The sequence below is a fragment of the Catenuloplanes japonicus genome (assembly GCF_000717135.1).
In the GTDB taxonomy this organism is placed as follows: Bacteria; Actinomycetota; Actinomycetes; order Mycobacteriales; family Micromonosporaceae; genus Catenuloplanes; species Catenuloplanes japonicus.
This window is the reverse complement of the sequence record NZ_JNXY01000036.1, coordinates 1-55,771: the sequence shown is the minus strand read 5'-3', so window position 1 is coordinate 55,771 and position 55,771 is coordinate 1. Positions and strand designations below refer to the sequence as shown.

General features: G+C 72.2%; 59 protein-coding genes (1 of these 59 cut by a window edge). 27 read left to right on the top strand and 32 right to left on the bottom strand.

Annotation, left to right across the window (positions count from 1 at the left end):
- The 8 genes from OP04_RS40275 to OP04_RS40240 form a co-directional block, all read left to right on the top strand.
- Positions 1-474, top strand: partial view of a M50 family metallopeptidase gene (locus OP04_RS40275; protein ID WP_033345261.1) — the 3' portion only. Its footprint begins 219 nt before the window's first position; only the last 474 of its 693 coding nucleotides appear in the window; its start codon lies beyond the left edge, outside the window; the stop codon is at positions 472-474.
- A gap of 68 nt (positions 475-542) precedes the next feature.
- Positions 543-1,448, top strand: coding sequence for a segregation and condensation protein A (locus OP04_RS40270; RefSeq protein ID WP_051799826.1), 906 nt, complete (start codon positions 543-545; stop codon positions 1,446-1,448).
- Entirely contained in the window at positions 1,445-2,512 is a 1,068-nt protein-coding gene (gene scpB / locus OP04_RS40265) for an SMC-Scp complex subunit ScpB (protein WP_033345260.1), read from the top strand. Before OP04_RS40270 ends, scpB begins: the two co-directional genes overlap by 4 nt.
- Positions 2,505-3,239 (top strand): pseudouridine synthase, encoded by a 735-nt coding sequence (locus OP04_RS40260; RefSeq protein WP_033345259.1) that lies wholly within the window; start codon positions 2,505-2,507, stop codon positions 3,237-3,239. The genes scpB and OP04_RS40260 overlap by 8 nt, the downstream gene beginning before the upstream one ends.
- A 79-nt stretch (positions 3,240-3,318) precedes the next feature.
- Complete coding sequence (gene cmk / locus OP04_RS40255; RefSeq protein WP_033345258.1) at positions 3,319-3,990, top strand: (d)CMP kinase; 672 nt, start codon at positions 3,319-3,321, stop codon at positions 3,988-3,990.
- A gap of 23 nt (positions 3,991-4,013) precedes the next feature.
- The gene (gene der / locus OP04_RS40250; protein ID WP_051799821.1) at positions 4,014-5,393 is read left to right on the top strand and encodes a ribosome biogenesis GTPase Der; all 1,380 of its coding nucleotides are present in this window, start codon (positions 4,014-4,016) and stop codon (positions 5,391-5,393) included.
- A 102-nt stretch (positions 5,394-5,495) separates the two neighbouring features.
- A complete protein-coding gene (locus tag OP04_RS40245; protein ID WP_033345256.1) occupies positions 5,496-5,726 on the top strand; it encodes an HTH domain-containing protein in 231 nt (76 codons plus the stop codon).
- Positions 5,719-6,291: a Clp protease N-terminal domain-containing protein gene (locus OP04_RS40240; protein ID WP_033345255.1), complete on the top strand. Its 573-nt coding sequence runs from the start codon at positions 5,719-5,721 to the stop codon at positions 6,289-6,291. Before OP04_RS40245 ends, OP04_RS40240 begins: the two co-directional genes overlap by 8 nt.
- 2 nt (positions 6,292-6,293) lie before the next feature.
- On the opposite strand, the gene OP04_RS40235 is transcribed toward OP04_RS40240, so the two are convergent.
- The 6 genes from OP04_RS40235 to OP04_RS40210 form a co-directional block, all read right to left on the bottom strand.
- A complete protein-coding gene (locus tag OP04_RS40235) occupies positions 6,294-7,286 on the bottom strand; it encodes an SGNH/GDSL hydrolase family protein (RefSeq protein ID WP_033345254.1) in 993 nt (330 codons plus the stop codon).
- Between the two features lie 78 nt (positions 7,287-7,364).
- Positions 7,365-7,559, bottom strand: a complete 195-nt coding sequence (locus OP04_RS40230; protein ID WP_033345253.1) for a hypothetical protein — start codon at positions 7,557-7,559, stop codon at positions 7,365-7,367.
- A 138-nt stretch (positions 7,560-7,697) separates the two neighbouring features.
- Positions 7,698-8,090 carry a hypothetical protein gene (locus tag OP04_RS40225; protein ID WP_051799820.1) on the bottom strand — a complete coding sequence of 131 codons (393 nt, stop codon included), beginning with the start codon at positions 8,088-8,090 and terminating at the stop codon, positions 7,698-7,700.
- Positions 8,091-9,197: 1,107 nt separating this feature from the next.
- Positions 9,198-10,460: an outer membrane protein assembly factor BamB family protein gene (locus OP04_RS40220; protein WP_033345252.1), complete on the bottom strand. Its 1,263-nt coding sequence runs from the start codon at positions 10,458-10,460 to the stop codon at positions 9,198-9,200.
- 17 nt (positions 10,461-10,477) lie between these two features.
- The gene (locus tag OP04_RS40215; protein ID WP_033345251.1) at positions 10,478-11,791 is read right to left on the bottom strand and encodes an outer membrane protein assembly factor BamB family protein; all 1,314 of its coding nucleotides are present in this window, start codon (positions 11,789-11,791) and stop codon (positions 10,478-10,480) included.
- Positions 11,792-11,839: 48 nt separating this feature from the next.
- Positions 11,840-12,322 (bottom strand): hypothetical protein, encoded by a 483-nt coding sequence (locus OP04_RS40210; RefSeq protein WP_033345250.1) that lies wholly within the window; start codon positions 12,320-12,322, stop codon positions 11,840-11,842.
- Positions 12,323-12,425: 103 nt separating this feature from the next.
- On the opposite strand from OP04_RS40210, the gene OP04_RS40205 reads away from it, so the two are divergent.
- On the top strand, positions 12,426-13,118 hold the full coding sequence (locus OP04_RS40205; RefSeq protein ID WP_033345249.1) for a response regulator transcription factor: 693 nt from the start codon (positions 12,426-12,428) through the stop codon (positions 13,116-13,118).
- A complete protein-coding gene (locus OP04_RS40200; protein WP_033345248.1) occupies positions 13,115-14,416 on the top strand; it encodes a HAMP domain-containing sensor histidine kinase in 1,302 nt (433 codons plus the stop codon). The genes OP04_RS40205 and OP04_RS40200 overlap by 4 nt, the downstream gene beginning before the upstream one ends.
- Positions 14,417-14,927: 511 nt before the next feature.
- On the opposite strand, the gene OP04_RS40195 is transcribed toward OP04_RS40200, so the two are convergent.
- Both OP04_RS40195 and OP04_RS40190 read right to left on the bottom strand, forming a co-directional pair.
- On the bottom strand, positions 14,928-15,485 hold the full coding sequence (locus OP04_RS40195) for a PepSY domain-containing protein (RefSeq protein ID WP_033345247.1): 558 nt from the start codon (positions 15,483-15,485) through the stop codon (positions 14,928-14,930).
- 100 nt (positions 15,486-15,585) lie between these two features.
- Entirely contained in the window at positions 15,586-16,077 is a 492-nt protein-coding gene (locus tag OP04_RS40190; protein ID WP_033345246.1) for an anthrone oxygenase family protein, read from the bottom strand.
- A gap of 129 nt (positions 16,078-16,206) precedes the next feature.
- On the opposite strand from OP04_RS40190, the gene OP04_RS40185 reads away from it, so the two are divergent.
- A complete protein-coding gene (locus tag OP04_RS40185; RefSeq protein ID WP_033345245.1) occupies positions 16,207-17,115 on the top strand; it encodes a LysR family transcriptional regulator in 909 nt (302 codons plus the stop codon).
- Here OP04_RS40185 and OP04_RS40180 read toward each other — a convergent pair.
- Entirely contained in the window at positions 17,112-18,641 is a 1,530-nt protein-coding gene (locus tag OP04_RS40180) for an aminotransferase class I/II-fold pyridoxal phosphate-dependent enzyme (protein WP_085067156.1), read from the bottom strand. The genes OP04_RS40185 and OP04_RS40180 overlap by 4 nt on opposite strands.
- Positions 18,642-18,708: 67 nt before the next feature.
- On the opposite strand from OP04_RS40180, the gene OP04_RS50645 reads away from it, so the two are divergent.
- Positions 18,709-19,461, top strand: coding sequence for a CGNR zinc finger domain-containing protein (locus OP04_RS50645; protein ID WP_051799819.1), 753 nt, complete (start codon positions 18,709-18,711; stop codon positions 19,459-19,461).
- Positions 19,462-19,510: 49 nt separating this feature from the next.
- The gene (locus tag OP04_RS40165) at positions 19,511-20,305 is read left to right on the top strand and encodes a GAF domain-containing protein (RefSeq protein ID WP_063746840.1); all 795 of its coding nucleotides are present in this window, start codon (positions 19,511-19,513) and stop codon (positions 20,303-20,305) included.
- 49 nt (positions 20,306-20,354) lie between these two features.
- Here OP04_RS40165 and OP04_RS40160 read toward each other — a convergent pair whose 3' ends face one another.
- The 8 genes from OP04_RS40160 to OP04_RS40125 all read right to left on the bottom strand — a co-directional run bounded on the left by OP04_RS40160 (position 20,355) and on the right by OP04_RS40125 (position 27,959).
- Entirely contained in the window at positions 20,355-21,284 is a 930-nt protein-coding gene (locus OP04_RS40160; RefSeq protein ID WP_033345244.1) for a M56 family metallopeptidase, read from the bottom strand.
- Entirely contained in the window at positions 21,281-21,643 is a 363-nt protein-coding gene (locus OP04_RS40155) for a BlaI/MecI/CopY family transcriptional regulator (RefSeq protein WP_033345243.1), read from the bottom strand. Before OP04_RS40155 ends, OP04_RS40160 begins: the two co-directional genes overlap by 4 nt.
- Before the next feature lie 29 nt (positions 21,644-21,672).
- Positions 21,673-22,848: an RNA polymerase sigma factor gene (locus OP04_RS40150; RefSeq protein WP_033345242.1), complete on the bottom strand. Its 1,176-nt coding sequence runs from the start codon at positions 22,846-22,848 to the stop codon at positions 21,673-21,675.
- Between the two features lie 47 nt (positions 22,849-22,895).
- Positions 22,896-23,216, bottom strand: a complete 321-nt coding sequence (locus OP04_RS40145) for a YciI family protein (protein WP_033345241.1) — start codon at positions 23,214-23,216, stop codon at positions 22,896-22,898.
- A gap of 121 nt (positions 23,217-23,337) precedes the next feature.
- The gene (locus OP04_RS40140) at positions 23,338-24,081 is read right to left on the bottom strand and encodes an RDD family protein (protein ID WP_033345240.1); all 744 of its coding nucleotides are present in this window, start codon (positions 24,079-24,081) and stop codon (positions 23,338-23,340) included.
- Between the two features lie 19 nt (positions 24,082-24,100).
- Positions 24,101-24,505: a DUF2752 domain-containing protein gene (locus OP04_RS40135; RefSeq protein ID WP_232323917.1), complete on the bottom strand. Its 405-nt coding sequence runs from the start codon at positions 24,503-24,505 to the stop codon at positions 24,101-24,103.
- 85 nt (positions 24,506-24,590) lie between these two features.
- Complete coding sequence (locus OP04_RS40130; protein WP_033345239.1) at positions 24,591-26,012, bottom strand: RICIN domain-containing protein; 1,422 nt, start codon at positions 26,010-26,012, stop codon at positions 24,591-24,593.
- 21 nt (positions 26,013-26,033) lie between these two features.
- Complete coding sequence (locus OP04_RS40125; protein ID WP_063746838.1) at positions 26,034-27,959, bottom strand: DUF2264 domain-containing protein; 1,926 nt, start codon at positions 27,957-27,959, stop codon at positions 26,034-26,036.
- 76 nt (positions 27,960-28,035) lie between these two features.
- On the opposite strand from OP04_RS40125, the gene OP04_RS40120 reads away from it, so the two are divergent.
- From OP04_RS40120 to OP04_RS40095, 7 genes are all read left to right on the top strand, one after another.
- Positions 28,036-29,151: an ROK family protein gene (locus OP04_RS40120; protein ID WP_198154153.1), complete on the top strand. Its 1,116-nt coding sequence runs from the start codon at positions 28,036-28,038 to the stop codon at positions 29,149-29,151.
- 146 nt (positions 29,152-29,297) lie between these two features.
- Entirely contained in the window at positions 29,298-31,607 is a 2,310-nt protein-coding gene (locus tag OP04_RS40115) for a putative bifunctional diguanylate cyclase/phosphodiesterase (RefSeq protein WP_051799816.1), read from the top strand.
- 153 nt (positions 31,608-31,760) lie between these two features.
- Positions 31,761-33,407 (top strand): beta-1,3-glucanase family protein, encoded by a 1,647-nt coding sequence (locus OP04_RS56085; protein ID WP_063746836.1) that lies wholly within the window; start codon positions 31,761-31,763, stop codon positions 33,405-33,407.
- A gap of 515 nt (positions 33,408-33,922) precedes the next feature.
- Positions 33,923-34,306, top strand: coding sequence for a hypothetical protein (locus OP04_RS40105; RefSeq protein ID WP_033345238.1), 384 nt, complete (start codon positions 33,923-33,925; stop codon positions 34,304-34,306).
- The gene (locus tag OP04_RS54045; protein ID WP_157241011.1) at positions 34,303-34,491 is read left to right on the top strand and encodes a hypothetical protein; all 189 of its coding nucleotides are present in this window, start codon (positions 34,303-34,305) and stop codon (positions 34,489-34,491) included. Before OP04_RS40105 ends, OP04_RS54045 begins: the two co-directional genes overlap by 4 nt.
- Positions 34,492-34,651: 160 nt before the next feature.
- Positions 34,652-35,734 carry a sensor histidine kinase gene (locus OP04_RS40100; RefSeq protein ID WP_033345237.1) on the top strand — a complete coding sequence of 361 codons (1,083 nt, stop codon included), beginning with the start codon at positions 34,652-34,654 and terminating at the stop codon, positions 35,732-35,734.
- Positions 35,731-36,402 (top strand): response regulator, encoded by a 672-nt coding sequence (locus OP04_RS40095; protein ID WP_033345236.1) that lies wholly within the window; start codon positions 35,731-35,733, stop codon positions 36,400-36,402. Before OP04_RS40100 ends, OP04_RS40095 begins: the two co-directional genes overlap by 4 nt.
- On the opposite strand, the gene OP04_RS54040 is transcribed toward OP04_RS40095, so the two are convergent.
- The 4 genes from OP04_RS54040 to OP04_RS40080 all read right to left on the bottom strand — a co-directional run bounded on the left by OP04_RS54040 (position 36,399) and on the right by OP04_RS40080 (position 39,389).
- Positions 36,399-36,584: a hypothetical protein gene (locus OP04_RS54040; RefSeq protein ID WP_157241010.1), complete on the bottom strand. Its 186-nt coding sequence runs from the start codon at positions 36,582-36,584 to the stop codon at positions 36,399-36,401. The genes OP04_RS40095 and OP04_RS54040 overlap by 4 nt on opposite strands.
- A 67-nt stretch (positions 36,585-36,651) precedes the next feature.
- Positions 36,652-37,848, bottom strand: coding sequence for an RNA polymerase sigma factor (locus OP04_RS40090; RefSeq protein ID WP_033345235.1), 1,197 nt, complete (start codon positions 37,846-37,848; stop codon positions 36,652-36,654).
- Between the two features lie 74 nt (positions 37,849-37,922).
- On the bottom strand, positions 37,923-38,348 hold the full coding sequence (locus OP04_RS40085; protein WP_033345234.1) for a YciI family protein: 426 nt from the start codon (positions 38,346-38,348) through the stop codon (positions 37,923-37,925).
- Between the two features lie 171 nt (positions 38,349-38,519).
- Entirely contained in the window at positions 38,520-39,389 is an 870-nt protein-coding gene (locus OP04_RS40080) for an AraC family transcriptional regulator (RefSeq protein WP_033345233.1), read from the bottom strand.
- A 96-nt stretch (positions 39,390-39,485) separates the two neighbouring features.
- Between OP04_RS40080 and OP04_RS40075 the strand changes: the two genes are divergently transcribed.
- Positions 39,486-40,568 carry an aldo/keto reductase gene (locus tag OP04_RS40075; RefSeq protein WP_033345232.1) on the top strand — a complete coding sequence of 361 codons (1,083 nt, stop codon included), beginning with the start codon at positions 39,486-39,488 and terminating at the stop codon, positions 40,566-40,568.
- 315 nt (positions 40,569-40,883) lie between these two features.
- Here the strand turns inward: OP04_RS40075 and OP04_RS40070 are convergent, their stop codons facing one another.
- The gene (locus OP04_RS40070; protein ID WP_198154152.1) at positions 40,884-42,563 is read right to left on the bottom strand and encodes an HAL/PAL/TAL family ammonia-lyase; all 1,680 of its coding nucleotides are present in this window, start codon (positions 42,561-42,563) and stop codon (positions 40,884-40,886) included.
- 209 nt (positions 42,564-42,772) lie between these two features.
- Positions 42,773-43,987, bottom strand: coding sequence for a phosphoglycerate dehydrogenase (gene serA / locus OP04_RS40065; RefSeq protein WP_033345231.1), 1,215 nt, complete (start codon positions 43,985-43,987; stop codon positions 42,773-42,775).
- A 196-nt stretch (positions 43,988-44,183) separates the two neighbouring features.
- On the opposite strand from serA, the gene OP04_RS40060 reads away from it, so the two are divergent.
- From OP04_RS40060 to OP04_RS40050, 3 genes are all read left to right on the top strand, one after another.
- Complete coding sequence (locus OP04_RS40060) at positions 44,184-45,527, top strand: BNR repeat-containing protein (RefSeq protein WP_232323921.1); 1,344 nt, start codon at positions 44,184-44,186, stop codon at positions 45,525-45,527.
- A gap of 174 nt (positions 45,528-45,701) precedes the next feature.
- Positions 45,702-46,283, top strand: a complete 582-nt coding sequence (locus OP04_RS40055) for an AAA family ATPase (protein ID WP_051799814.1) — start codon at positions 45,702-45,704, stop codon at positions 46,281-46,283.
- A 104-nt stretch (positions 46,284-46,387) separates the two neighbouring features.
- Complete coding sequence (locus tag OP04_RS40050) at positions 46,388-46,870, top strand: hypothetical protein (protein ID WP_033345229.1); 483 nt, start codon at positions 46,388-46,390, stop codon at positions 46,868-46,870.
- Position 46,871: 1 nt separating this feature from the next.
- Here the strand turns inward: OP04_RS40050 and OP04_RS40045 are convergent, their stop codons facing one another.
- Positions 46,872-47,480 carry a winged helix-turn-helix transcriptional regulator gene (locus OP04_RS40045; RefSeq protein ID WP_033345228.1) on the bottom strand — a complete coding sequence of 203 codons (609 nt, stop codon included), beginning with the start codon at positions 47,478-47,480 and terminating at the stop codon, positions 46,872-46,874.
- 52 nt (positions 47,481-47,532) lie between these two features.
- Between OP04_RS40045 and OP04_RS40040 the strand changes: the two genes are divergently transcribed.
- Complete coding sequence (locus tag OP04_RS40040) at positions 47,533-47,898, top strand: VOC family protein (RefSeq protein WP_033345227.1); 366 nt, start codon at positions 47,533-47,535, stop codon at positions 47,896-47,898.
- Between the two features lie 7 nt (positions 47,899-47,905).
- On the opposite strand, the gene OP04_RS40035 is transcribed toward OP04_RS40040, so the two are convergent.
- Genes OP04_RS40035 through OP04_RS40020 form a run of 4 tightly spaced genes read right to left on the bottom strand, consistent with a single transcriptional unit; the run spans position 47,906 to position 49,988 of the window.
- Complete coding sequence (locus OP04_RS40035) at positions 47,906-48,361, bottom strand: hypothetical protein (protein WP_198154150.1); 456 nt, start codon at positions 48,359-48,361, stop codon at positions 47,906-47,908.
- Positions 48,358-48,873 carry an RNA polymerase sigma factor gene (locus OP04_RS40030; protein WP_033345226.1) on the bottom strand — a complete coding sequence of 172 codons (516 nt, stop codon included), beginning with the start codon at positions 48,871-48,873 and terminating at the stop codon, positions 48,358-48,360. The genes OP04_RS40035 and OP04_RS40030 overlap by 4 nt, the downstream gene beginning before the upstream one ends.
- 46 nt (positions 48,874-48,919) lie before the next feature.
- Positions 48,920-49,111 (bottom strand): DUF397 domain-containing protein, encoded by a 192-nt coding sequence (locus tag OP04_RS40025; protein ID WP_033345225.1) that lies wholly within the window; start codon positions 49,109-49,111, stop codon positions 48,920-48,922.
- Positions 49,104-49,988, bottom strand: coding sequence for a helix-turn-helix domain-containing protein (locus tag OP04_RS40020; protein ID WP_033345224.1), 885 nt, complete (start codon positions 49,986-49,988; stop codon positions 49,104-49,106). Before OP04_RS40020 ends, OP04_RS40025 begins: the two co-directional genes overlap by 8 nt.
- Positions 49,989-50,145: 157 nt before the next feature.
- Between OP04_RS40020 and OP04_RS40015 the strand changes: the two genes are divergently transcribed.
- Positions 50,146-50,457: a hypothetical protein gene (locus OP04_RS40015; protein WP_033345223.1), complete on the top strand. Its 312-nt coding sequence runs from the start codon at positions 50,146-50,148 to the stop codon at positions 50,455-50,457.
- 1 nt (position 50,458) lies between these two features.
- On the opposite strand, the gene OP04_RS40010 is transcribed toward OP04_RS40015, so the two are convergent.
- The 4 genes from OP04_RS40010 to OP04_RS39995 form a co-directional block, all read right to left on the bottom strand.
- Positions 50,459-50,695, bottom strand: a complete 237-nt coding sequence (locus OP04_RS40010) for a hypothetical protein (RefSeq protein WP_033345222.1) — start codon at positions 50,693-50,695, stop codon at positions 50,459-50,461.
- Positions 50,696-50,759: 64 nt separating this feature from the next.
- The gene (locus tag OP04_RS40005; protein ID WP_033345221.1) at positions 50,760-51,968 is read right to left on the bottom strand and encodes a hypothetical protein; all 1,209 of its coding nucleotides are present in this window, start codon (positions 51,966-51,968) and stop codon (positions 50,760-50,762) included.
- Positions 51,965-52,348, bottom strand: coding sequence for a DivIVA domain-containing protein (locus OP04_RS50640; protein ID WP_051799813.1), 384 nt, complete (start codon positions 52,346-52,348; stop codon positions 51,965-51,967). Before OP04_RS50640 ends, OP04_RS40005 begins: the two co-directional genes overlap by 4 nt.
- A gap of 22 nt (positions 52,349-52,370) precedes the next feature.
- Complete coding sequence (locus OP04_RS39995; RefSeq protein ID WP_232323920.1) at positions 52,371-53,396, bottom strand: LLM class flavin-dependent oxidoreductase; 1,026 nt, start codon at positions 53,394-53,396, stop codon at positions 52,371-52,373.
- A gap of 174 nt (positions 53,397-53,570) precedes the next feature.
- Between OP04_RS39995 and OP04_RS39990 the strand changes: the two genes are divergently transcribed.
- Entirely contained in the window at positions 53,571-54,938 is a 1,368-nt protein-coding gene (locus tag OP04_RS39990) for a serine hydrolase domain-containing protein (RefSeq protein WP_051799824.1), read from the top strand.
- The last annotated feature ends 833 nt before the right edge of the window (positions 54,939-55,771 follow it).

Genomic DNA, 55,771 nt, shown 5'->3' with positions numbered 1-55,771 from the left:
GTCGACGAGCTGCCACCCCGGTTCGGGCGCGGCCGGCGCGTCGCGGTCTACGCGGCCGGGCCACTGTCCGTGCTGCTGCTGTCCCAGCTGGTGCTGCTGGTGTTCGCGCTCGGCTTCCCGGGCGACCGGCAGTACCTGCTCGGCGCGAGCCCGGCCAGCGTGGTCTCCGGCCTGTTCATCAGCGCGCAGGGCGGCAACCCGGTCGCGGAGTTCATCGCCGCGGTCGGCGTCGGGCTGTTCGCGTTCGCGCTGTTCGACCTGATCCCGCTGCCGCCGCTGGACGGCTGGGGCATCCTCTGGTGCAGCCTGCGCAACCCGAGCTCGGCCGCGCAGACCGCGCGGCTGTGGCTGGTCGAGAAGAACCTCGGCGTGGTGATCCTCTTCGTGATCCAGCTGTTCCCGTACGGCGGCGGCATGGCCTGGGTGCTGCTCCACGTGATCGGTTCCCCGCTGCTGAGGCCCTGGGCCTGGTGAGCGTCGATCACGTCACCGGACCGGGTTCTGCCGAGGCGGATGGTGACACGGTCGGCTACGGTCAGCCGATGACGGACGCGCCGGTGCAAGATCTTCACACCGAAGAAGCCGAGGGTACGTCCACCAGCGGCTTCCGCGTCCGGCTGCACAACTTTGAGGGACCGTTCGATCTGCTGCTGCAGCTGATCGGCAAGCACAAGCTGGACGTCACCGAGATCGCGCTGCACACCGTGACGGACGAGTTCATCTCGTACATCCGGGCGATGGGCGACGACTGGGACCTGGACGAGACCAGCGAGTTCCTGATCATCGCGGCCACGCTGCTCGACCTGAAGGCGGCCCGGCTGCTGCCCGCCGCCGAGGTGGAGAACGAGGAGGATCTCGCGCTGCTCGAGGCGCGTGACCTGCTCTTCGCCCGGCTGCTGCAGTACAAGGCGTACAAGGAGGCGTCCGCGGTCATCGCGGACCTGGAGCGGGACGGCGCACGCCGCTACCCGCGCGCGGTCAGCCTGGAGCAGCGGTACGCGGAGGCGCTGCCCGACCTGATCTTCGGCTTCGGCCCGGACCGCATCCTGAAGATAGCGATCAAGGCGTTCACCCCGAAGATCCCGCCGACCGTGGCCGTGCACCACATCCACCAGGTGCGGGTCAACGTGCGCGAGCACGCGGACATCGTGGTCGCCATGCTGCGCCGCGCCGGGATCGCCACGTTCGACGTGCTCTGCCTGGACTGCGACAACACGCTCGAGATGGTGGCCCGCTTCCTGGCGCTGCTGGAGCTGTACCGCGAGGGGCTGGTCGAGTTCGCCCAGCCGGAGTCGCTGGGCGAGCTGACCGTGCGCTGGACCGGCGGCGACGAGGACGTGGACCTCGAGGTCGACGACTACGAGGGTTCGAAGGAGGTCGACACGGCGAAGGAGGACGTCGTGGCGGCTCAAGGCGATGAGCAGGGGACGGAGGAGGACCGGGCGTGACCACGGACGACAATCGCGAGTCGCTGGCGGACGCGGCGGCCGCCTGGGTCCCGCCCTGGGACCGCCCGAAGCCGCCCGCGCCCGAGCCCGGCGTGGTCCCCGAGCCCGGCGCGGCGTCCGAGCAGGTCGCTGACCAGGCCGGACCCGACTTCGATGACACGCCAGAGGCCGGGCTGCGCACGGACTCGGCGCCCGTCGCACGGCCGGAGCAGGCCGCCGCGGAGATGGTGGCCGAGGTCGCCCCGGAGATCGCCGGCCCGGAGCCGGTTGTCGGCAACCCGACTTCAACGACCGCCGAGGGTACGGACGAGAGCGCCCCGGAGCCCGCGGCCGACGACCCCGCCCCGTCGGTCACGGAGCACGAGGCGGTCAGTGCCCCGGCCGTACCCTCGCAAAAGGGTCCTCATCATGCGGACGCGACGCAAGCGGCCGGCGGGGCGGCACCCAAGGCGGAGGCCGCGCCGAGGCGTCGCCGGGCGAAGCCCGCGCCGAAGGAGCCGGAGCCGGACCCGGTCTCGCTGATCGACGACGCCGAGCTGCGCGGCGCGCTGGAGGCGATTCTGCTGGTCGTGGACGAGCCGGTCGCCGAGGTGATGCTGTCGCAGGTGCTGGAGCAGCCGACCGAGCGCGTCACCCAGATGCTGTACCTGCTGTCCGGCGAGTACACCGATCGTGGCCACGGATTCGACCTGCGGCGGGTGGCCGGCGGGTGGCGGTTGTATACCCGTCCGGAGTACGCCGCGTACGTGGAGCGGTTCGTCCTGGACGGCCAGACCGCGCGTCTGACGCAGGCCGCGCTGGAGACGCTGGCCGTGGTCGCCTACAAGCAGCCGTGCTCGCGTTCGCAGGTGTCCGCCATCCGCGGTGTGAACTGTGACGGCGTGATGCGTACGCTTGTCACCCGGGGGCTCGTGGAGGAGTGCGGCGCGGATACGTCCGGCGCGTACCTCTACAAGACCACCACCCTGTTCCTTGAGAAACTCGGCATCGACTCGGTCGCGCAGCTTCCCCCGCTCGCGCCGTTCCTGCCGGACAATGTGGAAGAGATCGTCATAGATGCCTGAGAACGACGGTGCCGAGCGGCTGCAGAAGGTCATGGCCGCGGCCGGTGTCGGGTCGCGCCGCGCCTGCGAGACGCTGATCATCCGCGGCAAGGTCACGGTGGACGGGCGCCTGGCCCAGCTCGGCGACCGCGCGAACCCGGCCACCTCCGTGATCATGGTTAACGGTGAGCGGATCGTCAGCGACACCACCATGGTGTACCTGGCGATGAACAAGCCGCGTGACGTGATCTCCACCATGGCGGACGAGAAGGGTCGCACCGCGATCTCCGACTTCCTCGGCCGGGTCGAGCAGCGCGTCTACCACGTGGGCCGCCTCGACCAGGACTCCGAGGGCCTGCTGCTGCTCACCAACGACGGCACGCTGGCGCACAAGCTCACCCACCCGTCGTACGGCGTGCAGAAGACCTACCTGTGCGAGGTGGCCGGGCCGCTGCCGCGCGCGGTCGGCCGGCGGCTGCTCTCCGGCGTCGAGCTGGAGGACGGCCCGGTCACGGTAGACGCGTTCAAGCTGGTCGACACGCTCGGCAAGACCGCGCAGATCGAGATCACGCTGCACGAGGGTCGCAAGCACATCGTCCGCCGTCTGATGGACGAGGTCGGTCACCCGGTGTCCCGGCTGATCCGCACCTCGATCGGGCCGATCAAGCTCGGCGACCTGCGCTCCGGGCGCACCCGGCGGCTGAACGCGGGGGAGATCGCGGCGCTGTTCGCGGCCGTGGAGGACTGACGCCGCTCCCGAGGGTGGGGTGTGCCGGGTCACCGGGCATCATTGAACAGTTGTCCTGGGTATGGCGAGTGGAGGAACGGTGGAAGAAAACGGGCGATGTGTGGTGGCCGTCGACGGGCCGTCCGGGTCCGGGAAGTCCACCGTGTCGCGGCGGCTGGCGACGGCTCTCGACGCGCGCTACCTGGACACCGGCGCGATGTACCGCGCGGTGACCTGGGCCGTGCTGCGCTCCGGCGTGGCGCTGTCCGACTCCGACGCGGTGGCGCTCGTCGCCGCCGGTCTGAAGCTGGAGATCGGTACCGACCCTTCCGCCCCCTTTGTGCAGGTGGACGGCGAGGCGGTCGACGGCCCGATCCGGGGCGCCGAGGTGACGGCCGCGGTCTCCGCGGTCGCGTCCGTCGCGGCCGTGCGCCGGCAGCTGGTCGCGCAGCAGCGCGCGATCATCGAGGCCGCGGGCCGGATCGTGGTCGAGGGACGTGACATCGGCACGGTCGTGGCGCCGGACGCGTCGCTGAAGGTCTACCTGACCGCGTCCGCGGAGGCGCGCGCGCAGCGCCGCAGCCTGGAGAACGCGGCTGACGTCGCCGCCACCCAGGCCGACCTGGCCCGGCGGGACCGGATCGACTCCAGCCGCACGGTGGACCCGCTGACCCAGGCGGAGGGCGCGGTCGTGCTGGACACCACCGCGATGGGGATCGACGAGGTCGTGGCGCGACTCCGCGAGCTACTTGATGCGCGGGTGACCGCATGACGACGACTGTCGAGGTTTCTGAAATGTCGGAGATAGCTGAAGAGCCGACGGTCCGCAAGGCCGTCATCAACCCGGTCGTGGCCGTGGTCGGCCGGCCGAACGTGGGCAAGTCGACGCTGGTCAACCGGATCATCGGCCGCCGCCAGGCGGTCGTGCAGGACGTGCCGGGCGTGACCCGCGACCGGGTGCCGTACGACGCGGAGTGGCTCGGCCGCCAGTTCACGATCGTGGACACCGGCGGCTGGGAGCCGGACGCGCGCGACCGGGCCGCCGCGATCGCCGCCCAGGCCGAGGCCGCGGTCTACGCCGCGGACGTGGTGCTCTTCGTGGTCGACGCGCGCGTCGGCGGCACGAACGAGGACGAGGCCGCGGTCCGGATGCTGCGCCGCAGCAGCAAGCCGGTCATCCTGGTGGCCAACAAGGTCGACAACCAGAACCTGGAGCTGGAGGCGCTCAGCCTCTGGTCGCTGGGTCTGGGCCAGCCGTTCCCGGTCTCCGCGCTGCACGGCCGCGGCTCCGGCGAGCTGCTGGACGCGCTGCTCGACGCGATGCCCGAGGCGCCGCGCCTGGTCGAGGGCGGCCCGCGCGGCCCGCGCCGCGTCGCGCTCGTCGGCCGGCCGAACGTGGGCAAGTCCAGCCTGCTCAATCGCCTGGCCAAGGAGGAGCGCGCGGTCGTCGACTCGGTCGCGGGCACCACGGTCGACCCGGTCGACAGCCTGGTCCAGCTCGGCGGCGACACGTGGCAGTTCGTCGACACGGCCGGCCTGCGCAAGCGCGTCGGCCAGGCCAGCGGCACGGAGTACTACGCGTCGCTGCGCACCAACGCGGCGATCGAGGCCGCCGAGGTCGCGGTCGTGCTGCTGGACGCGGCCGAGGTGATCAGCGAGCAGGACCAGCGGATCCTGAGCATGGTCGTGGAGTCCGGCCGCGCGCTGGTGATCGCGTTCAACAAGTGGGACCTGGTGGACGACGACCGCCGGAACTACCTGGAGAAGGAGATCGACCGCGAGCTGCGCCGCATCCCCTGGGCCGTGCGGGTGAACATCTCCGCGAAGTCCGGCCGTGCGGTCGACAAGCTGGCGCCGGCCATCCGCAAGGCGCTGGTCAGCTGGGAGACCCGGGTGGCCACCGGTCACCTGAACCAGTGGCTGACCGCGCTGACCCAGGCCACACCGCACCCGGTCCGTGGTGGCCGCGCGCCGCGCATCCTGTTCGCCACCCAGCCGGGCATCTCGCCGCCGCGGTTCGTGCTGTTCACGACCGGCCCGCTGGACGCGGGCTACCAGCGGTTCGTGGAGCGCAAGCTGCGTGAGGAGTTCGGCTTCGAGGGCTCGCCGATCGAGATCGCGGTCAAGCCCCGCAAGCAGCTCGGTCCCGGCGGGCGGGGCAAGGCGCACGGCTGACGTTTCCGTTCATGAGATCGGCGGGCTCCGGCCCGCCTTTTTCAGGCCCTCGGGTGTCAACTCAGGTTGACGCGCCGGTGTGTGTCAACTACGGTTGACAGCATGAGTGAGGGTACGGATCTCGCCACCGCGGCGGCCGGGCCCGACGTGAAGGTCGGGCTGCGGGCCACGGTGGCGCTGCGGAAACTGGCCGAGCGCCTGGAGGCGCTGCAGGTCGCGAACGCACGACAGCAGGGATGGTCCTGGCAGGAGATCGCCGACGCACTGGAGGTCACCCGCCAGGCCGTGCACAAGAAGCACGCCGGACGCACGAGGGGGCAAGGGGATGTTTGAGCGATTCACCGCCGAGGCACGAGCCGTCGTCATCGGTGCACAGGCCGAGGCCCGGACGCTGGGGCACACGAAGATCGGCACCGAGCACGTGCTGCTCGCGCTGCTCGGCCCGGACGTGGGCGAGGCGGCCTACGTGCTGCGCGGCGCCGGGCTGACCGTGGAGGACGCACGGGCCCGCGTCACGGCGCTGACCAAGGGGTCCGCGCTCGGGCCGGACGACGCGGAGGCGCTGCGCGCGATCGGCATCGACCTGGACGCGGTGCTGGCCCGCGTGGAGCAGAACTTCGGCGTCCAGGCCGCCGACCTGGAGGCGGCCCGGCAGCCGGAGCCGCGCAAGTGGTGGCAGCTGCCCAAGGGCGGGCACATCCCGTTCAGCCCGCGCGCGAAGAAGGTGCTGGAGCTGTCGCTGCGGGAGGCGGTGGCACTGCGCTCGCGCGAGCTGCGGCCGGAGCACATCCTGCTCGGCCTGCTGCGCGAGGGGGAGGGGCTGGCCGCGCGCGTGATGGTGGACGCGGGCCTGAACCTGAAGGTGGTCCGCGAGGACGTGCTGGCCGCGCTCGCCTGAACTCACAGGACGGCGTCGAGCAGCGGCGTCAGGCGGTCCGCGATCAGCTGGTGGCCCAGGTCGTTCGGGTGGACCCTGTCGGTCAGGCCCTCCGGCGGCAGCCAGCCGGTGGTGTCGACGAAGACCGTGCGCGGGTCGTCGGCCAGCGCCACCGCGGCCGCGGTCTCCGGGAGGTATCGGCCGGCGAACGTACCCAGGACGAGGATCGTGGCTCCGGGGTGTGCCGCGCGGAGGTCGTGCAGGAACCGCACGTAGACGGCCTGGAAGTCGGCGGCGGGCACGTTGTGGCTCAGGTCGTTCGTGCCGAGGTTGAGCACGATCGCGTCGGCGCGGTAGCGGTTCAGGTCCCAGAGCGGCGAGTCCGCGCCGAAGCCCTGGTGGAAGTAGCGCTCCTGCATCCCGGCACACCCGTCCTCGGCCGACACCAGGCAGCCGCCGCCGTAGGCGATGTGCGTGTGCCGCACGCCCAGCCGCTCGCCCGCGAGCCAGCCGTAGCTGGTCAGCGTCGTCCGGCTGGACGTGCTGCCGCGCGTGATCGAGTCGCCGACGAACTCGACCAGCTTCCGCGGCGACCACGGCGCGGTGCGCGCGCCCGGGTCCAGCGCCAGGCCGCGGAAGACCGCGTCGCCGGTGTAGGAGCCGTCCACGTTCCGGTAGGCGACGCGCAGCGTGTGCCAGCGCGGGCCGGGCGGCACGGTCAGCGGCACCCGGCCGCTCACCGCCGCCAGCAGTGCGTCCGGGCCGCCGTCGATGCTCACCCAGACGTCGATCGGGTCCCGGAGCAGCAGCGTCGCGGTCGTGCCGGTGAAGCGCGTGGTCAGATAGGAGCCGGCCCAGTTCGCCCGGTAGGCGGTGGGGTCGCTGGTGTCCCAGCGGCCGGTGAAGCGCAGGTGCGGGTCGGTGGGGGAGCCGGGGGTGGTGCCGTGGGTGGCGGCCGGGGTGGCGGGCAGGAGTACCAGGATCATCAGCGTCGCGAGGTGCTTCAGTATTGACATGTCTCGATATAAGCAAGTGGCTTGAACCGGTTCATAGGGGTGTGGCGGCGGGCGGTGGTCCTGCTGCGCCGAGCGGTCTCACGCCTCGATCAGGTCGTCCGGTGCCACCTCGTGCGCCAGCAGCCACGCGCCGAGCTCCGGGATGCCGCGCAGCGTGCGCCCGTGCGCGGCCACGCTCATGCCGAGCAGCTCGAAGACGCGTACCCGCCGCTCCTCGATCTGGATCCGCCAGCGCCGCCCGTCCCGGTCCGGCGGCGTGATCAACACCCGCACGGCCGCAGCCTAACGCGGTAAAAAGCGATAAATCATGAAATCTCGGTGGTACGGCCCGGAGGGCCGAACGCGTCGCTGATGTGGCGGATCGTGGCGTTTGTGACGTGCTGATCCGGGCGTATCGGTCTAGGGTGGACGTCACAGGCACGACGAGGAGGCGACCGGGGAGGCTTTCGTGGCGGTGCGGCCATGGCACATGTTCGGTGTGATCGTCGCGTTCGGCATCGGCCCGGCGGTGTGGATCGGCGGCAGCCTCGTCTCCGCACCGGCCTCCGGCACCACCCCGTCACCCACCCCGGCCGAGACGTCGGCGTCACCGTCGCCGTCGGCCAGCCCGTCACCGACGGTGGGGGAGGATACGGGCTCGCCGGAGGCGCCGGAACCCTGGACTCCGTCCGCGCTGCCGGCGCCGCCGAGCAGTGCGCCGCCGTCATCGGTTCCGCCGTCGCCGACGGCGGGGGTTACGTCTGTGCCGGTCACGGTGACGCCCAGCCGGTCGCGGCCGCCGTTGCTGCCACCGCTGTTTCCCACGACGCCGGGAGGGCCGGGGGCGGATGGTCTTTTGCTGGGGCCGCTTCTGTAGGGGAGGCGGGCGGCGTGCGCTTTCTGTGGTTTCGGGGGTCGAGCGCTGGGCGTCTTTCTGTGGGCCCGGGTGGCTGGGTGTGTCGGGGCTGGGCGTTTCTTGACTGTCGAACGCTGGTCGTTCCTGGGGTCCGGGCGCTGGGCGTTTCTTGACTATCGAACGCTGGGCGTTCCTGGGGGCCGAGCTTTGCCTGCTTCCTGAGGACCGGGCGCTGCGCGCCCGAAATTTCGTAATTTACTAGGCTTTGGCGTCGAGGTCTCGACTCGCTGGGATCAACCGGGCACTTCGTGCCCGAAATTTCATGTTATTGGTTGCGTTGGGTGGGCGGGTCGCGGTCTTTGCCTCCGGCGGGCCTCCGGCGGGAGCCTCCGACACCGGGGCAGCGGAAAGGCCACTTCAATTGCGATGCCCCGGATCCCGGGTGGCTGGGTTTCGCGCGGCCTGTCTGCCCCGTATGCCGTCGACCCGGGACAAGCCGAGCAGATCATCGGCAGGGCCGCCAGCTTTGGTCTGTCGTGCGGCGGCAGCGCGGTTCTCACGTGTGGGTGGTCGCTTCTCGCTGCTCGGTGCCGGGTCCGTGGGTGGTCCGGTGTTGAGGGTTGCGTCGGGTGGGCTGCTGCCGGTCAGCGTCGTGGTCGGGTTCAGGCTTGCGTCGCGTTGTTTGCCGGCGGTTGTGTTGGTGGCGGCCCTGCCGATGATCTGCACCCCTTCGGGCGGGTCGACGGCATACGGGGCAGCCAGGCGGTCACCTGTGTGGGTGCTTGCGCATTAAGGATAAAAGGCCCGTCCGAGGGCGGGCGGCAGGGCTGTTCGGGATCCTTACGTCTCTGGTGGCCCCTATTCGGGCCGGGCGAGGGCCACCAGGGACGTAAGGATCGTGATTCCTGGGTGTTGGAAGGGTGCTTTCGGGATCTGGAAGCAAGGGCGGGTGGCGCAGGCTCGGCGGGCGGCGGTTTGCTGAGAGGTCGGTGCCGGCGTGAGGCTGCGGTCGACGTGCGGGCCGTTATATCGGGAAATTTCGGGCGTGGAGTGCCCGGTTGATCGCGCGTGTGTGATCAGAAGGTGAGCAGCGTGGTCTCGGTGCTGGTTATGGCTACCCAGCCGTCGCCTGCGCCGGCGACGAGACCGGGACGGCGGGCCAGCTCCGTGCCGGTGGTGCTGTCGTAGACCAGCACGACCGGGCCCGCGCCTGATACTACGGTCAGCCGGCCGGCGACGATGGCCGTCCATTGGTCGGTCGTGTCGTCCAGGCCGGGGTCGGGTGCAGTCCAGCGCCGCCGGCCGTCGGCCATGTCGTACAGCGCGAGCGCGCCTGCGTCGCCCAGGTCCCGGGCCAGGACGGCGTGTGCGTCGGCCGCGATCGGGACGCCCTTGCCGGCGGCGGACCAGCGTGTCCGGCCGGTTTCCAGGTCGATCAGGGTCGGGCCGCCGGTCGCGGAGACTGCGGCCAGGTCGCTGCCGGAGCCGAGGAACGCGAGGTCGTCCGCGGGGGAGCCGAGCCAGAGGCGGCACCCGCCGTCCTGCACCCGGCCGCTGTGCACGGTGGCGGTCCAGGCCGACGCGCCGGTCGGGCCGTCGACCGCGGCGAGGGCGACGGCGCAGTCCTCGTGGCTGTGGTCGGAGACGACCAGTGTGTCCCCGGCCGCGACCGCGTGCCAGGACGTCATCGGCAGCCGGCCCGCGGTCAGGCGGCCGGTTGCGGCGTCGGCCAGTGCGTGCAGGGGCTGCGGATTGCCCCGCTCGTCCACGGCGCCCTCGGTACGGATGATGACCGGCAGGTACGCGGACGTGCCTCCGGCGCCGATCCGGTCGTCCATCAGTGTGTACGGCGCGTCCGGCGCGGTCCACAGCGTCTCGCCGTCCGCGAGCCGCCGCTTGGAGACGGTGCAGCCGGTCACCTGGTCGTTGCGGTCGGGGCAGGTGTCCAGGTAGAGCGCGTCGTCCCGGGGGATCGCGAAGACCGGCGCGGGGGCGGTCCACAGTGTGCGGCCGGACGAGGTGTCGATCACGCTGATCGGTCCCCGCGCGTTCGCGGACGTCACCAGCAGGCCACCGGCGACCGTGACCGTGGCCCGGTCCGGGTACGGCATCCGCCACAGCTCGGCACCGTCGGCACGGTTCAGGCCCCACAGCTTGTCGTCGCGGTGTGCCACGACGACGTCATCGACCATCGTGACCGTGGCGGCGGCGGGCATGCTCCAGGCGCTGTGCAGGCCTGCGGCACCACCGTCGTCGGAGGCCGTGGCGTCGGACCGCGCGCAACCACCGGCCACAGCCAGCACGATCGACATCACCGCCAGGCCGCGGGTACGGTTCACCGGCCTCCACCTCTCGGTCAGAACGTGAGCAGGTGAAGCGTAAGGCGTCCCGGATCCGCGCCGGCACCGGTGGAGACCATGGCCCAGCCGTCGCCGATCCCGGTCAGCCAGCCACCGCGCCGGGCCAGTTGCGTGCCGGTCGTGGCGTCGTAGACCAGCACGTACGGGCGGTCGCCGGTCGCGCCCATCACGGCGACCAGGTCACCGGCGACCACGGCCTCCCAGCTGGCGGACGACGTCGGCAGCCCGGTGTCCGGCGCGGTCCAGCGTGTGCGCCCGTCGGCCAGGCCGAGCAGCGCGATCGGGCCGGTCTCCGCGTTCTCCCGGACCAGCAGCGTACGGTCGTCGCCCGCGATCGGGCTGCCCTGCGCGTCCGAGGTCCATCGTGGTGCGCCGGTGGTGACGTCGATCAGCGTGGGCCGCCCGGACCGGGTCACCGCGGCCACGTCGGAGCCGGCGCCGAACAGCTCGGAGCTGCCGGAGTAAAGGGTGGGGAACGACCGGCGGCACTCCCCGGCGGCGTCGCGGCCACCGTAGATCGGGCCGTTCCAGGCGGGCGTCCCGGTGCGCGCGTTCACCGCGGCGACCGTGATGGTGCAGTCGCGGTCGCCGGACGGCGGGTCGTGGTCCGTGGAGACCAGCGTGTCCCCGGCCGCGAACAGGTACCAGCCGCGCCCGTCGATCCTGCCGGGCAGCAGCGTGCCGGTCGCGGTGTCCAGCAGCGCGCCCTCGCCCCCGGCCGTGGTGACCGGCAGCGACGCGGAGGCGGGCGGGGCCTGGGGCCGGCGCGCGCCGATCACGGCGTCGCCGATCGTGAACGGCGGGTCGGTGACGGTCCAGAGCGTCTCGCCGTCCGTCACCCGTCGCTTCACGGCCGTGCAGCCGGGCGCCGGGGTCTCGCAGGTGTCCAGGTAGAGCGCGTCGTCGCGGGCCGTCAGGCGCACCGGGGCCGGAGCGGACCAGGCCACCCGCCCGGTCGCCGGCTCGATCACGTCGACCGGGCCGTTCTTCCCGGCCCTGACCACGGCCATGCCGCCGGCCGCGGTCAGTGCGGCGTCCTCGTCCGCGTACGGCAGCTGCCAGACCCGGGTGCCGTCGGTCGCGCGCAGGCCCAGCAGCGACGTGCCGTCCAGCACCACGGCGGTGTCGCCGAAGATCCAGGCGTCCCGGGAGCCGTTCGCGGTGTCCAGCGTCCAGGCGATCGTGCCGCCGTCGCCGTCCAGGCCGGTCTCCGCGTCGAGTCCGCTTCGCAGGATCACGCCGACGATGCCCATCCCGGCGCACATCACCGCGACCATGATCGGGACTAGCAGCAGGCGGTGGCGGCTCACGGGACTCCCTGCGGACGGTGGGCAGGGCACCGACCGTAGCGGCCGCGGTCAATCGTCGCCGCCGCCGGAGTGGTGCTGGACCGCCACGCCGCCGTTGCAGCGGACCCGCAGCTCGGACTTGCCGCCCGGACCCTCGAACTCCACCTTCACGTCGCGGGCCGGGCCGCGCTCGGCCTCGGCCACGTGCCAGCCCTGCGCGGGCGTCCAGGTGACCAGCGTCGCCCGGTCGTTCGCGGCGCACGACACGACGGCCGTGCCGCCGGTCACCGCGAACGTCTTACCGCTGGTCACGGCCGGTGGACTGGAGGAGAGCGAGGGGGACGCGGACGCGGTCGGCGACGGGGGCGGTGCCGACGACGGCTGCGCGGGGAGCGAGGCCACGGCCGCGGCCACGTCCTGCTCGGAGAGCACACCGCCGGCCGTACCCGTGATGCTCTCGCCGATCAGGCGAATGGCCGTCATCCCGATCAGCGTGGCGATGACGGCGGCGGCCAGCCAGCCGGCGACGGCGACCAGGGTGCGGCGACTCATGCGCTGCACTATGCCTGATCTGCCGCTAAGTGACGGCCAGGGCCGGGATAAGGGACGGTTAAGAGCGCCGGGAAACGGTCCGCGAGCGGCTAGCCTGCCACCTGTGGCCCGCCTGCTCCTGATCGAGGACGACCTGACGATCCGACTGCCCCTGGTCCGCGCGCTCCACGAGAGGGGGCACGCGGTCGCCTCGGCCGGCACCGCGATGGACGGCGTCCGCGCGGCCATCGACGACCAGCCCGACCTCGTCGTGCTCGACCTCGGCCTGCCCGACCTGGACGGACGCGAGATGCTCCGCATGCTGCGCGCGGTGAGCGCGGTCCCGGTGATCGTCGCGACCGCGCGCGACGACGAGGCCGAGATCGTCCGGGTGCTGGACGCCGGCGCGGACGACTACCTGGTCAAGCCGTTCAGTGCGGCACAGCTCGACGCGAGGGTACGGGCGGTGCTGCGACGCGGCGCGCCCGCGGACGACGCGGACAGCGCCATCACGGTCGGTGAGCTGCGCCTCGACCCGCGCTCCCGCGAGGTCACGCTGGCCGGCGGGGCCGTGGAGCTGACGCCGCGCGAGTTCGACCTGCTGCACCACCTGGCCGCGCGCGCCGGCGAGGTGGTCACGAAGCGGGAGCTGCTGACCGAGGTGTGGCGGATCCCGTACGGCGGCGCGGACAAGACCGTCGACGTGCACCTGTCCTGGCTGCGCCGCAAGCTCGGCGAGAACGCGTCCCAGCCCCGCTACCTGCACACGGTCCGCGGCGTGGGCGTCCGGCTGAGCGCGCCGGACGGCGCCGCGTGAGGGGCAGGCTGGCGCTGCTGGTCGCGGCCACCACCAGCCTCACCCTGATCGCGTTCCTGCTGCCGCTGGCGCTGCTGCTGCGCACCGTCGCGGCGGACCGGGCCACCATCGGCGCGACCGCGGACGCGCAGGCCATCGTGTCCACGGTCGGCACGTCCCAGGACATGGCGACGCTGCGCCTGGCCGTGGAGCGGATCGCCCTCACGTCCGGCCGCGAGGTGACGCTCTTCCTCGCGGACGGGCAGGTGTTCGGCGACCCGGTGGCGCCCACGCCCGCGGTACGGCTCAGCGCGACCGGCCGCAGCGTCACCGTCGAGACCGCGGACGGCGGCCGGGAGATCGTCATCGCAGTTCAAGGGCGATCCGAGGGTACGGCCGTGATCCGCACCTTCGTCCCGGCCGAGGAGCTCACCCGCGGCGTCACCCGGTCCTGGCTGCTGCTGGCCGCGCTCGGCCTGGTCCTGGTGCTGCTCGGCCTGGCCGTCGCGGACCGGCTGGCCCGCGCGCTGGTCCGCCCGATCACCCAGCTCTCCGAGGTCTCCCTTCGGCTGGCCGGCGCGGAGCTGACCGCGCGCGCCGAACCGGCCGGCCCGCCCGAGCTGCGCGAGGTCGCCGGCGCGCTGAACCATCTGGCCGGCCGCATCCTCGAGCTGCTGCGCGCGGAACGCGAACACGTGGCCGACCTGTCCCACCGGCTCCGGACGCCGCTGACCGCGCTGCGCCTGGAGGCGGAGTCGCTGCGCGACCGGGACGAGTCGGCCCGGGTGCACGCGGCCGCGGACGGCGTGGAGAGCGCGGTCACCGCGGTCATCCGCCAGGCCCGGCTCGCCGCCGCCGATCCCGCGGAGTCGCGGGCGACGGGCGGGAGCGCGGACGCGTCGGGCGTGGTGAGCGCGCGCGTCGAGTTCTGGAGCGTGCTGGCCGAGGACACCGGGCGGGACGTGCGCACGGAGATCGTGCCCGGTCCGCTGCCGGTCGCGCTGGCCGGGGACGACCTGGAGGCCGCGGTGGACGCGTTGCTCGGGAACGTCTTCGCGCACACGCCGGACGGGGTGGCGTTCGCGGTCCGGCTGGCCCGCGCCCCGGACGGCGGCGCCGTGCTCACGGTCGCGGACGAGGGGCCGGGCATCCCGGCCGGCCTGGTCCGGCGCGGCGAGAGCCGGGGCGGCTCCACCGGGCTCGGCCTGGACATCGCCCGCCGCGCCGCCCAGACGGCCGGCGGACGACTGGAACTGGGCACGGCTCCCCAAGGCGGCGCGATCATCACGCTCCACCTCGGCCCGCCGCGCCCGCACTGATCGCGCGGCACGCCACCATCTGCTGAGTCCGCCCGACCTCTTCGGGTGACGCCTCGCGGGCGTGAAAACGCTTCGGCTTCGGTCCGCGGCGGGGCCTATTTTCCGGTCAGCTTCAGCCGTCGTCCGCCGCGGTGCACGGCGGGCAGTCCAGGGTCCCCGGCGTGATCGCCTCCGCGACCGCGATCGCGACCGGGAACATCACGCCGGCCGCGGCGACCCGCTCGGCGATGGGCCGCCTCGATCAAGCGGGCACTCCGTGCCCGAAATTTCGTGAAATAGCGGCTTGATAGACGCGGCCTCCGCACGTTGGCATCGAGAGCTCAGCGGCGGGGTCGTTCGCGCGGAGGCCGCCTGGCGATCGGGGCGTCCTTCATGTCGTGCTGACGACATGAAGGACGCCCCGATCTCGGACGTTGCCGGTGCGCCGCCAGACGGTGGCGGTGCGGTCCGCCATGCGGTGGCGGTGCGGTCCGCCATGCGGTGGCGGTGCGGTCCGCCATGCGGATGGGAGTCAGTCGCCGTGTCGGCCGTGGCCGCTGTTGTCGTCATCGCCGCCGTGCCGGCCATTGTCGTCGCCGCCGTGCCGGCCGCTGTCGTCGTCACCGCCGTGGCCGCCGCTGCGATCGTCGAACTCGTCGCTGATCACGGCGCCGGTCGCCTTGTCGACGTTGATCTCGCGCCGGCCGCCGTCCGTGTTGAACTCGACCTTCCAGGTCGGGATGTTGCGGACGTCGTCACTCTCCACCTCCCGCACCGTGCCCTGCCCCAGGTAGGCCTGGGCGATCGCCACCGCCTCCTCCCGCGAGACCGCGGACCCCGGCGAGGACGACGAGGTGGACGCGGACGAGGACGGCGACGCCGACGAGTCGTCCCAGGACGGGGCGGAGGACGGCGAGGACGGGCGGCCGGTCGAGTCGTCGAACGACGGGGTCGAGGACGGCGTCGCGGCCGTGCCCAGCCCGGTCGTCGCGCGCCCGTCGTCGCTCATGCTCGCGGCCCAGGCGGTGCCGCCGAACCCCAGCACCGCCGCCGCTCCCACGGCCACCGCGATCATCTTCGTGCGCTTCATGGTCGTACCTCCGTGTGGTGTTGATCGTCTTTGTGCCGACGACCACCGAAGGTTCGCGCAGGGGCGGATAGCGGCGCGCTGTGCGACCGCTAAGGGCAGGTTAAGACATCAGCGCGGCGACCAGCACCAACGCCACCGCGAGCGTGGTCGCGATCGTGCGCAGCGCGTGCCAGCGCATCCACGGCCCCTCGAACCAGCCGCGCACCGACGTCGCCTCCGCGTCCGTGGCCGTGACCAGGTCGACCGCGTCCAGGCGGTTGTTGAGCGGGATGTTCGCGCCGACCGTGATGCCGAAGCCGCCGACGATGTAGAGCAGCGACGCGGCCAGCAGCAGCCCGCCCACGGCGGACCAGCCGTCCTGCAGCCGGAGGATCAGCGCCAGCGGCAGCAGCACCAGCGGGCCGAGGAACGCGATCAGGAAGACCGGGTTGACGATCGCCACGTTGATCGACTGCATGGCCCGGAGGTAGCCGGTGTCGCCGAGCCGGGCCAGGCCGCGGTTCGTGGCGAACGCGAAGGAGAAGAACAGGCCGGCGGTGAGGGCGGTCAGCGTTCCGGCCAGCACCAGGATCGCGTCGGCGAGCACAGTCATGGAACACGACGCTACGCGGGCGCGGGCGGCCCGGCGTACCCGCGAATGTGCCCCGAATCCTGCCCGAACGTCCACCTTGATCAATCGATGTGCTTGTCTCCGTCCGTACGTCGGTAGCAGAATCGGCGGATGGGCGACCGCCGTGAGCCGAGCATCCATCAGTTGCGCCTGCTCCTCGGCCTCGCTTCACACCTTCACTTCGGGCGTGCGGCCGAGGCACTGAAGATCAGCCAGTCCGCGCTGAGCATGCAGATCCGGGCGCTGGAGGAACGGCTCGGCGTCCGCCTGATCGAGCGCACCAGCCGGACCGCGGAGCTCACCACGGCCGGCCGCGCGCTGCTGCCCGCGATCGAGGAGGCGGTCGGGTCGATCGACCGGCTGCTGGAGGCCGCCGCCGCGCGCAGCGCCGACCTGGACCGCGAGCTGATCGTGGGCGCGGTCGACACCGAGGCCGCGATGCCGCACACGGCCGCGATCCTGCGCCGCGTGCAGACCGGCGACCCGCCGATCCGGGTCAGCGTGCGCAGCATCGGCTTCGTCGACCAGATCCGGGCACTGACCAGTGGAAAGGTGGACGTGGCGTTCCTCCGGCCGCCGCTGCCGCCGGGCATCGACTCGCTGCAGCTGGCCACCGAGCCGCGCGTGGCCTGCCTGGCCGCGAACGATCCGCTGGCCCGCGCCGGGCGCCCGGTGCCGCTGTCCAGGCTGGGCCGGCACCTGGTCCTGGACGTGCCGGCCGGCGTGCCGCGCGACTGGTGGTCGTTCTGGGCGGCCGACCCGAGGCCGGACGGGTCGGCGGTCACCTACGGCCCCGTGGTCGGCGACCTGGACGCGCTGCTCAAGGCGGTGGCGGAGGGGCGCGGCATCGCGTTCCTGCCGGCCGCGGCGCGGACCGTGTTCGCCCGGCCCGGCATCGCCTACCTCGACGTGACCGACCTGCCGCCGTCCACGTCCGCATTGGCCTGGCTCGCGGAGAACGGCGAGGCCCCGGCCGTCGCCGCGATCCGCGCCGCCGCGTGGGGACTGCTGAAGGCCTAGACGGCCGCGCTGATCCGGCGCAGGATCTCGGTGAGCGTGTCCGTGCCGGTGGCGAAGTTGATCCGGATCCACGAGCCGGTGTCCACCGTGGTGTGCTGGGAGAACTCCGCGCCGGCGCTGACCTTCACGCCCGCGTGCCGTTCCAGGTACCCGGCCGGGTCCGGGCCGAACGGGGAACCGGCGCAGTCGATCCAGGCCAGGTAGGTGGCCTGCGGTTCCCGGTAGTGGGCATCCCACGGGAGTGTGGCCACCCACTCGCCGACCAGCGCGCGGTTGCGGGTGAGCCGATCCAGCAGACCGCCGAGCCACAGGTCCGATTCCCGCCAGGCCGCGGTGGTGGCGACGAGGCCGTGCACGCCGGGCTGTCCGAAGTAGTCGAGCGGCATGGCGGCCAGCCGGGCGTGCAGCCGGTCGTCGCCGATGTGGGCGAGCGCGCAGCGTACCCCCGCGATGTTGAATGCCTTGGTGGCCGACGTCGCAGTGATGGTGCGTTCCGGGCGCACGGTGGCGAACGGGATGTGCGTGTGCGGCGCGAACGTCAGATCGGCGTGGATCTCGTCCGCGAGCACGGTCAGGTCGAACTCGGCGAACGCCGCCAGCTCCGCGCGGGTGAAGACGTGCCCGGTCGGATTCTGCGGGTTGACCAGGACCAGGAGCGCGCAGTCATGCAGCGCCGCCAGGTCGCCGCCCACGGTGAGCGGGACGATCCGGCGACCGGCCCGCGCGATGGCGGCGAGGAACGGCGGGTAGGTCGGGACGTGGATCGCGATCGCGTCGCCGGGCTCAGTGGCGTGCTCGATCACCACCTGGAGGATCTGGATCAGGTCGGTGAAGACGCGGGTACGCCTCGGTTGTGGTGACCATCCGTAGCGGTCGATCATCCGTTCCTCGAACGCCGAGATCGCCGGATCACCCTGCGGCCAGTGCGGATAGCCGAGATCCGCGACCGCGCCGAGGCGCTCCCGGATGGCCGGGGCGAGCGGGAAGTCCATGTCCGCGACCCAGGCACCGAGCGTGCCGGGTGGCAGCGAGCCCCACTTCACGCCGTGGCCCGCGCGGAGCCGCTGCTCGTCCGTGCGCGGATCGCCCGTGATCAGGTCGCGCAGCGTCTCCATCTGGCCGTGGTGCTGGGTCAGCTCCTCCAGCACGTGCAGGAGTGCGCCGCCCCTGGTCAAGGCGCGGTCCGGGCCCTGATAGGCGGCCGGGGGAGCGGCGTGCAGCGGGGCGCTCTCGTCAAGATCTTCTAGGTCCTGCCGTAGTCGTTCGCGTAGCGCGTCCACGTCGGCCAGCAGCGGGGCGACCGGGCCGGCGGCGGTGAACTCGGCGTCGCGGTCGCGGGAGACGGTGCGACCGGCGACGAGCGCGCCGGACCAGAAGTCGGCTACGCCGACACAATGCGTGAGCAGCGCGTACGGAGAGTTGGCGCCCGGGTAGGGGCGGGTGTTGGCGAGGTCGTCACCGAGCGTGGCGACGATGGCGGCCATGCCGTCGAGTGCGCGGCCGGCGAAGTAGAGGTAGTCGTCCATTGTTCTCCCGTCACCATCTAAGGGGGTGACGATTGCGCAGTCGTGCGTCACCTGTCAAGGTGGTGACGTGGAATTCGTGTTCGTCGGCGGGAATCTCGCGCTCGACCTGTTGGGGACGCTGAAGTGGCGGCGCAGCACGCCGGAGGAGTTCCTGCGCGCACCGGCGGATGTGGCGCGGTGGGCGGTGGAGGCGGGCATCGTCTCGGCGCCGCCGTCGCTGACCGCGGCGGATCTCGCGGCGCTGCGTGCGCTGCGGGAGTGCGTGTATCGGCTGGTGGCGGCGGCGCTGCCAGGCTCTGGTGCGGCGGTTTCCGGGGTGGCTGTCGAGCCGGCTTCCGGTCCGGTCGCGGTGTCCTCCGCCGGCCCGGTCGCCGGGCCGGATGCCGGCTCGACATCCGGCCCGGAGTCCGGACCGGCCTCCGGCCTGTCGGCCGCCTCGGACGTCCTCCCGGTCTCCGAGGTGGTCTTGAGCGACGCTCCTCCGGTCTCCGATGTGGACCTGGGCCACGACCTGGCCGCGGTCAATGCCGCAGCCGCCGGCCCCCGCACCACACACGCCCTGACCGGCGGCGACGTCCTGCGGACCGGCACCGGCCCCGCGATCGCCGCCGAGGTCGCCGTGGCCGCGATCGCCCTGCTCGGCGACGTGCACGCGGGCCGCGAGACCCGCCTGCGCGAGTGCGAACGGCCGGCCTGCACCCGCGTCTTCCTGGACCGCTCCCGCGGCCGGACCCGCGCCTGGTGCGGCATGGCCGAGTGCGGAAACCGGGTCAAAGCAGCCGAGTACCGGGCACGCAAGGCGGCCGTTCGGGGGTCATGACGGACACCGAGTCCGTCGCCGCCCCGGGCGGGCGTGGCGAGATATCCGGATGACCAGCACCGTCACCGGCGTCGACGCGCGCCTCGCCGCCGTCTACCGCTACGAGATCCTGGACACCCCCCGCGACGGCACGTTCGAGGGCTTCGCACGCATCGCCGCCCGCCAGTTCCGCGTGCCGATCTCGACCGTGACCATCGTGGACGCCGACCGGGTATGGTTCGCCGCCGCCGAGGGCCTTCCCGGCGTCGCCCAGATCGGCACCGAACCCGGCCTGTGCGCGTCCGCCGTGCTGCAGTCCGGCCCCTACGTGGTCAACGACGCGCTGGTAGACCCCCGAACCATGAACCATCCACTGGTACGCGGCGCGCTGAATCTGCGCTTCTACGCCGCCGCGCCGATCACCACCCGTGACGGCCACCGCCTCGGCACCGTCAACGTCATCGACTCCGCCCCGCGTGACGTCAGCACGGACGAGACCTCCCTGCTCACCGACCTGGCCGCCCTGGTCGCCCAGCACCTGGAGCTACGCCTGGCCGCCCTCGATGCGGTCCGCGCCGAACAGGCCCTCCGCCGCGACGCCGACACCCGCGCCGCCGCATCCATGCAGCTCGCCGCCCGCATGCGCTCCGCCGGTGCGGCCCAGCGCACCACCGAGCACCCCGGCCACTGCCAGCTCGGCGGCCCCGCCGGCTGCACCGCCGACGCCGAGCTCAAGGTCGCGGACACCTGGGGCGATCACGCCTGGGGCTGCCCTGCACACGTGGAGGAGATCCTCACCCACGCCTCCTCCGTCTTCCTCGCCACCCAGGAACTCGACGGCCTGGCCGGCTATCGGTCCCGCTGACTCCCCGGAAGGATCCTGAGCCACCCTGGGCGCTCCGATCGTGATCGTCTCAGGGAAGCCACGCCGCCGCGAAGGTGATGAAGTCCGAGGTGGCCGCCGCATCCGTGACGATGAACGCAAGACTGAGCAGGCCCAGCGCGATCAGCCCGGCCCGGTTGGCGCGCGGCGCCGGCGTCGTCATCGCGCGCACCCGGCTGAGCGCGTGACTCTGCCGCGCGCCGTGCATGCCGTTCACGCCGGAACCACGGCCAGGCGACGAATCCGGGGCGCCGGCGGGCCGGTCCAGCGTGGCCAGCGCCGCCTTGGCCACGCTGCGGGCCGTGAGATGCCGATCGCCGACCGCCGCCGCCGCGTCCTCGTCCGCCCAGCGCTCCACCAGGTACGACACCGCGTCCCGCACCGGGATCAGCAGCGGGTTGAGCGCCGCCGCCACCGCTGCCGCCGCGGTGATCCGATGGTGCCGGCGGGACAGGTGCGACTGCTCGTGCGCCAGCACCACCCGCCGTTCCGCCGGTGTGAGCAGCCGGATCAGCCCGGTGGTCAGCAGCACGTGCCCCGGCCGGCCCGGGACCGCCACCGCGTACGGCGCGGCCCAGTCCGCGATCACCACGCCGCCCTCGCCCGGCCGCCCGGCCTCGCGCAGACGGCGGTGCACCTCGCCCCGGCGGCGGACATCCGTCCCGCACCGGACCAGCGCGATCATCAGCAGCACGATCGCCGTGATCGCGATGACGTCCGGAACCGGCTGCGGCAGCTGCGGCCGGCCCGGCTCGTTGCGGGCGACGAGCGGCGGCGGTAAATCGTCGATCAGCGTGGCGACCAGCAGGATCAGGGACGCGGTCGACGTGACGGCCGCGGTCAGCGCCGCCCCCGCCAGCGCCAGCGCGCCCGCCGCCGGTGCGGATCTGGCCGCGATCGGGCCGGCCAGCAGCGCGAGCGCGGCCGACAGCACGATCGGGACGTAGACCCACACGGTCACGGCCGGTCCGCCTCCAGGAACGCGCGCAGCGCCGCCGCGTCCGCGTCGTCGAGCGCGGCCGCGAACTGCTGCAGCACCCGCTCCCGGTCCGGACGGCCGGTCAGCGTGGCGCGCATGGTCTGTGCCGCGAACACGGCCTCGTCCTCGGCCGGCCAGTAGACATGCCCGCGCCCGGCGGGCCGCCGGATCAGCCGGCCCTTGTCGTGCAGCCGGCCCAGAATCGTCAGGACCGTGTTGTACGCCAGCGTGCTGCCCAGCGCGGACTGCACCTCCGCCGGCGTCAGCTCCCGCCCGGCCGCCCACAGCGCGGCCATCACCTCGGACTCCAGCGCTCCCGGCGCCCGTCGTCCTTCACTCACCGCGACACCTCCCCAGGTATGCGGCCACTCTAGCGTCGGACGGTCTCGCGCCGGCGGCGCAGAAATGACGCGGTGGGCCCGTTGCCGGTGCGGGCGATCGCCTCGTCGTAGGCGGTGACGGCCTCGTCGTCGCGGCCGAGGCGGCGCAGCAGGTCCGCGCGGACCGCGTGGAAGAGCTGGTAGTCGTGCAGCGGTAGCGCGTCGACGAGCTCCAGCGCGGCCGACGGGCCGGAGACCTCGGCGACCGCGACCGCGCGGTTCAGCGAGGCGACCGGGCCGGGCGCGACGATGAGCAGCTGGTCGTAGAGCGCGACGACCTGGGGCCAGTCGGTGGTGCCGGTGCAGTGGACGGCGTTGATGGCGGCCTGGATCTGGTACGGCCCCGGCCGCCCCGCCCGCAGGCAGGCCCGCACCAGCTCCTGCCCCTCGGCGATCAGCGCGGGGTCCCACCGCGTCCGGTCCTGGTCGGCGAGCAGCACGATCTCGCCGTCCGGGCCGGTCCGGGCGGGGCGCCGGGCCTCGGCGAGCAGCATCAGCGCGAGCAGCCCGGTCGCCTCGGGCGCGTGCGGCAGCAGCCTGACCAGCAGTCGTCCGAGCCGGATCGCCTCCGTGGCCAGGTCGTCGCGGGTGAGCGCGTCGCCGGTGGTGGCGGAGTGGCCCTCGTTGAAGATCAGGTAGACGGCGGCGAGCACGGCGTCCAGGCGGCCGGGCAGCTCGTCCGCGTCGGGCACGCGGTACGGAAGGCGCGCCTCCCGGATCTTCGCCTTGGCCCGGACCAGGCGTTGCGCCATGGTCGCCTCCGGCACCAGGAACGCGCGGGCGATCTCCGGCGTGGTCAGTCCGCCGATCAGCCGCAGCGTGAGCGCGACCCGGGCCGGCATGCCGAGCGCGGGATGGCAGCACGTGAAGATCAGCCGGAGGCGGTCGTCGGCGGGAAATTCCGGGGTGGCGGCGAGCGGGATCAGCTGGGGGAGCAGGGCCCGGCCGGTCTTCTCGCGGCGCAGCCGGTCGATGGCCCGGTTCCGCGCGGCCGTGATGATCCAGCCGGCCGGGCTCGGCGGCAGCCCGTGGACGGGCCACCGCCGTGCCGCGGCCGTGAACGCGTCCTGGACGACGTCCTCGGCGAGGTCGAGATCGCCGAAGTCGCGGGTGATCACGGAGACGGCCCGCCCGTACTCGGCTCGGTAGATCGCGTCGAGTCTCACCCGGCCGACGCTCTCACAGCAGCCTGACAAACCGCTGTGACCAGGGCCTACTGGAAGGCCCGCACCTCGATCGGCAGTCCGATGACGGTGCCGAGGCGGGTGGCCCAGCGCAGGGCCTCGTCCAGGTCCGGCACGTCGACGACGGTGATGCCGCCGAGGTGCTCCTTGCCCTCCACGTACGGCCCGTCGGTGATCAGCGTGCCGCGGACCACGGTGGCCGAGTCCGCCGGGGTCAGTCCGCCGCTGAAGAGCCAGATCCCGGCCTCGCGCATGGCGTCCTCGACCTCGCCGACGTCGTGCATGATCTGGCCGATGTTCCCGGGCGGGGGCCCGTCCGGCTGCTCGATGCTGAAGAGGTATTTCGGCATGGTGTGCTCCTGTCCGACGTCGTGACGCTCCTGTACGAACGAGCCGGGCCGGAATCGACAACGGGCGCGAAAGAAAGGCGGGGCCACCGACCGGTGGCCCCGCCCTGACGACAGCGTGCGCTTACTTCGCGGTGACGACGACCGTCTTCATGATCTTGTCGGCGAAGGTCTGGTTCTTGTCGTCCCAGATCGGCCACAGGTAACCGATGTAGCAGGGCAGACCGTCCAGGATGTGGCAGATGGCGCGGACGAAGACGAGCAGCGGGCCGATCGGCTGGCCGTCGTTCTCGCTGATCAGCTTGATGCCGAGGGCCTTCTTGCCCCAGCTCTGGCCGGACTTGCCCTGCAGCCAGACCTGGTTGTAGAGCGCGAGCAGACCGCCCAGGCCGATGAAGATGAAGTACAGCGCGTTGGGCGAGCTCGGCGTGGCGATGCCCGTGTTCGGGTCGATCTCGGTGGAGAACGAGCCGCCGAGGATCGACGCGAGGATCGAGAACGGCAGGATGACCAGCGCGTCGATCAGGTACGCCCCGACGCGGTGGAACCAGCTGGCGTAGGACGCGGGGCCCTGGTAGCCACCGCCGTAGCCGCCACCGTAGGCGGGCTGCTGCTGCGGCTGGCCGTAGGCGGGCTGACCGTAGGCCGGCGACTGCGGCTGACCGTAGGCCGGCTGCTGCGGCTGGCCGTAGGAGGGCTGCTGCTGGCCGTAGCCGGGCTGCTGGGGCTGGCCGTAGGAAGGCTGCTGCTGGCCGTAGCCGGGCTGCTGGGGCTGCTGCCCATAACCCGGCTGCTGCTGGCCGTAGCCCGGCTGCTGACCGTAGTCCGGCTGGCCGTACGGCTGGCCCTGGTTCGGCGGGTATGTCACGAAAAGCTCCTTGAAAGGATCAGCTCAGCACGAGCCGGTTCAACTGGAACACCCAGCTCGCCGTGGCGAGGAGAGCGAGACCCCACTCCGTGCGACGTCGCGCACGCGGGCCGGCGGGACGCGGAGCCGCGAAGACCTTCGCGGCCCGCAGCACCAGCAGCGGCAGCACAGCGATCGCGAGCACCGCCAGGCCGAACACGGCCGGGTTGGCGGCGGCCGCACCGGCCACGTCACCGTGGACCAGTGCGACGGACGCGGTCGTCAGGCCGCAGAACGGGCAGGGCACGCCGGTCACCGCGTACAGCGGGCACGGCGCACCCAACCCGGTCGCGGAGGTGAACAGCGGCCACACGAGCGCGGCGGCACCGGCGGCGAGGCCGGCGAGGCCCAGGCGCTCGGGGACCGACACATATCGTGCTGTCACGTTCATCCGTCCTGCTCAGGTGGAAGGGGCGACTGATAGTAGGACAGTCGTCACCGCATCGGCCACCCCGATCCACCTGGTGGGGTCAGGGTGTCCTACGCAGCCACTGCTGGTTCGCCCCACCATTACAGCTGTACTGCGCAAGCCTCGCGCTGTCCGAGGTCGAGGCGCTGATCACATCCAGGCAGCGGCCGCTGTGCCGGGCCACCAGCCGGACGTATCCGGACCCGGCGTCCTGCACCTGCCACTGCTGGTTCGTGCCCAGGCCGCACGCGTACTGGATCACGCGTGCGCCGTCCGCGGTATTGCCGGACGTCACGTCCAGGCATCGCGCGCTGTGCCTGGCCTGTACCTGAACGTACCCGTTGCCCAGGTCTTTCAGGTAGAACTGCTGATTGAAGCCGGTGCCGCAGGTGTACTGCACGGCCTCCGCGTTGTTCGCCGCGCTGCCGTTCACGATGTCGACGCACTTGCCGGAGTGGCGGGCGGCCAGACCCACGTAACCGGACGTGAGGCCGGTGACGGTCCCCGCGGAGGCGTCGATCGACAGCTCCGGCGCGTACGACAGGCTCATCGTGGCCGAGGACGGGAACGCGATCGGCAGCCACACGTACTGCGAGTCGTTGACCGTGCCGCCGATCGAGTTGCCCCACCGGTCGCCCAGGTAGAGGAACGCGTTGCCGACCTGCTGCACGTAGGTGCTCTGCGAGCCGAACGTCACGCTGTCGCCGGTGTTCTGCCAGGCGCTCCACGTACCCCCGATGGATGTTGATGTGGAGTATTGCGCCTGGTTCGGGTTCCAGCCGGTGGCGCCGGAGGTGAGCATGAAGTAGACGCCGTTGCGCTTGAACAGTGCCGGGGCCTCGCGGTGGTCGCCGGGCCAGGAGCGGACCAGCGCGGCCGTGTTCGTGTAGTCCGCGGTCAGGCGGTAGACGTGCAGGTCGTAGTTCTCGTTCGCCGCGGAGATCATGTACCCGGTGCCGTCCGTGTCGACGAACGTGGTGATGTCCCGGGACATGTGCGTGCCGAGCGGCCGGAAGCTGCCGCGGTAGGTGTAGGCGCCGTCGACCGTGCTGGACACCGCGACGGCCGCGCGCGCCTCGCCGTAGTCGACGCCGTTCTCCTTGTGCATCCACATCACGAACTGGCCGGTGCTCGCGTTGTAGATGACCTTGGGCCGTTCGATGTTCGCGACCTGCAGCTCCGAGGCCGACGACTGGGTCAGCACGTCGCGGCGGAACTCCCAGTTCTTCAGGTCGGTGGAGCGGTAGACGGAGACGGCGCGGAACGTGTTGTTCGCGTTCCGGTTCTCGCCGAACCAGTAGTAGTAGGAGCCGTGCTTGAGGATGCCGCCGCCGTGCGCGTGCACGGGATTCCCGGCGGTGTCCTTGAACTGGACCGCGTTGACGACGGTGACGGATGCGGCCGAGGCGGGAGCGGGAGGTGTCAGAAGCGCCGCTATCGCGGCAAAGACCGCGAAAGCAGCGACACGGGTACGGGTGGACACGCCGACCTCCAGGTGTGGGCGTTATGGGACGGTCGGATCCCAGGTGATGGACGGCCCGCCGGGTGGAGTCCGGCGGGAGTATCGGGGCGCCTCACCGAGGCGCACGCGGATCTCCTCCCCGCCCGCGGAGATCGCCGTCACCTCGCCGTCATGCTCGTCGACGGTGAGCAAAATGTCCGAAATTTCACCGGAAAGTTGGACAAAGGCGGCGTAGGTGATGGTGCCGCCGGGATGCGGAGGCGCGGTCAGGTAGGGCGTGGCCGACCGGTCCCCGAACGCGTTCACCCCCGACATCCGCTGGAGGCCCGCGCCCGACCACCCGGCAAGCCCCACGATCCTGCTGGTCAAACCCCCGGAAAACGCCTCGGCGGTACGCCCGTGCGCGCGTCCGTCCGGCGTCACCGCACCCGCCACCGTGAACCCGCCCGCGCGCGCCACCCACCCGGCCGGCGCCGTGATCCGGTCGATCCGCAGCTCGCCGCCGTCGCACAGCACGCTCGCGGTCTCCACCGTCACGTCGCCGTCGGTGTGCGCGGACGCCGCGAACCCGTCCGCCGTGCCGATCCGCCGGATGCGCCGCCGCCGGGTGACCGGTCCGCCGCCCGGCGGCATCAGCCCGGTGTGCCCGTCCACGTCCAGCTCCCAGGCGTGCGCCTCGGTCTCCGGCGCGGTGTGCGTGCTGTACCCGATCTTGGCGTAGTGCGGGTCGTCGCGCTCCGGATCGTCGCCCAGCTCGGCCGGCACCTTGATGTGGTCGCTGCCGTGGTTGTAGAGCCGCACCACTCCGTCCGCCCGGGTTCCGTGCAGCAGCCAGCCCGGCGCCGGCAGCACGCGGTCGAAGTCGCCGCGCTCGACCGCGGCCGGCTCCTCGGTCGCGGTCCAGACCGGATGCTCCGCGGGCAGCAGCAGCCCGACGAACCCCTTCGCGGCCCAGTACGGCGACGCCGGCCCCGAGTACGGCTGGGTGATCGGCAGGAACTGCCCGTGGTAGCCGAGCCGCAGCAGCCCCTGCTCATCGGGCGCGCCCCGGTCCGCGAAGTAGCGCAGCGCGCCGGACGCCAGCCGTCGCGTCTCACCCGGCGGCAGTGGCGTGGCGTCGGCCAGCGCGCCGGTCCACAGCGCGGCCGCGGCCGCATATCGATAGGTCAGCGACCGGCCCTGGTGCATCGGCGCGCCGTCCGCGCCGAACAGGTGCCGGAAGTCGTCCAGGAACGCGTGCAGCCGCTCCCGGTAACGGGTCACCCGGGTCTCCGAGGCGCCCGGCATCCGCGCCCAGAGCAGCGGATACAGGTGCATGGCCCAGCCCGCGTAGTGGTCGTAGTGCTGGCCGTTGCCGTCCGAGTACCAGCCGCCGCCCTGGTACCAGTCCTCGATCGCGTCCAGGCCGCCGTCGATCTCCGCCTGGTCGAAGCGGCCGCCGGTGTCCGCCAGGAACTGCTCGACGACCACCTGGAACAGCAGCCAGTTGCACGGCCACGGCTTCTTCCCGACGATCCCGGCCAGCCAGGCGTGCACGGAACGCTGCGTGTCGCGGCCGAGCTGGTCCCACAGCCAGGGGCGGGTCTCGGCCAGCATCAGCGCGACGGACGCGGCCTCGACGATCGGCTGCGAGTAGTCGGCGATCAGCGGCCAGGCATACGGATTGCCCGGGTCGGTGCCGGCGGCGAGGCCCTCCGCGTACCGCTCGATCAGGATCTTGGCTCTGGGGGTCTCGCCACGGTCCCCGGCGATGCGCAGCCCGGCCAGCAGGAACGTGCGGGCGAAACCCTCCAGGCCGTCGGACGTGACGCCGGCCCAGCTGGTGCGGCCCGGCAGCCGCACCTGGGCGAACCCGGGCGTGGCGTGCGGGACGACGGCCTCCAGCAGGTGGTCGGCCATCGCCTCCCAGTGGGCGCGCGTCCACCCGGTGTGCGGTGAACGGATCCGGTCTTCCGCGGGGAGTTCCACGCCCGCACCCTAGTTCTCCCACACGTAACACTTCAATGCTTGACGAATGAAAGTCCATTGATTAGCGTGCCCGTCCATGGATCGCCGGTCGTCGATAGCGGGAATCTTCCGGACGGTGCTCACCGCCGGGCCGATGCACCGCGCCGACCTCGCGTGGCGCACCGGCCTGTCGCAGCCCACGGTGGCGAAGCTGACCCGGTCGCTGATCGACACCGGCTACCTGGTCGAGACCACCACCGCCGGCGGGCCGGGCCGGATCGGGCGCCCGGCCGCCGCGCTCGACGTGCGCGCGGACCGCGAGCTCTTCGCCGGCGTCAAGGTCACGGCCGACGCGCTGATCGGCGTGGTCACCGACCTGCGCGCGGTGATCCGGCAGACCGCGCGCCGCCCGCTCGGCGACGCCCGCGCCCCGCGGGACGTGGTCCGGCTGATCGGGGAGCTGGTCCCGCCGCACGTCAGCGCGCTCGGCGTCTCCGTCGCCGGCGACGTGGACCGCGACACCGGCGTCGCGCGCTACGAACCGTTCCTGGGCTGGCGCGACGTGCCGCTGGCCGCGCTGTGCGAGGAGGCGACCGGCGTGCCCACGGTCGCGGACAACGACATCCGCGCGCTCACCGAGGCGGAGAACTGGTTCGGCACCGACGCCCGCTCGTTCGTGCTGGTCGCGGTCGGGTCCGGCGTCACCTGCGGCCTGGTCGTGGACGGCCGCGTGCTGACCGGCGCGCACGGCGTGGCCGGCGAGCTGGGCCACGTGCCGGTCGACCCGCGCGGCCCGAAGTGCTACTGCGGCGCGCGCGGCTGCCTGGAGGCGGTCGCGTCCGAGCCCGCGCTGCTGCGCCGCATCGCGGAGGTGACCGGCGAGCCCGCGGTCACGCTGGACCGCGCCATCGAGTTGGCCCGCCTCGGCGACCCGCGGGTCGGCGAGGTCTTCGCCGAGGCGGGTCGCGCCGTCGGGCAGGCGGTCGGCGGGGTGATCAACCTGTTCGGTCCGGAGCTGGTCGTCTTCTCCGCCGACCACCTGGCCGGGTTCGCGCTGCTGGAGCCGCACGTCCGGGCCGGGATCGCGGCGCACGCCTACGGCGCCGCCGCCCGCGTCGCGGTCGAGGTCCGGCCGCTGCCGTTCGAGGAATGGGCCCGTGGCGCCGCCACGGTCGCGATCGCCCGCCGCGTCGCCGCCGTGCCTGGATCTTGATAGCTGGATTTCGGTCCCCGCGGCCAGGCAGAACGATCTACGCTACCCCCGTGGATCGATGAGGATCCCGGACAGGTCGATGCCGGAAACCGCACAGGATCGGCGGAAACCTGCCGATCAAGAGGTTGAACACTGACCTTCATGGGGTGGGACGGCTGAGCGGTCTCGTGGGGCGTGCAGGGGCGGACACCGACCGGTGGCGTGACCGGTTGTGGTGGATCTTCGCCCTGGTCGGCGTGGTCGCCACCGGTCTCTACGTGGCGGGCGTCGGCGTGCTGATCGACTTCGCGCTGATCGGCGCCGGCGCGATCGCGGCCTGCTTCGCCAGCCCCTCGATGCACGACATCCGGCCGGCCCGTGCCTGGCACACGCTCGGCGTCGCGGGCGCGTTCATGCTCACCGGCGCGATCCTGCGCCCGCTCGTGGTCACGCCGCACGGCACCGCGCTGCCCGCGGAGGCGTTCACCGTCCCCGGCTACGTGCTGATGATCGCGGCGCTGGCCGACTTCGCCTACGGCAGGCGCGCGATCGACCGGCACTCGGTGATCGACGGCCTGATCGTCTGCGTCGGCGCCACCACCGCGTTCTCGCTGCTCTTCGCGGTGCCGGCGATGTCGATCCCGGGCCGGCCGCCGATCGTGTCCGTGCTGGCCGCGCTCTACCCCACGTTCGACGCGATCCTGGTGCTGCTGGTCGTCATGCTGGCGTTCAGCACCGCGGCCCGGCAGCCCGCGTTCCGGCTGCTGCTCGGCATGATGGTGCTGATCTTCATCGGTGACCTCGCGTACGCGGTGATCGGCAACCAGGGCGCGTTTTACAAGTCGCCGCTGCTGGACATCCCGTTCCTGCTGGCCTTCACGGTCGGCGGCGCGTCCGCGCTGCACCCCACGGCCCGTGAGCTGGTCCGGGCCGTGCCGCTGCCGGTCCAGCCCTGGTCGCTGGCCCGGCTCGCGGTGATCATCCCGGCCGTGGCCGCGCCGTTCGCGCTGCTGCTCACCGTGGTGGAGACGCCGGTCGAGCGCTTCGTCGTCGGGCTCGGCGGCGCGGTCGTGGTGCTGCTGCTCATCCTGCGCGCGGTCAGCGCCGTCCAGGCGAACGCGGAGGCGCAGGCCCGGTTCGAGTACCAGGCCACCCACGACGAGCTGACCGGCCTGCCGAACCGCCGCCGCATCACGCAGATCCTGACCGGCATGCTCGCCGACCCGGCCGGCCGCGACCAGGTCTGGGTCTTCTACCTCGACCTGGACGGCTTCAAGTTCGTCAACGACTCGTGGGGCCACCCGGCCGGCGACGACCTGATCCGCGAGATCGGGCAGCGGCTGCGCGGGATCCTGCCGCCGGAGGCGACCATCGCCCGGATCGGCGGCGACGAGTTCGTGGTGGTCCGGCGCGGCACCGAGGCGCAGGCGCTGGAGCAGGCGCAGCAGATCGTCGACTGCGTGGAGCCGCCGACCCGGATCGGCACCGCCGAGGTCGTGATCACCGGCTCGATGGGCATCGTGCCCGCGACCAGGGAGGACGCTGGGCAGCCTGAGGTCACCGCGGACTCGTTGCTGCGGGACGCGGACACCGCCATGTACCGGACGAAGGCGGACGGCCGCGGCACGTGGACCGTGTTCGACGCGTCCATGCGCCAGGCCGTGCAGGAGCGGCTGGAGATCGAGGGCGCGCTGCGCGCCGCGCTGACCGGCGACGAGTTCCACGTGCTCTACCAGCCGATCGTCGACCTGGAGTCCGGCCTGCCGCACGGCGCGGAGGCGCTGATCCGCTGGGAGCACCCGGAGAAGGGCGTGATCGGGCCGAACGTGTTCATCCCGGTCGCGGAGGAGTCCCGGCTGATCACCGGCATCGGCGAGTTCGTGCTGCGCGCGGCCGTCCGGCAGCTGGCCGGGTGGCGGGAGGACGGCACGGTCACCGACGACTTCTGGATGTCGATCAACGTGTCGCCGCGTCAGCTCACCGAACCGGGGTTCACCGCGATGGTGGGCGGGGCGTTGCGCGCGCACGGCGTACCCGCGAGATGTGTCGCCCTTGAGATCACCGAGTCCGTGATGGTGGAGGGCGGCGACATCAGCGAGGGCGCGCTGCGCGACCTGCGCGCGCTCGGCGTCTCCATCTCCGTGGACGACTTCGGCACCGGCTTCTCGTCGCTCGGCTACCTGCGCCGGCACCCGGTCACCAGCGTCAAGATCGACCGCTCGTTCGTCTCCGGGCTGGGCGCCAGCGCGTCCGACGAGGAGATCGTCCGCGCCGTGGTCGCGATGAGCACCGCGCTCGGCCTGACCGTGGTCGCGGAGGGCGTGGAGACCACGGAACAGCGCGACGTGCTCGGCCGGCTCGGCGTGCGGCTCTGCCAGGGCTGGCTCTGGGGCCGCGCGGTCGAGGCGCGGGCGTTCGCCGACAAATGGGGCAGTCACACCGACAAGCGGGGCAGCCGCGAACAGGCTGCAGTCTGACGATCACGTTCTCAGAGAACGCTCTCCAGATTTAGGGTTCCTTAGGGCGCAGACCCGTTGACCTGCCAACGCGCTGTTGGACAGACTCGCTTAAGTCCAATTCAGCGGAGTCGCCCCAAACGGGTGGCTTGTGTGGTAAGAGGCGGTTTGCACATGACGTCCCGACGGAAGTTCCTCGGCCTGGCGGCGATCGGCGCGGTGGCGGTCGGCGCCCCCGTGGTGGCCACGGCGATCAACTCTCGGGCGTTCGCGGCCGACGGGCTCCCGATGACGATCGTCAACTCGTCCGGCAAGTTCGGCAACGGCGACATCTTCGTCTACATCGTCGGCACCGAGCTGGCCACCGGCCGGCAGGGCTACGTCAAGCAGAGCGGCGTCTTCACCCCCGCCTCGCTCGGGGACAACGGCGCCGACGGCTTCGCCGACCTCGCGGTCAAGCTCAACGCGAGCGGCACCACCACGATCAACCTGCCGAAGATGTCCGGCCGCGTCTACTTCGCGATGAAGGACAAGCTGCGCTTCAAGGTCGTCGCGGACGGCGCCGGCAACGCCGCGCTGCAGTTCCCGGCCGGCTGGGTCTCCACCGACCCGAACTTCAACGTGCTGCACGACTGCGTCGAGTTCACCCACAGCGACGCCGGCATGTTCTGCAACTCCACCATGGTCGACATGTTCAGCATCCCGCTGGCCATCAAGCTCACCGGCTCGAAGGACCAGACCACCGGCGTGCTCAAGCCCGGCGGCCGCGACGCGATCTTCGCCGCCGCCCGCGCGCTGCCGGACTTCAACCGCCTCGTCATCGGCGACAACCTGCGCGTCATCGCGCCCGGCCACGGCATCGGCGCCGGCCTCTTCTCGGCCAACTACTTCGACTCCGCGATCAACGACGTGTGGGCCAAGTACGCCACCACCGACCTGAAGGCCACCACGAACGCCGGCACGTTCACCGGCCGCGTCACCGGCGGCCTGTTCGTCTTCGACAAGGGCGCCAAGGCGTTCGCGAAGCCGACCACCAAGGACGTGCTCTTCTGCGACGGCGCCCTCGCCGCCCCGAACGACGGCATCACCGGCCCGGTCGCGGCCATCCTCGGCGCCGGCTTCAACCGCGGCACGCTGATGAGCCAGCCGAACCAGCCGAGCGCGGACCCGTCCACGTTCTACAAGTCGCCGATCAGCAACCACTACTCGCGGATCATCCACGAGCAGACGGTGGACGGTAAGGCGTACGGCTTCGCGTTCGACGACGTGGTCGACTTCGCGTCCTACATCCAGGACACGTCGCCGCGCGCGTTCGAGGTCACCATCGAGCCGTTCGGCAACTCCAACCCGAACCCGGGGCCGTCCGCTTCCGCGATCGCCACCGCGACCGCCACTGCCACCGCGGTTGTTCCCGCCCCGGGCGGCACCCGGAGCGCGTTCTCCGCGATCCAGGCCGAGAGCGCGGACGCGCAGCAGGGCACCACGGTCGAGGGCACCTCGGTCGGCTACATCGCGAACGGCGACTGGCTCCAGTTCAACAACGTCGCGTTCGGCAACGACCCGGTCCGGCAGTTCACGGTCAACGCCGCCTCCGGCGCGCCGACCGGCGTCTCCGGCCTGATCGAGGTGCGGCTCGACTCGCGTACCGCCGCCCCGGTCGGCACCATCGCGGTCGGCAACACCGGCGGCTGGACGTCGTGGCGCTCCGTCGCGGGCGCGCTCGGCACCGCCGTCACCGGCAACCACACGGTCTTCCTGACGTTCACCAGCGGCCAGCCCGCCGACTTCGTGAACGTCGACTGGCTGCAGTTCGCCCGCTGATCACGAGAACCCGCCGGGATCCGGCCGCAGTGGGCGGCGGCCGTTTCCCCTCCACGTCTGTGGGCAGTGTGGACGATCCCTTCGGGGTGGCGGGAACTCGACGGCAGTGGGGCGCGGCGGCGCCCGGCTTCCCGGACCGGTCAGGGTCCGGGAAGCCGGGCGCCGCCGCGGGCGTTCGAGACGTGATCTGCCTGGGGGACCCAGGCCCCGGTCCGGCCGGCTCCTGCTGCCGCCGGCATCCCCGATGACAGTCCGGCGGTGACAAGGCACGCAAAAGGGCTCCCTCGAGCCACAGGTGTGAGATCGGTCGTCAGGACCGCGTCACGGCGAGGAGCAGAGGCGGCGCGGATCAGCGCGCGGCGTGCCCTCGCGGCGAAGCGGAGACCGGCACCGTGCGGATGCGCCTGCGAACCTCCCGAAGATCGACAACCCCGGGGGTACGTCGTCAGATGTTGATCGCCGCCGTCAACATCGGCGGGATTCGGCGTACCCGCGATGTCCTTAGCGTTTTCTTCATGAACCTGAAGCTCGCGGCCCTGCTGGGCCTGATCGGCCTGACCAGGCCGATCCTGTCGATCGCCGGCGCCTACGACTCGGGCGCGCTCGCGAAACCGGTCGGCCCGCTGGTGCTGACCGCGCTGATCTCGATCGCCTGGGTCGCGGCCGCGGTCCTGGACCGTCGCCACCACCCGATCTACACGCTGACCGGCGCCGGCGTGGCCTATGCGCTGTTCGCGATCCTGCTGAACTGGTCGCTGCAACCGTTCCTGGCGTCGGCCGAGGCGATCCCGCTGCCCGGCTACCTTGCGATGCCGATCTTCAACGCGCTGCAGGGCGCCGTGCTCGGCGTGATCGCGTACGGGCTGCAACGGCTCACCTCACGCCGGGCCGCCCGGTGAGAGCGGTCGGCGCGGCCGTGGCCGGCATGTTCGCCGGCCTGCTGCTGGGCGTCCTGCTGACCGACCCGGCCGCTCGCCTGCTCGGCACCGGGAACGCGCTGTTCACGTTCGCGGCCACCGCCCCGCCGCTGCTCGCGCTGACCGGCGCGGCCGTCGGCGTGCTGATCGAGCGCCGATCCCGGTGAGGGGGCCGTGCCGGTGGAGCCCGCGCCGCGAGGGTGGCGCGCTGCCGGATCCCCGGGCCGTGCCGGGTGGAGCGCCGGCCCTGGCGCGGTTCGGGCCGACGCGCCGCCCGCCCCGACGGGATTCACGCGAGGGCGCGTGAAAGCGGGTGACAATGTGCCGATGGGACGGTGGCTGGACGCGGGCCTCGGCCTCGCCACGGCAGGCGTGGTCGCGGCCGCCGTGACCGTGAACCTGCGCGGCGACGGCGCCCCGCCCGTGGCCTACCTCTTCGCCGCCGGTTTCGGCGCATTGATGCTGGTCCGACGCCCCTACCCGGTGCTGGCGCTGGTCGCGACCGGCATCGGCCTGCTCGGCTACTACGCGCTGGGACTCCCACCGATCGGTCTGGCCCTCCCGGTCGGCGCCGCGCTGTACTCCGCGGCCGAGGCCGGCCGCCTCCGCTGGGCCGCCGGCACCGCCACCGCGCTCGTCGCGATCTCCTCGGTGGCGCGCACGCTGGGCGGCGAGGACCCCGGCTACCTCTACGTCTACGAACTCCCGACCACGGTCGCGCTGATGGCGGCCGCGATCGTGCTCGGCGACGGCGTGCGCGCCCGCGCGCTGTGGCGGCGCGAGGTCGAGGCCCGGCACGCGCGCGAGGCGGAGCGCCGCGTCCAGCACGAGCGGCTGGCGCTGGCCCGCGACCTGCACGACGTGCTCGCGCACACGGTGTCGATCGTGACGCTGCACGCCGACGTGGCCGCCGAGGCGCTCGCCGACAACGACGTGCCGGAAGCACAGAAGGCCATCTCGCGGGTACGCGACGCGAGCACCGGCGCCGCCCGGGAATTGCGCGCCACGCTCTCCGCCATGCGCACCCCGCTCGGCACGCTGTCCCGCCTCCACGAGCTGATCGGCGGCACAGACACCGGAACCGGCGTAGATGTCCGGATCGAGGGCGAGGTGCGTCCGCTGCCGCAGGTCGTGGACGCGACCGCCTACCGGATCGCCCAGGAGGCCCTCACCAACGCCCGCCGCCACGCCTCCGGCGCCCCGGTGTCGCTGACCCTGTCGTTCCGCACGGATGAGCTGGTGGTGACGATCGTGAACGCATGGTCCGGGACAAAGCCCGATAAAGGCGGACACGGCCTGCACGGCATGCGGGAGCGCGCCGCACTGCTCGGTGGCACCCTGACCGCCGGCCCCACCGACGACGGCACCTTCGTGGTCACCGCCACGCTCCCCACCGAGGCCGGCGCATGACCGGCACCCCCGCCATCCGGATCCTGCTCGTCGACGATCAGGAGCTGATCCGCGCGGGCCTTCGCGCCCTCCTCGAACGCGACCCCGCCCTCACCGTCGTCGCCGAGGCCGCCGACGGCATCGAGGGCATCACCGCGGCCCGCGCCACCCGCCCCGACATCGTCCTGATGGACCTGCGCATGCCCGTCCTCGACGGCATCGAGGCCACCCGCCGCATCCTCGCCGACCCCGCGCTGCGCGCCACCACCCGCGTGATCGCGCTGACCACCTACGGCACGGACGAGTTCGTGTTCGCCGCGATCCGGGCCGGCGCGTCCGGTTTCCTGCTCAAGGACTGCGGGCCGGCCGAGTTGCGACGCGCGGTCACGCTGGTCGCGGCCGGTGAGGCGCTGCTCAGCCCGGCCGTGACCCGCAGCGTGATGGACGCGGCCGTCGGCGCCGCACCGTCCACGCCGGACGCCGAGGCGTTGAAGGAGCTCACCGACCGCGAGCGGGACGTGCTGCGCGAGGTCGCGCACGGCCGCGCCAACGACGAGATCGCCACCGTGCTGCACCTGAGCCCGGCCACGGTCCGTACCTACGTGAGCCGCCTGCTGACCAAGCTGGACGCGCGCGACCGTGCCCAGCTGGTCGTCATCGCCTACCGCACCGGCCTGGCCCGGCCCTAGTTACCGCGCTGCCGCCGGTACGCCTCGATCTGGCCGTGCAGGTCGTTGATCTTCGCGCTGAGGACCGCGATCTCGCCGGCCCGTTCGACGGCACGGCGTACCACCTGGTCGAGATCGTCGTCGTCCGCAGCGGGGGAGGGCGGCGGAGGACTGGTTCCTTCCCGTTCGCGTTCCGTGGCCATCTGTCGCCACCTCAGGTGGGTCGTGCGTGGTGAGGGTGAACACGACGTTACCCACCGGCGCCGATTTTCACTCGTCGGTCAGTCGCTCCGCCCGTTCCCGCAGGTAGCGCTGTTCCGGCAGGCTGGCGGTCCGCCCGGCGGCCTCGCGGTACGCCTCCCGGGCGGCACGGAGATCACCGGACCGTTCCAGCAGGTGCGCGCGGGCCGCCCACCACCGGTGCGAGGCCGGCGGCACCCCGTCCAGCAGCGCGAGCCCGGCCGCGGGCCCGCGCGCCATCGCGACCGCGACCGCGTGGTTGAGCCGCACCACCGGCGACGCGTCGATGCGCAGCAGCAGCCCGTAGAGCGCCTCGATCTGCGGCCAGTCCGTCTCCGCCGCGGTCGGCGCCTCGTCGTGCACGGCCGCGATCGCGGCCTGGAGCTGGTAGGCGCCGACCGGCCCGGACGGCAGCGCGGCCGTGATCAGCGCGACGCCCTCGGCGATCGCGGCCGTGTCCCAGCGCGTGCGGTCCTGCGCGTCCATCGGGACGATCGCGCCGTCCGGCCCGGTCCGGGCCGGGTGCCGGGCGTGGGTGAGCAGCATCAGCGCGAGCAGGCCGGTCACCTCGCTGTCCGCGGGCAGCAGCCGGTGCGCGAGCCGGGCCAGCCGGATCGCCTCCGCGGCCAGCGCGACGCGTTGCAGCGCCGGGCCGGCCGTGCCGGCGTACCCCTCGTTGAAGATCAGATAGAGCACGCGCAGCACCACGGCCAGCCGGTCGTCCCAGTCCGCGCGCGACGGCAGCCGGAAGGGCGCGCCGCTGTCCCGGATCGCCTGTTTCGCGCGGGTGATCCGCCGGGTCATCGTGGCTTCCGGCACCAGCAACGCGCGCGCCACCTCGGCCGTGCTGAGCCCGCCGACCGCTTTCAGGGTCAAGGACAGTTGCGCGGGTACGGACAGCGCCGGATGGCAGCAGAGGAACAGCAGCACCAGCGAGTCGTCCGCGTCCGCGGCCGGGGAGTCCGAGGGCAGCAACGCCCATTCGCGCCGCCGCCGGGCCTCGTCCGCGCGCAGCAGGTCGGTGAGCCGCCGGGCCGCGACCGTGATCAGCCACCCGCGCGGGTTCGCCGGCACGCCGCTCGCCGGCCACTGCCGCGTGGCCGCGAACAGCGCCTCCTGCACCGCGTCCTCCGCGGTGTCGAAGTGCCCGTACCGGCGGACGACCGCCCCGAGGACCTGCGGCGCGAGCTCCCGCAGCAGATCCTCGGGGAGTGGGTCCTCTTCCACGTGGTCCCCACCCGTGCGCAGCCGTCTCGTCGACTCGGCCGTTACGCCGACCCGCTCGCCAGGTGGAAAATCGCTCACGGTTCGAGCAGCTCGGCACGCTCGTCCATCAGCGGGCGCACGTCCGCGTAGGCGGCGGCGCGCACGTGGGCCGGCGCCGGGACGTCGTTGAGCCGGGCCGCGATCTCGGTGGCCCGGTCGAAGCCGTCCACGTCCACGATCCAGTACCCGGCCAGCACCTCCTGCGTCTCCGCGTACGGCCCGTCCGTGACCACCGGCAGCCCGCCGCGCAGGTCCGGCGCGACCCGGCGGGTGAGCACGGGCGCGGCCAGCGCGCGCGTCTCGACCAGCTCGCCCGAGTCGATCAGTTCCTGGTTGAACGCCTCCATGAACGCGCCCATCGCCGCGAACTCCTCGCCGGTCCAGGCCGCCCGCCCGGTGTCCTTGCCGCCCATCTCGTCGTAGTCCAGCTGCGAGCCGTAGCTGAGGATCATGTACTTCATCGCGATCTCCTCCGAAGTGCGTGCGCCCGTCGTGGTGACGGTTTCGCAGGGGACGTCGGAGCCGTCCGCCCGGACCGGACACCGCCGGGAAGAAAATTATCGCGATTCGGCGGCGCGCTCACCGCGTACCGCCGGATCGCGATCTTGATCTTGTGGCGGGTTCAGGAAACCTCACAGCGTGATCGACGGGCTGCGGCGGCGGGCCGTGTCGTGCGTCGGCGGCGCGCCGAACAACCGCCGGTACTCGCGGGTGAACTGCGACGGGCTGTCGTATCCGACCCGGTGCCCGACGCCGGCCACGTCCGGCGGGCCGGCCAGCAGCAGCGTGCGCGCCTGCTGCAACCGCAGCCGCTTCTGGAACTGCAGCGGGCTCATCGCGGTCACGGCGCGGAACTGCCGGTCGAACGCGGACCGGCTCATCCCGGCCACCCGCGCGGCGTCGTCGATCCGCAGCGGTTCCGCGTAGTTCGCCCGGATCCACCCGATCGCCCGGCCGATCCGCTCCAGCCCGCCGCCGTCCAGCGCGGCCCGCCGGAGCAGGCCGCCGTGCGGACCGGTCAGCAGCCGCCAGAGGATCTCCCGCACGATCATCGGCGCCAGCACGGGCGCGTCCGCGGGCCGTTCCAGCAGGCGCAACAGGCGCAGCACCGCATCCAGCAGCTCCGGGGGCGCGTCCTGCGTCGCCATCGCGGCCGGATCGCCGTCGTCGTCCGGCACGGGCGCGAGATCCAGCAACGGCGCGATCGCCGCCGGATCAAGAACCAGACCACAGGCCAGCGAGGGTACGTCCGGGGAGGCGTCGAAGTGCCCGGTCACCGGCAGCGTGGCCGTGACGATCAGGCACTGCCCCGCCCGGTAGCCGAACTCCCGCTCGCCCAGCCACAGCCGCTTCCCGCCCTGCGCCATCACCACCAGCAGCGGCGACGTCAGCGAGTAGTGCGTCTCCGACCCGGTCACCCGCGACAGCAGCAGCCCGTCGATCGCGCTGCCAAGGTCCGGGCGCGCATGTCGCGCGATCAACCGGGCGATCTCTTCCGTCATGAGGGGATTGTGCAAGAGACGGCGGTGATCGGTCTACGTTCTGCCCTGCCGGATCGCTTGAATGAAGTGGTCGGACCGCTTACCGAAAGGGCGATCATGCCACTCGACCACTACCTCACGCTGGGCCGCTCCGGACTACGGGTCAGCCCGCTCACGCTCGGCGCCATGGGCTTCGGCGAGGACCCGCCCGGCGCCGGCAGCAGCGTCGCCGAGTCCGAGCGGATCCTCGCCGCCTACCTGGACCGCGGCGGGAACTTCATCGACACCGCGAACTTCTACACCAACGGCCACTCCGAGAAGATCCTCGGCGACTGGTTCGCGGCGAACCCGGGGCGCCGCGACCGTACCGTGCTGGCCTCGAAGTTCTTCTTCAACATGCACCCCGGCGACCCGAACGGCGGCGGCGCCGGCCGATCCTCGATCCGGGCGCAGCTGCACGAGACGCTGCGGCGGCTGCGCACCGACTACCTCGACCTGTACTGGCTGCACAACTGGGACCGCAGCACGCCGGTCGAGGAGACCATGCGCGCGCTCGACGACCTGGTCCGCGACGGCACGGTCCGCTACCTCGGCTTCTCCAACACGCCCGCCTGGTTCACCGCGCAGGCCCACACCACCGCACTGCTGCGCGGATGGACGCCGCTGGTCGCGCTGCAGGTCGAGTACTCGCTGCTGGCCCGCACGGTCGAGCACGAACTGGCCCCGTTCGCCGCGGACCAGGGCCTGGCGCTGGTGCCGTGGAGCCCGCTGCGCAACGGCTTCCTGTCCGGCAAGTACCGGCGCGGCGCCGCCGTCGCGGACATCACCCGGACCGCGCACGTGGGCCTGCCGTCCGAGGCCGACTACGACGTGATCGAGACCGTGGCCGCGGTCGCCGCCGAGCTGGGAACGACGTCCGCCGCGGTCTCCCTGGCCTGGCTGCGCTCGCGGCCCGGCACGGTCGTCCCGATCGTCGGCGCTCGCCGCCTCGCCCACCTCACGGACAACCTGGCGGCGCTGGAGGTGGTGCTGTCCCCGTCCCAGCTCGCCCGCCTCGACGCGGTCTCCGCCCCGGAGCCGGCCTACCCGTCCACGCTGCACAGCGGCATGCGCACCATGCTGCAGTTCGGCGGCACGACGGTCGACGGCGAGCCGTCCGAGGTGTACCCGCCGCTGCTGGCCAGCGCGGTGCGCTACTGACCCGTGATCCGCCGGCTCCGCGCCGGCCGGCGCCGCCAGCAGGAGAACAAGGCGGCCGGCCGTGGTCGTGCGCGTTCCGGGTGCGCTGCCCGAAGACAGGAGTGGATCATTGACGTCGGCACAATTGCGGTCAGGGCCGCACGCGGACCGCGTTTCCGCAGACGTCAATGATCCGCACAGCGTGATGCGGTGGTCCATCATGGATGGCTTCGGTTGCCCGGCAACGGCGGCGCGGGCCCTTCCGGCGCCGGGACGCGGTCAGCGATCTTTCGCCCTGAATCCACCCGGACCCGAACGCGCCGGATACCGGTCCCGCTAGGCCGCGGCGCGCATCGTCAGGGCAGGCGTGACGCGGCGCTGGACGGTGAGCAGTTCGGGGCCTCGGAGCAGGGTGACCATGGCCTCCAGATCGGGGGTCTGGTGGCGGTCCTCGACGAGCGGCGCGATCCGGGCGCGGACCGCCGCGTGCAGCGCCTTCGTGCCCTCGCCGAGCGGCAGCGAGCCCATCTTCGGCGCGGCGAGATCGATGCCCTGGGCGCCCATCAGCCACTGCACGGCCAGCACCGTCTCCAGGCGGTCGAGATTGGCGTGCAGATTGCGTACCGAGGCCATCGCCATGGTGTTGTGGTCCTCCTGACCGAACTTGACCGGCCGGGACAGGACCCCGGCGGGAAACGCGGCGGCCTGCATCTCCGGGATGAGCGCCGTCGCCACCGTGGAGATCTGCACGAGGCCCGAGTTGAGGCCGACCTTGCCGCCGGCGAGGTTGGCGGGCAGGCCGTAACTCCACTTCTCCGACAGCAGCCGGCCGGACAGTTCGTGGGACAGGATCGCCAGGTCGGTGCTCTCCGCGTTGAGGGTGTCGACAGCGTGGCCGATCTGCGCGGCGTCCCAGTTGCCGCCCATCACGAACTCGTAGCCGCCGCCGTCGCGGGGCAGCACGAGCGGGTTGGACGTGGACGCGTTGGCCTCGCGTTCCACGATGGTCCGGGCTTCGCCGAGGGTCTGGCGCAGCCCGCCGAGGATGTGCGGGGCCGCCCGCACGGAGACGGCGTCCTGGACCCGCGGGTGGTCCTCGCCGAAGGCGGCACGCCCGGCGTCGGTCATCCAGCCGCTGCCCTTGACCAGGGACCGCAGACGGGCGGCGGCCTCCGACTGCGCGGGAATGCGGCGCTCGGCATGGGTGCGGGCGTCCAGCGACCCGGCCTCCGCCCGGGTCGCCTCCAGGAACAGCGCGAACGCGCCGTCGAACTCCTCGGACAGATCGCGCACGCGCCGCAGCGCGTCGACGTACCGGGCGGTGAGCACGCTGCTGCCGCTGATCAGGGCGAGCGCCTCGCCGGCCTCGAAGCGGAACGCGGCAGGCAGCCCGGCCTTCCGCAGCGCCTCCCCGGCGGGCAACTCCCGGCCCGCCACGACCGCCGGGGCGGACTCGCCGGACGCGACGAGCCCGGCGGCGGCCATCGGTTGCAGATCACCGGTGCCGAGCGATCCGATCGACGGCATCTTCGGCGTCACACCCGCATTGACCAGGGCGAGCAGCCGTTGTGCCACGGCAGGCCGGACACCCATCGCGGCGCGCGCCATCGAGTTGGCCCGCAGCACCAGCGCCAGTCGCGCGACGCCCGGTTCCAGCGCGGTCCCGGTCCCCGCGGCGTGCGAGCGCAGGATGTGCTGCTGGAAGGCACGCTGCTCGCCGTCGTCGAGCGGCTTGTCCTTGAGCGGGCCGAGCGCCTGGTTCCAGCCGTAGACGCGCTGCCCGCCGGCGAGCGCGGCGAGCGCGCCCCGCCGGGACCGCTGCATCCGGGCCGCGGCCGAGGGCGCGAGCCGTACCGCCACGTCGTCGTCATCGAGCAGCGTGAACATCTGCTCGAGGGTCAGGGAATCGCCGTCGATGGTGATCGCGGACTGTGGACTGCCCTCGGCGGGAACGGCGCCGGCCAGGCTCAGCGTCAGCACCACTACCAGCGCCGACACGATTTTGATCTTCTGCACGTCACACAGCCTGGGAGCCCTCGGGCGCCATCGCCGGGTTCCGCCCGACATTCACACCAACGAAGGACGTACCACGGCAAACCGCGCGACGATCCTGCCCTCCACGACGTTGCGGGCCGGGTCCGGCGCCGCGGGCCGCGCGTCGCGGCCGGGAAGATCGCCTTTCCCGGAAAGCGCGGGAGAGCGCGTCGCCCTCCCGCGCGAAGACGCTAGGCCAGGACCCGCAGCCGGACCGTCTGCGGGAGTGCGGCCAGCTGGTTCACCATTTCCGGCGTGAAGTCGATGCCGATGTCGGTGAGGAGGTAGCCGTATTCGCCCTTGGTGGCGAGCAGCTGGCCCTCAACGTTGATCGAGTGCTCCGCGAGCACGCTGTTGACCTGCGCGAGCACGCCGGGCGTGTTGCGGTGCAGGTAGACCAGGCGGTGGCCGGTGGTGTGCGGCGGGAGGGCCACGGACGGAAGGTTGACGCTGAGCGTCGTGTTGCCCTCGGTCAGGTACGTCGCCAGCTTGTTGGAGACGAACGCGCCGATGTCGGCCTGCGCCTCCTCGGTGGAGCCGCCGATGTGCGGGGTGAGGATCACGTTCGGCAGGCCGCGCAGCGGGGACTGGAACTCGTCGCCGCGGCCCTTCGGCTCGACCGGGAACACGTCCACGGCGGCGCCGGCGATGTGGCCGTTCTCCAGGTGGCGGCGGAGCGCGTCGTGGTCGATGACCAGGCCGCGGGAGAGGTTGAGGAAGATGCTGCCGGGCTTCATCCGGGCGAACTGCTCCTCGCCGAAGAAGCCGTTGTTGCCGGGGCGGCCGTCGACGTGGATGGTGACGATGTCGGCCACGTCGAGCAGCTCGTCGAGCGTGCTGCAGCGGCGCGCGTTACCGAGCGAGAGCTTGTCCGCGCTGTCGTAGAAGTAGACGCGCATGCCCAGCGCCTCGGCCAGCACGGAGAGCTGCGTGCCGATGTTGCCGTAGCCGACGATGCCGAGCCGCCGGCCGCGGACCTCGTGGCTGCCGTCCGCGGCCTTGTCCCAGGTGCCCGCGTGCATGCCGGTGTTCTTCTCGGTGAGCCGGCGGGTCAGCGCGATGATCTCGGCGAGCGCCAGCTCGACGACGCTGCGCGTGTTGGAGAACGGCGCGTTGAAGACCGCGACGCCGGCCTTGGACGCGGCGGCCTGGTCGATCTGGTCCGTGCCGATGCAGAACGCGCCGATCGCGGCCAGGTCCTTCGCGGCGTCGATGACGCGCGCGGTGACCCTGGTCTTGGACCGGATGCCGAGCAGCGTGACGCCCTCGATCCGGGCGATCAGCTCCTCCTCGTCGAGCGCGGAGGAGACGGACTCCACGACATAGCCCTCGGACTCGAACCGGGCCACCGCGTCGGGGTGGATGTTCTCCAGGAGAAGGACTCGCGCTTTACCGTCGTCGATCATCGGGTGTCAATCCTCGGATTTCCAGCTGCTGGGGTGGGTCGGTCCCACCTTAGCGAGCCCCGCATGCGGGTTTCCGGGAGCGGCCGACCGGGTCCCACATTGCGTGACGCCGCAGCGCGCGCGAGAATTCATCGACTTCGATGGAGGGTGGTCCGGCATGCGCAGGTGGGGCGCTATTTTGGTCGCTTTTGTGCTGATGTATCCGGCAGCCGCGCAGGCCGGGCCGCCGGTCACCCGGATCAGTGACACGGAGCTGGACGCGAGCGCGCTCTACTTCGTCTCCTACGACGGGCTGGTGAACAACAACGCGTTCCAGCAGGAGGCGATCGTCACGTACGGCGGCCGGCAGTACGCGGCCTGGTACACCTCCACCCGCGAGGCCGTGCTGGCCCGGCGCACGCTGCCGGCCGGCACGTGGGAGACGCTGCGGCTGCCGCACCGGCTCAGCGTGGACGACTCGCACAACGTGATCGCGCTCGGCATCTCACCCGCCGACGGGCGGCTGCACGTGGCGTTGGACACGCACGACAGCACGATCTACTACTACCGGTCCGAGGCCGGGCTGGCCGGCGGCGGCGCGTCGTGGGTCGCGTCCCGGTTCGGCGCGGAGCAGCGCACGCTCGGCGGCGTGGAACTGGGCGCGATCACCTACCCCCGGTTCCTCGCCACGCCGGACGGGCGCCTGCAGCTCAGCTACCGCACCGGGCGGTCCGGGAACGGCACGCTGGAGCTGGCCGAGTACACGTCCGGGGCCTGGGCGCGGCTCGGCATCTGGTCGTCCGCGACCGGGTCGTACTCGTCGAACGGCGTCACCAGCACCACCCGCAACATGTACCTGCACGGCCTCCGCTACGGACCTGACGGCCGGCTGCACGCGGCCTTCACCTGGCGCGAGGGCAACACCGGCGTGCTCTGCAACGCGGGCGGCCTGGCCAACCACGACACCGGCTACGTCTACAGCGACGACCGTGGCCGCACCTGGCGCAACAACGCGGGCACCGTGGTCGGCACCACCGGCGGCACCCGGGTCGGCGTCACCGGCGCGGGCCTGGTCGTGGACCCGCTCAGCGTCGACCACGGCCTGATCAACCAGGAGAGCCAGGCGATCGACTCGACCGGCCGCCCGCACGTGGTGATCAGCTACGTCCCGGGGCGTTTCACCCAGTGCGTGACGAACTACGTCCAGAACCGCATCTCGTACGCCCGCGCCTTCCACCTCCGCCGCGACGCCACCGGTGCCTGGCGCAAGATCGAGATCCCGTTCGCGCTCAACGCCACCGGCCGCTCCCAGATAGTCTTCGACGCGGCCGACAACGCATATGTGGTGCTCCCGTTCGGCCGCGTCGTCTCCGCCACCCGGGCGAGCGACTGGACGGACTGGACACTGGTCTTCGACGGGGCGGGCCTCAACGCGTTCGGCGAGGTGGTGGTCGACCGCTCCCGGATTGCCGGTGACGGCGTCCTCTCGATCCTCTATCAGCGCCGCTCCACCGGCACGACCCCGTCCTCGATCCGCGTGCTGGACATCCGGCTGGGCTGACCACAGATCACGATCCGCCGCAACCGGCAACCCGAAACCTGTCCTTCGGTACGGCGGGCTTCGGCCGTCCGACGACTTCTCCACGTGCGCCACGGCCAGGCGATGAACGCGTCGGCAGGTTCCCGGCGCGACCATGTCCGATCGGGAGGGCCGACGACCACCAGAGGAGAAGACATGCATCCCACCGGTACGTTCGTCGTCATCACCGGAGGACCCGGAGCGGGAAAGACCACCTTGATCCAGGGCCTCCGGCAGCAGGGTTTCACCTGCGTCGACGAGGCCGGCCGGCAGATCATCCGGGACCAGAGCGCCATCGGCGGGCACGCCCTGCACACCGCGGACCAGCTCCTGTTCGCGGAGATCATGCTGGCCTGGGAAATGCGGTCCTACCGCCAGGCCGCCCACCATGACACCACGGTGTTCTTCGATCGCGGCGTGCCCGACCTCGTCGGCTACTACCTCCTGCTCAACCGTCCCGTTCCCCGGCACGTCTCCGCCGCGGCCGACCTGTTCCGCTACCACCATCGCGTCTTCATCGCCCCGCCCTGGCCACACATCTACGTCACCGACAGCGAACGCCACCAGGACTTCGACGAGGCGGTTCGCACCCACGACGCCCTGGCTACCGCCTACACCCGGCACGGCTACGAACTGATCGCGCTCCCCAAGACCGACCCCGCCTCCCGCCTGGCCTTCATGCACGAGCACCTGAGCGTGGCGAGCCCCCGCACACCCACGAGCGACACCGAGAACTGACACAGTCACCTGGACGCCCGCCCCAAGCCACGAATCTCACCGCCGGGACCTGGGTCCTGGTATTCGCCTGGGCCGGTGGGGGCTGTGCGCGGTAGGTTCCGGGCGTGGCGGGAGGGCGGCGGTATCGGTACGTCGGGCCGGAGGAGATTCGGCGGGAGGCGGTGCGGGCCGGGAGCGTGGACCTCCGGTCGGCGGCCGACGTCGTGTCCTGGATGGTCGGCGAGCCGGTCACCTTCGTCGTGACCGTGGACGGGACGCTGCGCGTGGCCCCGCGCCGGAGCGAGCACGTGGCCTGCGCGGACGGCGAACCGGTGCTGGCCGCGGGTGAGCTGATCTTCGCCGGCGGCGGGGAGATCACGGAGGCCACCAACCAGTCGACCGGCTACTGCCCGGATCCCGGCTCGTGGGCGGCCGTCGCGGCCGCCGCGGAGAGCGCCGGGTTCGCGCACCCGGGCCGCTTCACGTACACCGTGGTCTTCCGGCGGTGCCCGGACTGCCGCGAGCGCAACATCGTCCGGGACGACGACTTCACGTGCGCGCTCTGCGGGGGCGAGCTGCCCGCACGCTGGAACTTCGGGCCGGGGTAGGTCAGAGAAGCGTGCGGAGGCGATCCCGGTCGCCGGAGACGGCGGCGGCGCCGGTGGCCAGCGCGTGGTCGAGGGACGGGCCGAAGCGGTCGGCGGCCAGGTCGTTGAGCTGTAGCGGTGTCGTCGTGAGCGACACGTCGCACGAGGGCGGCGGGCCCGGCGTGACGACGACGGAGGACGGGGTGACGCGGAGCGTCCAGGTGGTGTCGTCGAGGTCGAGGCGGACGGTCAGCGGCGGGCCGGGGCGGACCGCGCCGCGCAGGAACAGCAGGATCGAGACCGGGCTCAGGTGCAGCGGGCCTGAGGGTGGCGGGACGTGGCGCAGTGCCCAGTCGCCCAGGGACAGGACGATCGGCTCCAGGTCGCGGCCCCACGCGGTGAGTTCGTAGGCCGGCGGGTGCGGGCGGTGGACGACGCCGTGCCGCTCGAGTTCGCGGAGGCGGTCGGCGAGCATGTTGGAGCTGGACCGGGGCAACGCGCGGCGCAGATCGGAGAAGCGGCGGCCGCCGAGGAGCAGTTCGCGGACGACCAGCAGCGCCCAGCGTTCGCCGACCACGTCGAGCGCGCGGGCGATGCCGCACGGGTCCTGGTAGCTCCGGCTGGTCGGCACGCGGTGATCGTAACCGGTTGTTTTTAACAACCGCTATGGGTACGGTCACGGCATGACGAATCCGGTCGTGCACTTCGAGATCACCGGACGGGATCCGGGCAGGCTGCGGGACTACTACGGCGCGCTGTTCGGCTGGGAGTTCGCGGTCGGCGGCAGCACGGTGCCGGCGGTGTCGGACCCGGGCACCTACGGTTTCACCGAGCCGGGCACGATCCCGGGCGGCGTCGGGGGCGGACCGGGCCACACCCCGCACACCGTGTTCTACATCGGTGTGCCGGATGTGGCCGCGGCCCTCGATCAGGCGATCGCGCTGGGCGGCACCCGGGTCATGGGCCCGGCCACGGCGCCGGGCTCCACGCTCGTCGTCGCCCACGTCGCCGACCCGGAGGGCAACCTCATCGGGCTGGCCGGTCAGTAGCGGGCTGTCACCGAGGGCCGCCGAGCTCCCGCTTGCGCCGCAGCAGCGCCGCCCGGTGCGACCGTGCCCGGATCAGGTTGATCAGAGCCGCGGCCAGCAGCACCGCCGCCATCCCGAGTGCGGCCGGTGCCAGCCGGTCGCGGGAGATCGTCACCGCCGTCACGAACGCGGCCAGCAGCGACGATGCGGCCAGCCCGAGCCAGCCCGCCACCACCCGGTCGCGGGCGAAGAGCGGCGTGCGGCGGGTCAGCACCCAGACGGCCCAGCCGCACCAGCCGAGCCCGATCGCCACCATGGCGGCGAACGCGGCCTGCGTCGCCGGCGGCAGTGCGGGCTCGGTGGCCCAGAGCGTGCCGGCCACGGTCGCCCCGCCCAGGCCGCCGAGCAGCGTGACCACGGTGACGAGTCGGCGGGCCGGTGACAGCGGGGCGGCGAGCCGGTGGAGCATGTCGTCCGCGTTCATGCGTGGTGTCCCTTCTGCGCGAGTGAGGTGCGCAGCAGGCGTCGGCCGCGCGACAGCCGTGATTTGACCGTGCCGACCGGGACGCCGCAGATCTCCGCGCACGTCTCCAGCGACAGGTCCTGCAGGTAGAACAGGATCAGCAGCTCGCGTTCCAGGACCGGCACGCCGGCCAGCCCGGCGGCGACCAGGGCCCGGTCCACGACCGCGTCCCCGATGTCCGGTTCCGGGCCGGGGCCGGGGGCCGCCGGCCGGGCGTACTCCGCGCGCAACCGGTTCGTCACGGCCCGCCGCGCGATGCTGAACAGCCACGGCGCGAACCGCGCCGGGTCCTTCAATCGTGGCAGCCCGCGTACGACCGCGAGCCACACCTCCTGGGCCACGTCGTCCGCGGCTCCCGGGCCGAGCATGCGGCGCACGAACGCGTGCACCGGCTCGTGCCACTCCCGGACCAGCCCGGCGAACGCGTCACGCTCGCCGAGCTGGGCGCGGACGACCAGCAGTTCGTCAGTCATCCCGCCTCCTCTCACCGAGCTCAGTCGGGAAAGGAGGGCGGCAGGTTCATCGGCCGGCGAGGTGCGCGGTGAAAGCGCGGTACGCGGCGGTACTGACGGTGAGGATCGGGCCTTCCGGATCCTTGCTGTCGCGGACGGCGACAAAGCCGGTCAGATTGTCGGCGATTTCGACGCAGTTGCCACCGCCGGTGCCGCTCCGACTGCTTTTGCGCCACTGCGCGCCGCTCAGGTCAGTCATCGACGTACTCCTTGATCAGGTTGCCTATGAGATCGTCCGAATCATTGCGGTCCAGCGCAACCCGGTCCAACGTTGTCCAGACCCTTTCGAAAGTATTCACCTCTTCGGGCTCGTCCAGATACAACGCGCCGGTCAGCCCTTCGATGTAGACGGTGCTCGGCTCGGGCTTGCGCAGCCGGATGGCCGGGAAGTCAAGCAGGACGAACGAACCGGCGAAGCTCGCGAGATGCAGCGCGCGCTCCTTCGGTATCACCCGCACGCTCACGTTCGGCCGCGCGGCGGAGATGTTGACCAGGTGGGCGAGCTGGCGGGCCCAGGCGGCACGGTCCGGGATCGGCTTGTGCAGCACGGTCTCCTCGATGACGACCTCCAGCTGCGGCGGCTGCGGCGCGCGGCGGGAGAGCAGTTGCTGGCGCTGGAGCCGCACCTGGGTCTGCTGGGCGACCGCGGCCTGCGGCGTGTCCGGGTCCGCGCCGAGCACGAACGCGGCGTACGCCTCCTCCTGCAGCAGGCCGGGGATGACGCCGCTCTCGTAGTGCCGCAGCCGGGACGCGGCCGCCTCCATGCCCACGTACAGCTCGAACCAGCTCGGTATCGCCCTGCCGTACGCCTGCCACCAGCCCCGTTCCTTCGCGGCGGCGGCCAGCCCGAGCATGACCTCGCGCATGTCCTCCGGTGCGTCGTAGAGTTCGCCGGCGGCCCGTACCTCGATCAGCTTGACCGGCGCCTCGCCGCCCTCGATGCGCGACATCCGGGCCAGCGAGATCTCCAGGTGCGCGGCGGCGTCCTTGAGCTTGATGCCGGCTTCCTCGCGGGCCTGGCGTAGTAAACGACCGAGCTGCCTTCGGGGTACGGACGATCCGCCGTCTGTCGGCATGCCGTCTCCTCGTCGTCGTTTTTGAGAGGTCGGTCTCTCTCGGAAAGCACGCCCGGAAACCTGAATACCGGAATTTCCGGTGCCGAGCTTTCCAAAAGGGTACGACGACGCGAGGGTCTACTTCGGAACACGTCGGTACCACGGAAGGACGACGGAGATGCTCAATACCCGCCCCGCCGCCCCACCACCGATCCCGCGGCTGACTCCCGGAACGGTCCTCGGCCTGCACGAGCGCGATTACCGGTACGGCATCGGCTATCTCGGCCTGCGCGTCTCCGAGGTCGGAGTCGACCGCATCCAGGCCGGCGCGGAATGGGTCCCGGTCCGTGGCCACCGCATGTCGCACGACGGCCGGGTGGACACCCGGGAGCTGGAGATCCTGGTCGCCGTGACGGCGCTGCGCGAGGGCGCGATCAAGCCGACCGGCTGGCTGCCGCCGGTCACCGCCGTCGCGCCCCCTCGGCGCTGAGTCAGTCGAGCGACAGGTACTGCTGCGCCCACTCCGGCACGCGCTTCGCCTTCTTGAAGCGGCGGGTGACGCGGACGCGCGGGGACTCCACGCACTGGCCGCTGATCGACAGCTGCCGGAACTCGCCGTCGTCGAAGACCACGGTCACGTTGTCGGGCGCGATGGTGTGGCCGGGGTGGTCGGTCTCCACGGCGGGCACGCCGGAGACTGAGTAGTGGTACTCGTCGGTGGTGCTCACGTGAGGGGTCTCCCGGTTACCGATCAAGGACGCGTCAGGACATCACTCTACGGTGGTACGCCGATCATGGCGACGCCATCGGCCCTCGCGCCCGGTTCCGCACCCGGTGCACGATTCCGGGAAGCCACGGCGCCAGGCCGAGGATCAGCAGGATCGTCAGCAGCGGCACCCGCCACCACCGGCCGATCACGGCCGGGGGAGCGGCCGTCGTGTCCGCGGTCCACGGGCGTGCGGTCTTCGACCAGGCCAGGAACGCGTCGCCGATCGGGACGGCGCCGCCCGCGTACCGCTTCGTGGTGAACGTGTCGAACGGCAGCCCGGCGAACTCGCCGAACGAGGCGAACCCGGCGGCCAGCGACGTGTCGCCGTGCACCTGGGCCGCGCCGAGCGCCACCACGGTGGTGGAGAGGCTGATGCCGAGCGGCAGCGGCCCGGAGTCGACGTCGGCCGGCCCGTCCGTGCCGTGCGGGTACTCGCGCACGGCCGGCCCGAGCCCGAGCGGCCGATCGAGGAATTGCGTGCGGAACAGCAGGTACTGCTCGCGGGCGAAGACCGGGTCCACGTCCACCAGGAAGCGCTGGATGATCGCCTGCGAGGTGCCGCGCGCACCGGAGACCGCGGGCGAGGCGGTGTGCGGCATCAGCCCGGTCGCCGGGTCGAGCCGGTCGCGCACGCCGGAGACCCAGCGGGAGATCGTCGGGGTGAACCGGGGATCCCCGGAAAGTCGCAGCGACGCGATCGCCACCGTGGAGTCGCACGGCCAGGCCTGACCGGGGTACGCGTCCAGGAACGGCGTGGGGGAGGCGTCGAACGCGGCCGCCAGCGCGGCCGAGCCGGCCAGGAACAGCGCCCGCTGCGCCGGGTCGTCGCGGATCGTCAGCAGGCCACCGCGCAGCCAGTTCGTCCAGCCGGCGTAGAAGACGCCGTAGGCCGGGGTGGCGCCCGCGTCGAACACGGCACGGCCCTCGTCCGACTCCAGCCGGGACAGCGCCCAGGCGGCCTCGTCCGCGGCCTCGCCGACCGCGACGCCGCGCTGCCCGAGCTCCACCCAGGACAGTCCGTAGAGCGCGTGCAGGAAGAAGTAGCCCTCCGGGAACAGCGACTGCGCGTCCGTGGCGGCGCCGCCGTCCAGCGCGGAGCGGAGGAATGCGAGCTGACGGCGTACCCCCGGCGGCTCTTGATCGTGGTCTGCGGCGACGGCCGGAGCGGTCAACCGGACCGCGCCGGCCACCGCCAGCAGCGACAGCAGCACCGCGACGATGCGCCGGATCATGCGGACAGCGCGTCCGCGACCGCGCGCAGGTGGGCGTCGACCTGGCCGCGGTCGTAGCCGCGCAGCACGACCGTGAACGCGGTGCCGCGCAGCTCCGCGGCGAGCGACGCGCGTGCGGCCGGATCCTGGACCGCGTCGATCCGGGCCAGCACCGCGTCGACCTCGCCGATGTCATAGCCGCGCAGCACGACCGTGAGGGCGGCGGAGGGGGAGGCCGGCGGAGCACCGGGCTGCCTTCGGCTGATCCGCCACAGGCCGGTGAACCACAGCAGGACGATGAGCACCGAGACCCAGGTGGGCGCCCCTTCGGAACGACTGCCGAAGAACCCGGCCGCGCCGCCGGCCACGCCGACGATCCCGTAGATCAGCCACGTACGCACGCCGCCACCGTAGCCACGCCGGTCAATTCGCCAGCAGCGCGCGCACGCGCGGGATCACCTCGGTGCCGTAGAGCTCGATCGAGCGCATCATCGCGTCGTGCGGCAGCGTGCCGTTCGAGTACTTGAGGTCGAACCGCGTGATCCCGAGCGCGCGCACGGTGCGGGCGATCTTCTGCGCCACCGTCTCCGGCGAGCCCGCGTGCAGCGCGCCCTCGGTGATGTCCGCGTTGAAGCTGGTGCGGGTCAGCGGCGGCCAGCCGCGCTCCCGGCCGATCCGGTCGCGCATCACGCGCAGGTGCGGCCAGAGCGTGTCCGCCGCCTCCCTGTCCGTCTCCGCGACGAAGCCGGGCGCGTGCACGGCGACCGGCAGCGGCTCCGCGCCGAGCTCGCTGAGCGCGCGGTGGTAGAGCTCGACGTACGGCGCGAACCGGACCGGGTCGCCGCCGATCACGGCCAGCACCAGCGGCAGCCGGTAGCGCGCGGCACGCACCACCGACTCCGGGCTGCCGCCGACGCCGACCCAGGCGGAGATCCGGCCGGACTCCGTCTTCGGATAGACCTCCTGCTTGTCGAGCGCGGCCCGGACCGTGCCCTCCCAGGTCACCGGCGCCTCGTCGAGCAGCTTCGCCATCAGATCCAGCTTCTCGGAGAACAGCTTCTCGTAGTCGCGCAGCTCGTAGCCGAACAGCGGGAACGACTCCGTGAACGAGCCCCGGCCCAGCGTGATCTCGGCGCGGCCGTGCGAGACCGCGTCCAGCGTGGCGAACCGCTCGAACACGCGCACCGGGTCGTCGGAGCTGAGCACGGTCACGGCGGTGCCGAGCTTGATCGTCGACGTGCGCCCGGCTATCGCGGCCAGCACGACCTCCGGCGCGGACACGGCGAAGTCGTCCCGGTGGTGCTCACCCACGCCGATCGCGTCCACGCCGACGCGCTCGGCCAGCACGGCCTGCTCCACGACATCGCGGATGACCTGTGCATACGGCAGTCGCTTGCCGTCCGCCCCGACAGTGACGTCGCCGAAGGTGTCCAGCCCGAATTCCACGATCCGCTCCTCGCTCAGACCCCGTCGACCGGGGCGACGCGGCCAGTCAACCGCACGGCCATTCGCTCGATTCCCGCGACCTGCAAATCCAGATCAATTGCATGCCACGGTACGAATAGAGCGCGATGGATTCCGTACACCCCGATCGGGTCGTTTGTTCGTTCTAGGGTTGTGTTCATGTCTCTCGATGTGATCGGATCCGCGCTGCGCGACAGCCTGCCACCGCTGCTCGCCCGCCACCAGGTCCCGGGCGCGGTGCTGGCGGTCTACGCGGACGGCGCGCAGATCGACCTCGCGCACGGCGTGCTCAACACGCGCACCGGCGTCGAGGCCACCACCGACTCGATCTTCCAGGTCGGGTCGATCACCAAGGTCTGGACCACCACGCTCGTCATGCAGCTGGCCGACGAGGGCCGCCTGGAGCTGGACGCGCCGGTCCGCCGCTACCTGCCGGAGTTCCGCCTGGGCTCGGCCGACGCGGCGGCGACGGTCACGATCCGGCAGCTGCTGTGCCACACCGGCGGCTTCGAGGGCGACCTGTTCACCGACACCGGCCGCGGCGACGACTGCGTGGCCCGGTTCGTCGCGTCGCTCGGCGACACGCCCCAGCTGTTCCCGCCCGGAGCCATGCTCTCCTACAACAACGCCGGTTTCGCCGTGCTCGGGCGCATCGTGGAGGTGCTGCGCGGCCGCCCGTTCGACGCCTGCCTGCACGCGTACCTGGCCGGTCCGCTCGGCGCGTCCACGGTCGCCACGGATGCGTACGAGGCGATCCTGCACCGCGCCGCCGTCGGCCACCTCCGCGCCGAAGACGGCGGCCCGCTGGAGACCGCGCCGATCTGGGCGCTGCCCCGCTCCAACTCGCCGGCCGGCTCCATGCTCGCGATGAGCGCCCGAGACCTGCTGCTCTTCGCCCGCCTGCACCTGCGCGCCGGCGACGGGCTGGTCTCGCAGGACGCGGTCAAGGCCATGCAGCAGCGCGCCGCGGACCGTCCCGCGCCCGGCATGCCCGGCGCCGGCTGGGGCCTCGGCTGGGAGATCATGGACGACTCCGGCAGCGTGATCGGCCACGACGGCGGCACCATCGGCCAGGCCGCGTTCCTCCGCCTCGTCCCGGACCGGAACGTCGCGGTCGCGCTGCTCACCAACGGCGGCGACGCGTCCTCGCTCTACCTCGCGCTGATCCCGCCGCTGATCCGCGCGCTGACCGGCGTGGTCCTCCCGCCGCCTGCCGCGGTGCCGTCGTCCCCCGCCCCGTTCGACGCGTCCCGCTACCTCGGCGTCTACTCGTCCCGCGTCGCCGACCTCACGGTCTCCCAGGACACCGCCGGCCGGGTCTGGCTGCACGACGCCCCGAAGGGCATCTTCACCCAGCTCGGCCCGCCCTCACCCCCGCAGGAACTGGTCCACCTGACCGACGACACGCTCATCGTCCGGACCCACCCCGGCACCGCCCACCCCGTCTACGCGTTCGTCGGCACCACCCCGTCCGGCCACGCCCGCTTCCTCCACGGCGGCCGCGCCACCCTCCGCGCCACCCCCTGACGCCCCGCCTCGCGCCACGCGATCACATTCAAGGCCCATGTCCTGTGCCCGCTTCCGGCGTGGTCCGGCAGCGTTGCTCCCGCGGGCAAACCTCGCGGCGTGCTCCGCCGGCGCTCCGCTCGTCGCTCGGAGCCGGTCCCGCCGCCGGTTCCGAAGACCGAAGGCGGGTATCCGCACGCCGCCCCGGCACAGCTCTCGCGGTTCCTGCCGCACTCGCGCCCGAAATATCACCTTATGGCGCCCAGTCATGGGTTCGTGACCTGAGTCGATCAAGACGGAATGTACGTGGGAGTCGTTATTCGGGCCGGATAACGACTCCCACGTACATTCGACGGTGGACCTTTCGGTCTCCATGGACTGATCACTCCAGGCCGGCACCGATAAATGCGAAAGACGGGCGCCTGGCCGACCGTGCGCTCACCCTCCGCCTGTGCGGCACCCTTCGGCCCGCGTCGGCCCCGATCGGTGGGAGACGGCGGGCCGGCGCGACATCCCAGCCGCAGCATTTCGGGCGGAGCGCGACCATCAGGCCCGAGCCTGGGGTAGATAGTGCGAAATTTCGGGCACGGAGTGCCCGCTGCTTCATTCTGGCCGGCCCAGCGAGAACGCAAGGGCCGCGGTGGGCCGGACCACTGCGAGTCTCTGGCGTCGGTGCCGGTTCTTGTCATCGCCCAACCTGTAGGCGCGTCGCCCAGTCGCCGACGACGTAGCCGCCGCATGCACCGCGCGTAGCGCGAGGGTGCCGCTTGCGCGTGGCGCTGGACGCGCGTGCCGCCGAACGCGCGTGGCGCTGGACGCGCGTGGCGCTGGACGCGCGTGGCGCTGGACGCGCG

Bases quoted from the DNA above. Each gene is read 5' to 3' on its own strand.
- OP04_RS40270 (WP_051799826.1), top strand. From the start codon at position 543: ATGACGGACGCGCCGGTGCAAGATCTTCACACCGAAGAAGCCGAGGGT.
- OP04_RS40260 (WP_033345259.1), top strand. From the start codon at position 2,505: ATGCCTGAGAACGACGGTGCCGAGCGGCTGCAGAAGGTCATGGCCGCG.
- der (WP_051799821.1), top strand. From the start codon at position 4,014: ATGTCGGAGATAGCTGAAGAGCCGACGGTCCGCAAGGCCGTCATCAAC.
- OP04_RS40245 (WP_033345256.1), top strand. From the start codon at position 5,496: ATGAGTGAGGGTACGGATCTCGCCACCGCGGCGGCCGGGCCCGACGTG.
- OP04_RS40240 (WP_033345255.1), top strand. From the start codon at position 5,719: ATGTTTGAGCGATTCACCGCCGAGGCACGAGCCGTCGTCATCGGTGCA.
- OP04_RS40235 (WP_033345254.1), bottom strand. From the start codon at position 7,286: ATGTCAATACTGAAGCACCTCGCGACGCTGATGATCCTGGTACTCCTG.
- OP04_RS40210 (WP_033345250.1), bottom strand. From the start codon at position 12,322: ATGAGTCGCCGCACCCTGGTCGCCGTCGCCGGCTGGCTGGCCGCCGCC.
- OP04_RS40195 (WP_033345247.1), bottom strand. From the start codon at position 15,485: ATGAAGCGCACGAAGATGATCGCGGTGGCCGTGGGAGCGGCGGCGGTG.
- OP04_RS40190 (WP_033345246.1), bottom strand. From the start codon at position 16,077: ATGACTGTGCTCGCCGACGCGATCCTGGTGCTGGCCGGAACGCTGACC.
- OP04_RS40185 (WP_033345245.1), top strand. From the start codon at position 16,207: ATGGGCGACCGCCGTGAGCCGAGCATCCATCAGTTGCGCCTGCTCCTC.
- OP04_RS40180 (WP_085067156.1), bottom strand. From the start codon at position 18,641: ATGGACGACTACCTCTACTTCGCCGGCCGCGCACTCGACGGCATGGCC.
- OP04_RS40165 (WP_063746840.1), top strand. From the start codon at position 19,511: ATGACCAGCACCGTCACCGGCGTCGACGCGCGCCTCGCCGCCGTCTAC.
- OP04_RS40145 (WP_033345241.1), bottom strand. From the start codon at position 23,216: ATGCCGAAATACCTCTTCAGCATCGAGCAGCCGGACGGGCCCCCGCCC.
- OP04_RS40120 (WP_198154153.1), top strand. From the start codon at position 28,036: ATGGATCGCCGGTCGTCGATAGCGGGAATCTTCCGGACGGTGCTCACC.
- OP04_RS56085 (WP_063746836.1), top strand. From the start codon at position 31,761: ATGACGTCCCGACGGAAGTTCCTCGGCCTGGCGGCGATCGGCGCGGTG.
- OP04_RS40105 (WP_033345238.1), top strand. From the start codon at position 33,923: ATGAACCTGAAGCTCGCGGCCCTGCTGGGCCTGATCGGCCTGACCAGG.
- OP04_RS40100 (WP_033345237.1), top strand. From the start codon at position 34,652: ATGGGACGGTGGCTGGACGCGGGCCTCGGCCTCGCCACGGCAGGCGTG.
- OP04_RS40095 (WP_033345236.1), top strand. From the start codon at position 35,731: ATGACCGGCACCCCCGCCATCCGGATCCTGCTCGTCGACGATCAGGAG.
- OP04_RS54040 (WP_157241010.1), bottom strand. From the start codon at position 36,584: ATGGCCACGGAACGCGAACGGGAAGGAACCAGTCCTCCGCCGCCCTCC.
- OP04_RS40085 (WP_033345234.1), bottom strand. From the start codon at position 38,348: ATGAAGTACATGATCCTCAGCTACGGCTCGCAGCTGGACTACGACGAG.
- OP04_RS40080 (WP_033345233.1), bottom strand. From the start codon at position 39,389: ATGACGGAAGAGATCGCCCGGTTGATCGCGCGACATGCGCGCCCGGAC.
- OP04_RS40075 (WP_033345232.1), top strand. From the start codon at position 39,486: ATGCCACTCGACCACTACCTCACGCTGGGCCGCTCCGGACTACGGGTC.
- serA (WP_033345231.1), bottom strand. From the start codon at position 43,987: ATGATCGACGACGGTAAAGCGCGAGTCCTTCTCCTGGAGAACATCCAC.
- OP04_RS40060 (WP_232323921.1), top strand. From the start codon at position 44,184: ATGTATCCGGCAGCCGCGCAGGCCGGGCCGCCGGTCACCCGGATCAGT.
- OP04_RS40055 (WP_051799814.1), top strand. From the start codon at position 45,702: ATGCATCCCACCGGTACGTTCGTCGTCATCACCGGAGGACCCGGAGCG.
- OP04_RS40040 (WP_033345227.1), top strand. From the start codon at position 47,533: ATGACGAATCCGGTCGTGCACTTCGAGATCACCGGACGGGATCCGGGC.
- OP04_RS40035 (WP_198154150.1), bottom strand. From the start codon at position 48,361: ATGAACGCGGACGACATGCTCCACCGGCTCGCCGCCCCGCTGTCACCG.
- OP04_RS40030 (WP_033345226.1), bottom strand. From the start codon at position 48,873: ATGACTGACGAACTGCTGGTCGTCCGCGCCCAGCTCGGCGAGCGTGAC.
- OP04_RS40025 (WP_033345225.1), bottom strand. From the start codon at position 49,111: ATGACTGACCTGAGCGGCGCGCAGTGGCGCAAAAGCAGTCGGAGCGGC.
- OP04_RS40020 (WP_033345224.1), bottom strand. From the start codon at position 49,988: ATGCCGACAGACGGCGGATCGTCCGTACCCCGAAGGCAGCTCGGTCGT.
- OP04_RS40015 (WP_033345223.1), top strand. From the start codon at position 50,146: ATGCTCAATACCCGCCCCGCCGCCCCACCACCGATCCCGCGGCTGACT.
- OP04_RS40005 (WP_033345221.1), bottom strand. From the start codon at position 51,968: ATGATCCGGCGCATCGTCGCGGTGCTGCTGTCGCTGCTGGCGGTGGCC.
- OP04_RS39990 (WP_051799824.1), top strand. From the start codon at position 53,571: ATGTCTCTCGATGTGATCGGATCCGCGCTGCGCGACAGCCTGCCACCG.